Below are 55,546 nucleotides of genomic sequence, written 5' to 3' on the forward strand. Positions count from 1 at the left end.
ATTGGGAGACACGCTGTAGCTGCCCAGTCGAGGATCGAGTCGCACTGCCGCAGGAGTTCGGCGCGCAACGGTTCGGCCCGGTCGGCGAACTCGGCCTGCCGGGTGGCGTATTCCGCGCGTCCCTGTGGGGTTTCGATGCGCACCGGTTCGTAGCCGAGTGCCGAGAGATCGTAAGGGCTGGCGCACATGTCCAGTTCACGGATGTCGGCGGCGAGCTCGAAACAATCGGCGACCAGTTCCGCGGGAATGAACGGATCGAGTTTGTAGGCGGCCTTGTACAGGTCCATGTTCGCGTGCAGGCAGCCGGGCTGTTCGAACTCGACCTGGCGCTCGCGCGTCGGGGTCAGCGTATTGCGCGGGCGGGCCGGTTCGGTGAAGAACCGGAACGCGTCGTAGTGACCGCAGCGCACCTGCTGCGATTCGAGTACCGCATCGGTGCCCGCGCCGCCGAGCCGCAGCGGATAGTCCGCGTGCCGAACCTGATCCGGGTCCTGCCGGTAGACCATGGCCCACTCGTGCAGGCCGAAGCAGTTCAGCCGGGCGCGCCGGGATGCGGTCGCGGCGAGCAGCGCACGGTAGAACTCCACGGTGCGCAGGCGCGAGCCGGTACAGGCCTCCGGATCGAGTGCGACACCCTCGGCGAAGGCGCGGTATTCCTTGTGGGCCAGGAATTCGCCGGTTCCCGCACCGGTGAGGAGTACGCCGTGGCCGGGGTGCCAGCGCGCGAGTTTGCTCGGCCGGTGCGAGTAGTAGGTGAACAGGAAGTCGTAGACCGGATGCTTCTGACCGGCCGCGCGGCGCTGCCGGTGTGGTTCGAGCAGTGCGTCCATCCGCCGACGGTGCGCCAGCATGCGCTGGTGCCACCGCGGTTCGCTGAGCACGGTCGGAGTGGGGGACTGCATCACCGTGATTCTATCGGTTCGAGCAGGTCCCAACGGTTCCCGTACGGATCGGTGAACACCGCGACGGTTCCGTACGGTTCGTGTCTCGGTTGTTCCTCGAACCGCACCCCGGCCGCGCGCAGCCTGCGGTATTCGCCGGGAAAATCCGTGGTGTACAAGAAGAAACCGACACGGCCGCCGGTCTGTTCGCCGATGCTGGTGCGCTGTCTGCCGCTCGCTGCGCGGGCCAGCAGCAGCCCGGTCTCACTCGCCCCGCGCGGGCGCACCACGACCCACCGCTTGTGTTCGGTGATCCTGGTGTCCTCGAGCAGTTCGAAGCCGAGCACGCGAACGTAGAAGTCGATCGCCTCGTCGTAGCCGGGTACCACCAGGGTGATGAGGCCGAGCCGGTTCATGGTTCAGGTGTGCCTGCGCAGCAGGTCCTCGAAGAAGCCGCCCGCCTCGCGGGCGGCGCGTTCGGCATCGCGGGCGATGATCGCCTCGACGAGGGCGTCGTGCATGATCTGGTCGTCCGGGTATTCGTTGGTGCGGCTGAACGTGGTGGCCACGCTGGCCCGCATGGTCTCCATCAGGCCCCGGTAGAGCTCGGAGAGCAGCGTGTTGTGCGCGCAGTCGATGATCAGCAGGTGCAGCTGGAAGTCGGCCTCGACTGCGGTGGTCTCGTCGTCCCCGTGGACCGTCGCGTTCCGCTCCCGCAGCGCCACACGCAGCGCCGAGACATCGTCCTCGGTCCGGCGCAGCGCCGCATGATAGGCACCGTCCGCCTCGATCATCCGCCGCACTTCGAGCGCCTCGCGCAGTTCATCGGTGCACAACCGGCGCATCGCCCCGGAGAGCTCACTGGTCGCCCGGACATAGGTGCCGTCCCCCTGCCGGACCTCGAGCAGCCCGGAGTGGGAGAGCGCGCGGACCGCCTCGCGGACCGTATTCCTGCCCACGCCCAGCGAGGTGACGAGTTCGGATTCGGTGGGAATCCGCTCGCCGATCGGCCATTCGCCTTCGGTGACCGCGGTCCGCATCTGCTCGATGACCTGGTCCACGAGTCCGGTTCGCTGAGTGGTGACTAAGGCCATCCTAACGTCCCTTCATCCGAAGATCCTACGTTTGTTACGGTAGCAGCCATGGCGGGAATCCAGGATTCGACACCCCAGGACCGGGCGCAGGGGCATAGCGTCGAACTGATGAACACCGGCGCTTCGGAAGAGGTCATCCGCAGTAAGCACGCGGCCCTCATCGGTACGCCGTTGCTGCTGATCGGTGTCATCCTCGCCGCGGCCAACTTCCGGCCCGCGGTGACCAGCATGTCCTCGATCCTCGGTGAGGTGCGCACCGATCTGGGGGCCTCCTCGTTGTGGGCCAGCGTGCTCACCGCGCTGCCCACGGTGTGTTTCGGGATCGCCGCGGTGGCCGGTCCCTGGCTGGGCAGGCGCCTCGGTATGGCCCGCGCGGTCGCCACGGCGCTGACCGTGCTCACCTTCGGGCTGATCCTGCGTGTCCTGGACGGCGAGGCCGTGGTGCTCGCCGGGACCTTCATCGCGGCCGGGGGGATCGCGATCGGCAACGTGCTCATCCCGGTGGTGGTCAAGGAGTCCTTCCCGAACCGGGTCGGACTGGCCACCGGTCTGTACACCGCCGCGCTGAACACCGGTGCGGCACTGGCCAGCGCGCTGACCCCGCCGCTGAACCGCGGCCTCGGCGACTGGCGGCTCGCGGTGGGGGCGTGGGCGCTGCTCGGGGTCGCCGCCCTGATCATCTGGGGACTGGGTGCGCGGCACGGGCACGCCAAGCGCACCGTGGCCGCCGCGGAACCGGGCACTCGCAAGACCTCGCTGTTGCGCAGCCCGCTCGCCTGGGCGATCACCGGTTTCTTCGGCACCCAGTCGCTCGTGGCCTACGTGGCCATGGGATGGATCACCGAACTGTTCGTCAGCTACGGCGTACCGCGCGACGAGGCGGGCCTGATGCTCGCCGTGCTGAGTGTGCTCGGCGTGCCGCTGTCGCTGATCATCGCCCCGATCGCGATCCGGAGCAAAACCCAGTCGGGGTGGATCGCCGGGATGATCGTCGTGGCCATGCTCGGCTTCCTCGGGCTGCTGTTCGCCCCGACGGCCGCGCCCTGGCTGTGGGCGGTGCTGATCGGTGCCGGGATGGGCGTGTTCTCGCTCGCGCTCGGCGTGGTCGCGCTGCGGGCCAAGGACTCGCACGATGCGACCCGGCTCTCGGCCATGGCCCAGGGCTTCGGGTACGTGGTCGCGGCGAGCGGGCCGCTGCTGTTCGGCCTGCTGCACGGGGCGACCGGCACCTGGACGGTCTCGCTGATCGTGGTGCTCGCAGTGCTGTGCGTGGAACTGGTGCTCGGCGTGATCGCCGGACGGGCCCGCTACGTCTGAGCCCGGCTCCCGTGCTGGGACGAATGTCCCGGACGGCTGCGAAAGCTTGCTACACTGAGCGAAATACCCGCCACCTTGTGTGCTCGATGCGGCGGGGCGAGCCGGGCGAAGCAGAGGGGGCAGGCATGTCGCAGGAGAACGCGGCCGGGCCGGAGGACCCGCCCTTGGCCGAGCGGGCGCGTGAGGTGTTCGCCGAGCTGACCAAACGCACCTGGCAGGCCGCGCTCGGCATCGGGATCTGCACTCTGGCCATCGGGATCGTGGTCCTGCTGTGGCCGGCCCCGACGCTGGTCGTGGTCGCCGTGCTGTTCGGGATCTATCTACTGGTTTCGGGCATCCTGCAGCTGATCGCCGCCTTCGGTTCCCGCGCGCAGCACGGCTGGTCCCCGTTCCTCGGTTTCCTCTCCGGGGCGCTGTCGATCGTGCTCGCCGTGATCGCGTTCCGGAACCTGGGCAGCTCGCTGGTCATCCTGGCGATCGGCATCGGGATCGGCTGGCTGGTGCGCGGCATCACCGGGCTCTCGCTCACCTCGGCGTTTCCCCGGGGAACACCCGGCAGGGGATGGGGCCTCGTGCTGTTCACCCTCACCTGTGCCGCCGGGGTCATGCTGATCGTCTGGCCGCTGTCCTCGATCCCCACCCTGCTGCTCGCCTCCGGGATCGCGCTCGTGGCGCTCGGGATCGTCGAGGTGACCCACGCCCTGCGGATCCGTTCCGCGCTCAGGGCGGCGGAATCCCGCTGAGCGGGCGGGAATTCCCGGTACGGCTCAGAGTTCCAGGTTCAGCAGCGCGTTTTCGATCAGCTCGGGCATCGCCGGATGGATCCAGTACTGGCCGCGCGCCATCTCCTTGGCGGGCAGGCCGAAACTCATCGCCTGAATGAGCGTCTGGATGAGCGTCGGCGCCTGCGGCCCGATGATGTGCGCTCCGATGAGCAGCCCGGTCTTCTTGTCGGCAAGCAGTTTCGCGAAACCGGTGGTGTCCTCCATCGCCCAGCCGTACGCGATGCCCGCGTAGTCCTGGACGGCGACGGTGTAGTCGATCCCGGCCTCGCGCGCGGCGCGTTCGGTGAGACCGACGGCGGCGATCTGCGGTGCGGTGAACACCGCGTGCGGCACATAGCGGTGATCGCTGGCGATCAGCTCCTCCGGATGCAGCAGGTTGTGCCGCACCACCCGTTCCTCGTGATTGGCCACGTGCTTGAGCTCGTGCTCACTGGACACGTCGCCGAGCGCGTAGATCCCGGGCACCGAGGTGCGCTGGTACTCGTCCACCACGAGATGACCGCTGTCCCGGGTCTGCAGTCCCGCGGCGGCCACGTTCAGGGTGTCGGTGTTCGGGGTGCGGCCGACGGCCACCAGCAACTCGTCCGCGACCACGGGGTCCTGCCCCGCGATGTGCAGGGTGACCTCGTCCCCGGTGCGCTCCACGCGTTCGGTGCGCGCATCGAGGCGCAGCGCGAACCGCGCCCCGAGCAGTTCGGTGATCCGTTCGCTGACGGCCTCGTCCTCGGCCCGCAGGATCGCCGAGGACCGGGCGATCAGCGTGACCTCGACACCGAGCGAAGAGAACACGTGCGCGAATTCGGCGGCGATGAACCCGGAACCGAGAATCGCCAGCCGCCGGGGCAGCCGCTCGAGGCGCATGATCGTGTTCGAGGTGTGGTAGCCGCTCGACTCGATGCCCTCGATCGGCGGAATCACCGGGCGCCCGCCGGCAGCGACCACGATCGTCTCGCCGCTGATCTCCTCGGCCGCGCCGCCGTCGTTCGGGCTCAGCGTCAGGGTTTTCGGCCCGCTGAACACCGCGTGCGCCTCGAACACGGTGACGTTCTCGTTGTCCGCGTGATTGATCCGGTAGTCCCGGCCACCGGCCGCGATCGAGTCGATCCGCCCGAAGATCCGGTCCCGGATCTTCGGCCAGTGCACCGCGTCGAGCGTCTCGTCCACCCCGAAAGCCGAGGAGTGTCCTGGCGTGGCCGCGATATCCGCGGTGTGCACGAACATCTTGGTCGGGATGCAGCCGACGTTGAGGCAGGTTCCGCCGAAGGTGCCTTGCTCGATCAGCGCGACCGATTTGCCGGCGAACTCTGGTCCGAGGATGGAGTTCGCCGAACCGGTGCCGATGATCACCAGATCGAAGTGCCGCATGCGCCGTTCCTTGTCCGTGGTTGTCTTCCGGGATGCAGAACGCGCGCCCGTCCGGTGGCATTCCGGAAGGGCGCGCGTCCGGGCTCAGTGGCCGAAGACCGGGGTGATGATCGCCCTGCCGAGGGTGTGGAAGGCGAGGTTGAAGCTGACCACGGCCGGGCTGACCGAGCCGTCGATCTCGAGCGCGTCCACATCCACCGCGTGCACCACGAAGTAGTAGCGGTGGTCCCCGTCCCCGGCGGGCGGGGCGGAACCGGCGTAGGCCTTCATACCGAGGTCGTTGGCGATGTGGAAGCCGCCGGGAAGGCTGTCGTCGCTCGCCCCCGCGCCGGTGTCCAGGGAGGTCACCGAGGCCGGGATGTTGGCCACGATCCAGTGCCAGAAGCCGCCCGGGATCGGTGCGTCCGGATCGAAACAGGTGACCACATAGGACTTCGTACCTTCGGGCGCACCGGACCAGGAAAGCTGCGGGGAGATGTTCTGCCCGGAGACGCCCATTCCGTTGAACACCTGGGCGTCCGGCAGCGCGGCGCCGTCGGCGACATCGGCCGAGGTGACGGTGAACGAAGCGACCGAGGGAAGCAGGGAGTAGGGATCGGGGGCGGTAGGACGCTCAAGGCTCATCGGCTGACCCTCCATACGTTGCGCGGGATTGCGTGGCCACGATACCGACTGTGAAATTTCACAGCGAGATACCCGCCGATGTGCGGATAGTCAGCACGATCTCCACCTGATGTGATCGGATGGTCGGAACGAAACGTACGGAGGGAGCCAGAGGATGCGCACCATCAGGGGCAGGGCCGGGGCATTGTTCGGCGCGATCGCGGCTGCCGCGGTGATTCCGCTCGTCGCGGCGGGAAGTGCGGGCGCCACGCAGCACACCGGGATGGAGCCGAAGATCGTGGGCGGCACGGAGGCCAAGCTCTCCGACTTCCCGTCCATCGTCGCGGTGAACCAGTCCAACGGGGACAACTGGTGCGGTGGGACACTGGTGGCGAAGAACAAGGTGGTCACCGCCGCGCACTGTGTCGACGGGAAGCAGCCGGACTTCTTCCAGATCGTGTCCGGATCGGCGGACCGCACCGACGCCAATGCCGAGCACGCCAAGGTCACCAAGATCTGGCAGCACCCGGACTTCACCATGGACAGCATGAAGGACGACGTCGCCGTGCTGACCCTGGACAAGGAACTCAAGGCACCGCTGGCCGAGCTGAACACCGATCCGAAGGCCTACACCGAGGGCACGAACGCGACGGTGCTCGGCTGGGGTGACATCAAGGACGGCGGCGGCCAGTACCAGAAGCTGCTGCGCAAGGTCACCGTGCCGACGGTCGGCGACCAGACCTGCAGCGGTGCCTACGGAGACAGGTTCGACAAGGCCACCATGGTCTGTGCCGGGGTCAAGGAGGGCGGCAAGGACTCCTGCCAGGGCGACTCGGGTGGCCCGATGGTGATCGACGGCCGCCTCGCGGGCATCGTGTCCTGGGGTGACGGCTGCGCCCAGCCCGGCAAGTACGGCATCTACACCCGCGTTTTCGCGGTTGCCGACGACGTCAAGGCCCAGCTGAAGTAAGGCCCGGCTGAAGTAGCGATCAGCTTCGCGGTGCGGTCTCGCTCAGGGACCGCACCGCGAGTTCCACATCCTCGGCGGACAGTTCGGCGTGCGCCCGCAGCCGCAGCCGGGACACCCCGTCCGGCGCGGACGGCGGACGGGCGCAGTCGACCGCGAGCCCGCGCTCGCGCACCGCGCTCGCCCAGTCGGTGGCGGACTGCGGGGAGGGGGCGAGCACCGAGACCATGGCCGAGCCCGGGGAGCTGACCTGAAGGCCCGCCGCGCGCAGTCCTTCGCCGAGGGTGGCCGCGTGCTCCAGGGCCCGGGTGGCGCGCTCGGGCTCGTCCCTGGCGATCTTGAGCGCGGTGAGGGCGGCACCCGCGGCCGGTGGGTTGAGCCCGGCGCCATGGAGGAATGTGCGCGCGGAGTTCACCAGGTGCGCGATCACCCTGCGCGGTCCGAGCACGGCACCGCCCTGGCTGCCCAGCGCCGTGGCCAGGGAGACGGTGGCCACCGCATCGGGTGCCTTGGTCAGGCCGGCCTCGGCCAGTCCGCCGTCGCCGAGGATCCCGAACCCGTGCGTGAGGTCGGCGACCAGACCGGCCCCGTGTTCCCGGCAGGCTGCGTGCAGTTCGGCCAGTGGCGCGATGCCACCGTCCACAGTGAACACCGATTCGGTGAGCACCAGCGCCCTGGCGACCTTGCGGGTGGCGAGCGCCTTGGTCACCGCGGGCACATCCGCGTGCCCGGACACGGCGACCGCCGAACCGGACTGACGGCAGGCGTCGATCAGTGAGGCGTGCATGTACTGGTCCGCCACGATCGCGCACTCCTTGCCGGAGAGCGCGGTGACCGCGCCGAGGTTGGCGGTGTACCCGCTGGAGAACACGAGCGCGGCCTCGGTCCCCGCATAGGCGGCGAGTTCGCGTTCGAGTTCGGCGTGCAGTTCGGTGCTCCCGGTGACCAGCCGGGAACCCGTGGTGCCCGCGCCCCATTTCAGGGCGGCGGCCGCCGCGGCGGAGGCGACCCGTTTGTCCCTGGCCAGGCCCAGATAGTCGGCTCCGGCGAGGTCGATCAGCCCGGAAACGGGCGGCCGTGGCCGGATCCGCCGGGTCAGCCCGGCCTCGGCTCGTTTGCCCGCCTGTTCGTCCAGCCAGGCGAACGCGGATTCGGGGTCGAACATGTCTGGCAGTCTGTCGTTCGTGGCGGGCGCCACTGCATCCGGGGTTGGTGCGCGCGCGGCGACCGGCTAGCGTCGGGACGTTGGAGCGCCCCTGCGCGCCCCGAGAGGAAGCCGGTGCGAATCCGGCGCGGTCCCGCCACTGTGACCGGAGCGATCCGGGAGCCAGGAACTCTCGTGAACCGACCTGTCGCTCGGGCGTGGACACCCGAGGAAGGAGCTTTGCCCCGTGCCTGCCCAGTTCCCGTTCTCCGCCGTTGTCGGCCAGCACGACCTGCGCCTGGCCCTGCTGCTCAACGCGGTGCATCCGGCGATCGGCGGGGTACTCGTCCGCGGCGAGAAGGGCACGGCCAAATCCACGGTCGTGCGCGCCCTCGCCGGACTGCTGCCCGCCGTCGAGGTGCTCGAGGACTGCCGCTTCGCCTGCGCCCCCGGCGCCCCGGATCCGGACTGCCCGGACGGACCGCACGAGACCGCGGCCCGCGAACGCCCGGCCACTCTCGTGGAGCTGCCGGTCGGCGCCACCGAGGACCGGGTGATCGGCTCGCTGGACCTCGAACGGGCGCTCACCGACGGAGTGCGCGCCTATCAGCCCGGCCTGCTCGCCGATGCCCACCGCGGAGTGCTCTACGTGGACGAGGTGAACCTGCTGCACGACCACCTCGTCGATCTGCTGCTCGACGCCGCCGCGATGGGGCGCGCGCACGTGGAGCGCGAAGGGGTCTCGATCTCGCACGCCGCGCAGTTCCTGCTGGTCGGCACGATGAACCCGGAGGAGGGTGAGCTGCGCCCGCAGCTGCTCGACCGGTTCGGGCTGACCGTGACCGTCTCCGCGGACCGGGAGGTCGGACCGCGCACCGAGGTCGTGCGCAGGCGGCTGGCCTTCGAAGCCGATCCGGACGGGTTCGCGGCGCAGTGGGCGAGTGCGGACGCCGAGCTCGCCGAGCGCATCGTGCGGGCGCGTGCCCTGCTCGGTTCGGTGCGGCTGCCGGATGCCGAGCTGCGCCGCATCGCCTCGGTGTGTGCTTCCTTCGACGTGGACGGGATGCGCGCGGACCTGGTGGTGGCGCGCACCGCGGTGGCGCACGCGGCCTGGCGGGGCGCCGAGGCGGTCGCCGAACAGGACGTGGAGGCCGCGGTCCGGCTCGCCCTGCCGCACCGCAGGCGCAGGGACCCGTTCGACGAACCAGGAATCGAGGAGGAGCAACTGCGCGAGGCCATGTCCGAGGCCGCGCAGGCCGCCGGGGAAGAGGAACCCCCGGAACCACCGGAGCCGGACGGCGACGGACCGGACGGGCCAGGCGGCGGACAGGGCGCGCCCGAGGAGGGCAGCGGCACCCCGCAGGACGGGAACTCGCAGAACGGGACCTCGCAGCAGGGGGCCTCGGGCGAACGCACCACGGAGACACCCGATCCGGCGTTCCGCGCCCGGCTGCTCTCGGTGCCCGGTGTCGGCGCGGGTGCCCCGGGGAAGCGTTCGGTCGCGCGCACCACGGGCGGGCGCACGGTGCGCTCGGGTGCGGACGGCACCGGGCTGCACCTGACAGACACACTGCGCGCGGCCGCGCCGTTCCAGGCCGAGCGCGGGCGGGACGGTTCCGGCCTCGTACTGCGCGCCCAGGACATCCGGCGCGCGGTGCGGGTCGGCAAGGAATCGAACCTGGTGCTGTTCGCGGTGGACACCTCGGGCTCGATGGCGGCACGGGCCCGGATGTCCGCGGTCACCGGGGCGGTGATCTCGCTGCTGCGCGATGCGTATCAGCGCAGGGACAAGGTCGGGGTGATCACCTTCCGCGGTGCGAGCGCGGAACTGCTGCTGCCGCCGACGAACAGCGTGGACACCGCGGTGCGCAGGCTGCGGAGGGTGACCACGGGCGGGCGTACCCCGCTCGCCGAGGGACTGCACACCGCACGCAAGGTCGCCGCCACCGAACGGGTGCGCGATCCGCAGCGGCGCTGCCTGCTGGTGGTGGTCACCGACGGCCGGGCCACGGCGGGCCAGAACCCGGACGCGGTGGCGGCCGGGCTCGCCGCCGACGGGGTGGCCGGAATCGTGGTCGACTGCGAGAACGGACCGGTCCGGCTCGGGCTCGCCGGACGGCTGGCCGAGGCCATGTCCGGGCAGTGCCTGCGACTGGAACACCTCTCCGCGGACGGGGTGGCCGGAATCGTGCGGGCGGCCTGAGGAACGGAGGAACCGTTATGCCACAAGGAAAACCGAACTCCGTGCCCGAGGACGGGCTGACCACCCGGCAACGGCGCAACCGGCCGCTGCTGATGGTGCACACCGGGGAGATGAAGGGGAAGTCCAGCGCCGCGTTCGGCACCGCACTGCGCGGGTGGAACCAGGGCTGGTCCATCGGGGTCTTCCAGTTCGTCAAATCGGCGAAATGGAAGGTCGGCGAGGAGAACGCGTTCCGCGCACTCGGCCAGGTGCACGAACAGACCGGCCAGGGCGGCCCGGTGGAATGGCACAAGATGGGCGAGGGCTGGTCCTGGGCACGCAAGCAGGGCACGGAGTCCGACCATGCCGCGGCGGCGCTGGAGGGCTGGCGGGAGATCGTCCGCCGGATCGGGCAGGAGCAGCACACCCTGTACGTGCTCGACGAGTTCACCTATCCGCTCAAGTGGGGCTGGGTGGACGTGCACGAGGTGGTCTCGGTCCTGCGCGAGCGGCCCGGGCACCAGTACGTGGTGATCACCGGCAGGGACGCGCCCGCCGAGCTGATCGAGGCCGCCGATCTCGTGCTGCGCACCGAGAAGGTCAAGCACCCGATGGATGCCGGGCAGAAGGGCCAGCGGGGTATCGAGTGGTGAACACCGGCCGGGTGGTGATCGCCGCCCCCGCTTCGGGAAGCGGTAAGACCATGGTGGCCACGGGTCTGATGGCGGCGCTGCGGGCGCGCGGGCACGTGGTCGCGCCGGGCAAGGTCGGCCCCGACTACATCGACCCCGGGTATCACACGCTCGCGGCCGGGCGCCAGGGCCGCAATCTGGACCCGGTGCTCGTCGGGGAGGACACCGTCGCCCCGCTGTTCGGCTACGGGGCGCGCGGGGCGGACCTCGCCGTCATCGAGGGCGTGATGGGGCTCTACGACGGGCGGCTCGGCGCGGAGGGTTTCGGTTCCACCGCGCACGTGGCCGAACTGCTCGACGCCCCGGTGCTGCTCGTGGTGGACGCCAGGGGACAGAGCCGGAGCCTTGCCGCCCTGCTGCACGGTTTCCGCACCTACTCCTCCGGGGTGCGGATCGCCGGGGTGATCCTGAACAACGTCGGTTCGCCGCGGCACACCGAGGTGCTGACCGAGGCGGCCAATGAGGTCGGGCTCCAGGTGCTCGGCTCGCTGCCGCGCGCGGCCGAGGTCGGGGTGCCGAGCAGGCATCTCGGCCTGCTCACCGCCGCCGAGCACGGTGCCGAGGCGGAGGCTGCGGTGCGCGGGATGGGCGAGCTCGTCGCCGAACACCTGGACCTGGACGCGGTGGTGCGGGTGGCCCGCTCGGCGCCCGCGCTGACCGGGCCGGACTGGACGCCCGGGCTCGAACCGGTGACCGGATCCCCGGTGGTCGCGGTGGCCTCCGGTCGCGCGTTCACCTTCGGCTACGCCGAGCACGCCGAGCTGCTCGAGGCCGCGGGCGCCCGGGTGGTGACCCTGGACCCGTTGCGGGACAACGCATTGCCTCCGGAAACGGCGGGCCTGGTGCTGCCCGGCGGATTCCCCGAACTGCACGCGAAGGACCTCGCCGAGCGCGCGGGGCTGCGGGCGGAGATCGCCGGGTTCGCCCGGGCGGGCGGACCGGTGCACGCGGAATGCGCCGGGTTGCTCTACCTCGCGCAGCACCTGGACGGGGTGCCGATGTGCGGGGTGCTCCCGGCCGGTGCCCGGTTCACCGAACGCCTCACGCTCGGCTACCGGGACGCGGTGGCCACGAGCGATTCGGTGCTGTTCCGCGCCGGGGAACGGGTGGCGGGGCACGAGTTCCACCGCACCACGATCGAGCCGGGGCACGGTGAAACGGCGGCGTGGGGGCTGCCGGGCAACCGCCGGGAAGGCTTCGTGACCGGGCGGGTGCACGCCTCGTATCTGCACACCCATCCGGTCGGCAGTCCGGAGGCGATCACCCGGTTCGTCACGGCCTGCGCGGAGCACATGGTTGACTTACCGCGGAGCACACAGCCCCGCGGGAGAAGGTGAACCGAACGTGACCGTGACCGTTGTCGGAGTCGACGGGACCTCGCTCGCACCAGGCGGGCGGCACCTGATCGGCAAGGCGACCCTGATCATCGGCGAGCCGAGGCACGTCGAGGCCTTCGCGCCGCGCGGGGTGCCGCACCGGGATCTGGAGCCGCTCGGCTCGAGTGTCGGCGCGATCTACCGGGAACACGGCAAGGAAGACGGCAATGTGGTCGTGCTGGTGCACGGCGATCCGGGTTTCTTCGGCATGCTCGGCGCGTTGCGGGAGAACGGCATCGAGCCCAGAGTGCTTCCCGCGCTCAGCCCGGTGCAGCGGCTCGCCGCCATGGCCGGGGTGCCCTGGGACGATATGGCGATCGTGGACGCCGGCGACGGCGGGCTGCGCCGGGCGCTGAACGTGTGCCGGGCGCGCAAGGCGGTCGCCGTGCTCACCGCGCAGGGGGCGGGACCGACCGAACTGGGCGCCGGGCTGGACGGCTGGCGGCGCAGTCTCGTGGTGGCCGAGGAGATCGGCACCCCGCGCGAGACCCTGTCCACAGTGGACTCGGCGGAGGCGGCCAAACGGCTGTGGCGATTCCCGAACGTGGTGTTCTCCTTCGCGGAGTCCCAGCTGGGCCAGGGAAAGAACTGGAACGGGTGCGGGGAACCGTGCCCGCCGGACGGCGGCTGGGCGCTGGAGAGCGAGGCGTTCGCGCACCGCGAGGGGGAACTGGCCGCGGACGCCGTGCGCGCGCTCGCCCTGGCCAGGCTGGCCCCGCGCCCCGGTCAGCTCGTCTGGGACATCGGTGCGGGCGCCGGGCAGATCGCGGTGGAGTGCGCCCGGCTCGGTGCGGCCGTGGTCGCGGTGGAACCCGATCCGGGGCAGTCGGTGCGGGTGCTGGCCAACGCATCCCGGCACGACGTGGACGTGCGGCTGGTCGGTGAACCGGCACCCGGATCGCTGCAGGAGCTGCCCGAACCGGACGCGGTGTACGTCGGCGGTGCGGGACCGGACGTGTTCGCCGCGGTCGTGGCGAGCGGGGCGGACCGGATCGTCACCTCGGTGGCCGATCTGACCAGGCTGGGTGCCTATCGGGATATGTTGCGGGACAAGGGATACCGGGTGTCCGGTCGGCAGTTGGCGGTCGCGGGCCTCGCGGAGTTCGACGGTGGAGGTGTCGGCATGGGACCGGCCAGTCAGGATGTGCTGTTGTGGGGAGTGCGATGACCGAGGACCACTATCTCGCCGGGCTCGACCTGCGCGACCGGCGCGTCGTGTTCATCGGTGGCGGCGGGGTGGCGCAGCGACGGCTGCCGAGGCTGATCGCGGCTGGTGCGCGGGTGGAGCTGATCGCTCCCGAAGTCACCGTCGCGGTGTCCGGGATGATCGAAGCCGGTGAGATCTCCTGGCAGCGGCGGGGTTATGCCGAGGGTGACCTGGACGAGGCCTGGTACGCGATCGCGGCCAGTTCGGATCCGGAGGTCAACGCGCGAGTGGTCGAGGAAGCCCAGCGGCGGCGGGTGTTCTGTGTCCGTTCCGATCTCGCTTCCGCGGGGACCGCGGTGACCCCGGCGATCGGGGAACACGACGGAATGGTGCTCGGGGTGCTGGCGGGCGGGGCGCACCGGCGTTCCGCGGCGGTACGGGATGTGGTGCTCGAGGCACTGCGCACCGGAACCCTGGCCGAGGCGGGCGAACTCGGTGCGAAAACCGCGGGCGTGGTGCTCGTGGGCGCCGGTCCCGGTGATCCGGACCTGATCACCGTGGCCGGACGCCGCGAACTGGCGCGCGCGGACCTGGTGGTCGCCGACCGGCTCGCCCCGCGCGCGCTGCTCGACGAACTGGCCGGGCACGTGGAGATCGTGGACGCGGCCAAGATTCCCTACGGGCGCGCGGCCACTCAGCAGGCCATCAACACCGCGCTGATCGAGGGCGCGCGCGCCGGGAAACGGGTGGTGCGCCTCAAGGGCGGCGATTCCTTCGTGTTCGGCAGGGGATTCGAGGAAGTGCTCGCCTGCGCGGAGGAGGGGATCGCGGTGACCGTGATTCCCGGGGTGACCAGTGCCTTCTCCGCCCCGGCGAGCGCGGGCATCCCGGTCACCCATCGCGGCGTGACCCACGAGGTGGTCGTGGTCTCCGGGCATGTCGGCCCCAGCGACGAGAGCAGCCTCGTGGACTGGCCCTCGGTGGCCAAACTGCGCGGCACCCTGGTGCTGATGATGGCCATGCAGCGGCTCGGGGAGTTCACCGAAGTGCTGATGGCGAACGGAAAACCGGGCGACACCCCGGCCGCCGTGATCGCCGACGGCGCGACCCGCAACCAGCGGGTGCTGCGCTCCACCGTGGCGCGGGTGGCGGCCGAGGCGCGGGAACAGGAGTTCACGCCTCCCGCGATCGTGGTGATCGGGGAGGTCGCCGGGTTCAGTGCCTGACCGCGATCACGCCGAAGCGAGTACCGAGTCGATCTCGGCGAGGATGCGTTCGGCGATCTCCGGTGCCGCGTAGGAATACCTGATCGAGTTGCGGGCCAGCTCGGCGAGACCCGCCTCGTCGAGCTCGCACAACCGGACCGCGACGGTGTACTCGGTGTCCAGATCGGTGTGGAACATCCCGGGATCGTCGGTGCTGAGCGTGATCGGGGCACCGGAGGCCAGCAGGCGGGGGAGCGGGTGAGCCTCCAGAGATTCCGTGGCCCTGGTGCGCAGGTTGGACATCGGGCACACTTCGAGCGGAATTCCGTTGCGCGCCAGGTGATCCAGCAGTTCCGGATCGGTCACGCTGCCGATGCCGTGCCCGATGCGCTCGGCGCGGAGCTCGCGCACCGCTGCCCACACCTCGTCCGGGCCGGTGGTCTCCCCGGCGTGCGCGACCACGTGCAGCCCGGCGTCCCGCGCGGCGGCGAACGCGTCCGCGAAGCCGGCGCGCGGGTAGTCGTCCTCGAGACCCGCGAGTCCTAACGCGACAGTCCCTTCCGGACGGACGCGGACCGCGAAGTCCACGGTCTCCTCGGTGCCGCCGAAACCGGCCGGGATGTCGTAGATGTAGTTGAGTTCGACCCCGTGCACCTGTGCGGCCTCGGTGCGCGCCGCGGCGAGGGTTTCCCCGAGCTCCTCGGGCGCCACTCCCTTACGGATGTGCATCACCGGGGTCACGGTGATCTCCGCGTAGCGCACCTGGCATTTGGCGGCATCGCGGGCGGCGCCGAGTACCAGTTCGCGCACATCCTCACCGGTGCGTACCAGTTCGTCCACTTTCGCGTAGTTGTCGATGAAATGCGGGAAATCAACGAATTCGTAGAACCGCTCCAGCTCCGCGGGATCGGTCGGTACGGCACCGTCCGGGTGCCTGCGCGCGAGAGTGAGCACGGTCTCCGGGGAGGCCGAGCCGACGAGGTGCAGGTGCAGTTCGGCTTTCGGCAGCGCGGCGATGAATGCGGGGATGGTCATACGAGAGACCCTATTGCCTCGCGGTGACAGGGCAACCGAATACTCCCTCAGCCCGATGCCGCACCGGCGTGCCGGACCCGGCCGCTCGCCGCGAACAGGGCACCGAGGGCGACGAGCGCGGCGAGGATCACGAACGCGGGACCGTACCCGCCGAACAGGGTGGCCAGTCCGGTCCCGCCGAACGGGGCGAGCGCGATCGCCAGCGTGAGCGGTGCACTGAACAGTCCGTTGAGGGTGCCGAACCGCGCGGTGCCCCAGCGATCGCTGACCGCGGTCGCCTGCAGCAGCGTGTACACCCCGCGCACCGCACCGGCACCCAGTCCGAGCACCATCACGAGTGCGGCCGGTCCGGACACCACCGCCAGCAGGGCGGTCATCAGCGCGCCGAGGGCGAGTACGGCGACGGTGCGGAACCCCGGCCCGAACCGCGCGCTGAACCGGCCGTAGCCGAGCCTGCCGAGCAGTTGCCCGGCCCCGCACAGCGCGAGGGCGATCGCGCCCGTGGTGTTCGACTCGCCCCGGCTGGTGAACAGGGGCACCAGGTTCACCGTGGCCGCGTACATGCCGAAGCCGGCCAGCACCATCGCGCACACCAGCGACCAGAAGGCCGGGCTGCGCGCGACGGTGCGGACGTGGTCCCCGGATGCGCCGTCCGCCCGCCGCCGATCGGGTGGCCAGGGCAGGCGCAGGCACCAGAAGTGCACCGGAAGGGTCACCGCGCCGAGCAGGCAGGCGAGCACGAGGAGGCAGCCACGCCAGCCGAGCAGCGTGAGCAGCCCGTCCGCGATCGGCGCGAACACGGTGCTCGCCAGGCCGCCGACCAGGGACACGGCGGTCAGCGCCCGCACCCGTTCGGTGCCGTACCAGCGGGTCAGCGCGGCGAAGGCGGGCTGGTAGAGCAGCATGGCCTGGGCTGCGCCGGTGAGTATCCAGGCCGCGAAGAACAGCGGGAGGCTCGGGGCTTTCGCCACCGCCAGCAGGCCGAGCACGCCGAGTACCGATCCGGTCGTCATCACCACCCGCGGGCCGCTCCGGTCCACCCAGCGGCCGACGAAGGGCCCGCACAGCGCGGAGGCGACCAGCCCGGTGGAGAACGCGCCCATCGCGGCGCCCGCCGACCAGCCGGTGTCCCGCAGTACCGTGCCGAGCAGCACCGGGAACGTGTAGTAGAGCACGCCCCAGCTGACGATCCCGGTCGCGCACAGCCCGAGCAGCGCAGCCCGCCGGGTCATAGCGAGCGCTGGTAGAGGACCGTGTCCAGGATCCTGCCGTGTTTCTCACCGACCCCGGTGAGCCGGCCCGCCTCGGTGAAACCGAACGCCAGGTGCAGCGCGGCGGAGGACGGATCCCCGGTGTCCACGACAACCGCGATCAGCTGGCGGATGCCCGCTTCCGCGCCGCGCGTCAGCAGTTCACCGAGCAGTGCCTTGCCGAGCCCTCTCCCGGACTGTCCGGGCGCGAGGTAGATGGTGTCCTCTCCGGTGTACCGATAGGAGGGTTTGGGCCGCCAGGGGGCGATGTAGGCGTACCCGAGGATCTCCGTGCCCGACTGCGCGACGAGGAACGGCAGCCCCTGAGCGGCGAGCTCGGCGAACTTGGCCCGCCAGTCCGCGAGAGTCGGCGGGTTCTCCTCGAAGGTCGCGAGGCTGGTGCGCACATAGTGCTCGTAGATCCGGGCGACGGCGGGGAGATCAGCGGACCGTGCGGACCGGACCTTCGTTTTCTCTATAGCGAACATTATGGTTATTATAGCGGAATCATGGATCTCGGTGAACTGGGAAAGCGCATCCAGGCGCTGCGCGGTGAGCGGGGGATGACCCTGCAGGATCTCGCGTCGACGGCCTCGGTGAGCGTGAGCATGGTTTCCTCGGTGGAGCGCGGGCAGAAGGCGCCGACGGTGGTGGTGCTGGCCAGGATCGCCGAAGGGCTCGGCGTACCGCTGACCGAACTGCTCGATCAGGGGCCGCGCACAGTGCTGCGCCGGGCCGCCGAGCAGGATGTGGTGGACGAGCCGGGCGGCTGGCGGCGCGTGGTGCTCTCCCCGGTGGTTCCCGGGGTGAACTTCGAATGGATCCGCTCCAGCCTGCCGCCGCACTGCGCGGCGGGCGAATATCCGGCCTATGCCCCGGGTTCGCACGAGTTCGTCGTGGTGGAATCGGGCAGCCTGCACCTCGGGGTCGGTACCGAGGTCTACGACCTCGAGGCGGGCGATTCGCTGTACTTCTCCGCGGATGCCGTGCACAGCTATGCCAACATCACCGGGCAACCGTGCCACTACTACATCGCCGCGCTGATCATGCGACCGCGCCATGCGGCTCCGGTGCGGCGCTGGAGCGCGGCCGAGCCCGGGGCATGAGGAAGCTCACAGTGGGGGATTCCGGCAAAGCGGACGGTTATCCGGCGGCTCGTGCCACGGTGTGAAAAGCGGTCCTGTCCACTGTTGTCCGGGTGTATTCGCGATGGAGGTCGGCCATGACGCAGGCGAACGAGGAATGGGACATCGTCTCGAGTGTTGGCTTCACGGCCCTGCTCGTCGCGGCCGCGCGGGCCGCCGAGACGGCGAGCGCCGATCCGCTCATCACCGATGAATACGCGGCCGCCTTCGTCGATTCGGCGAACCCGGCGACGTCGATCCGGGACGGGCACAGCGGCGTGGACGAGGAATTCTGGCTCTCCATGGTCGACTACATGGCGGTGCGCACCAGGTTCTTCGACGACTACCTGGAGAACGCCGGGACCCCGCAGGTCGTGGTGCTCGCCTCCGGTCTGGACGCGCGGGCCTACCGGCTCTCGGTGGCACCGGAGACCCGCTGGTTCGAGGTGGACCAGCCGAAGGTGCTCGCGTTCAAACAGGACGTGCTCGAGGCGCGCGGCGCCGAACCGGTGTGCGGGCACCGGATGGTGGGCACCGACCTGCGCGAGGACTGGGTGTCCGCACTGCGCGCGGCCGGGTTCGACCCGGAACTGCCGACCGCCTGGCTCGCCGAGGGACTGCTGATGTATCTGCCCGCGCAGGCCGAGAATCAGCTCTTCGCGCGGATCGACGAGCTCTCCGCCCCGGGCAGCCTGATCTCGGTGGAGGACGCGGGCGCCCAGGCCACCGGCTCCTTCGTGCACGACGAACGGGTCGCGGACGCCTCCGAGCAGTTCGGGGTCAGCTTCGCCGATCTGGTCAGCCAGGAGGAGCGCGCGGACTTCGCGGAATTCCTGGGCGCCAAGGGATGGTCGGTCGAACCGCGCGGCATCGAGTCGATCGAGCAGGAGCATGGGCGGCACATCAGCGGGCGGACCAGGGACCTGCTCGGCGGCATGCGGGTGGTGAACGCGCGCCGGTAGACCGGCTCAGCGATCGGTGAGCCCGAGGCGAAGGTGCTCGCTGTGGTACACGGCCTCGTCGAGCAGCTGCGCGACGTGGTTGTCGTAGAGCCGGTAGATGATGCTGCGCCCATTGCGGGTGCCGGTGACCAGTCCGAGGGTGCGCAGCAGCCGTAACTGGTGCGAGACGGCGGACTGCTCCATGCCGACCGCCTCGGCGAGCTCGGTGACCGGAAGCGGTCCCGCGCGCAGCTTGGCGAGGATGCGCAACCGGCTGGGGGTGGCCAGCGCTTGCAGCGTCTCGGCGACGTTCGCCGCGCTCTGTGGATCGAGATCCTCGACCGGTTGGCGCACCTGCGGTGTGTGTCCCACGCGGGTAGCGTAGCCCACAGCCCATAATTGAAGACATCTTCATATGTTCTGTTATCTTGGGTTCGTGTTCGCCGTCTCCGAAGTGCGGTTCGCCGCCCTCGCACTGGGTTTGTTCCTGTTCGGGCTCGCCGCGGAACTCAGCGGCTGCCCGGAATGGCTGTGGGTGTCCGCCTACCTGGCCTGTTACCTCGCCGGCGGTTGGGAACCCGCGATCGCCGGGGTGCGCGCGCTCGCCGGGAGGACCCTGGATGTGGACCTGCTGATGGTGCTCGCCGCCATCGGCGCGGCCGCGATCGGTCAGTTCATGGACGGGGCGCTGCTGATCGTGATCTTCGCGAGCTCCGGCGCCCTCGAAGCGCTGGCCACTCGGCGCACCGAGGAATCGGTGCGCGGGCTGCTGCGGTTCGCCCCGGAGACCGCGAGCCGGGTGACCGCGGACGGGGAACAGACCGTCGCGGTCGCGGAGCTCGCGGTCGGGGACGAGGTGCTGGTGCGGCCCGGAGAACGGATCGCCGCGGACGGGATCGTGCTGCACGGGGAGAGCGAGGTGGACAAGGCGAGCATCACCGGTGAACCGCTCCCGGTGCCCACCTTCACCGGGGACGAGGTGTTCGCGGGTACCGGGAACGGGACCGGGGCGCTGCGCATCCGGGTCGGGCGCACCGCCGAGCACAGTGTGCTGGCCCGGATCGCCGAATCGGTGCGCGAGGCGAGCGCCACGAAGGCGGGTACGCAGTTGTTCGTGGAGCGGGTGGAGCGCTGGTACTCGCTCGGCATGGTCGCCGCGACCGTGCTGCTGTTCGCGATCCCGCTCGCGCTCGGCACCCCGTTCCGGGAGGCGCTGCTGCGGGCGATGACCTTCATGATCGTGGCCTCTCCGTGCGCGCTCGTGCTCGCCACCATGCCCCCGCTGCTGGCCGCGATCGCCACCGCGAGCCGCAACGGGGTACTGGTGAAGTCCGCCGTCGCGCTCGAGCGCCTCGCCCGCACTACCCGGTTCGCCTTCGACAAGACCGGAACCCTCACCAAGGGAGCTCCGGTATTGGCCGAGATCCACACCGCCGACCGCGCCGAGGAGGATGTGCTCGCTCTCGCCGCTGCGGTCGAGTATCCGAGCGAACATCCGCTCGCGGGCGCGATCCTGGACGCGGCGCGCGAACGCGAGCTGTCCATCGCGCCGGTGGGCGGCTTCTCCGCCCGGCCGGGGCGCGGGGTTCGCGGGCGGGTCGATGGCACGGAGATCGAGGTCGGTGTGCCCAGTGGACAGTCCACAATGGACGATGTGCTCGCCGCGGTGCGCGCCCGGGGCCGGACCGCGGTACTGGTGAGCGAGGCAGGGAAGGCGATCGGGGTGCTCGGAATCGCGGACCGCACCCGCGCCGGTGCGGTGGCGGCGGTCGCGGGCTGCGTCCGCCTGACCGGAACCGGTGCCGTCCTGGTCACCGGAGACCATTCGGTTGCGGCGCAAGCGATCGCGGACGAGGTGGGCATCCGGACCGTGCACGCGGGCCTGCTTCCCGAACAGAAGCGGGAACTGATCGCCGGATACGAGTCCGAGGGGGCGCGGATGGCGGTGGTGGGCGATGGGGTGAACGACGCTCCCGCGCTCGCCGCCGCGGGCACCGGACTCGCCATGGGCGGCGCGGGCGCCGATCTGTCCCTCGGTGCCGCGGATGTCGTGCTCGTCCGGGACGAACTGACCGCGGTGCCCACGGTGCTCGCTCTGGCCCGCCGGGCCGAACGGGTGGTCGTGGCCAACCTGGTGATCGCCGCGGCGTTCATTCTCGGGCTCGTGGTCTGGGATCTGGCCGGGGTGCTCCCGCTGCCGCTCGGTGTCGCCGGGCACGAGGGATCCACGGTCCTCGTCGGGTTGAACGGGCTGCGACTGCTCGGTTCCCGTGCCTGGCGCCGGGCACGCGACCGGGCAGGTGCCGGTTAGCGGTCTCGACGCGGAACCGCGGCGGCGACTAGGGTTCCGGCCATGCGCTTCGGACTGTTCGTACCTCAGGGATGGCGGCTCGACCTCGCGGGAATCGAGCCGGGAGAACACTGGTCGCGGATGCTCGACCTCGCGAAGTTCGCTGAGCGGGGGCCGTACGAGTCGATCTGGGTGTACGACCACTTCCACACCGTTCCGGAACCGACCGAGGAGGCCACCCACGAGGCCTGGTCGCTGATCTCCGCCCTGGCCGCGAGTACCAGCACGGTTCGCCTCGGACAGATGTGCACCTGTATGAGCTACCGCAATCCGGCTCAGTTGGCGAAGGTGGCCGCGACCGCCGACCTGATCTCCGGCGGCCGGGTCGAGATGGGTATCGGCGCCGGGTGGTACGAGCACGAGTGGCGGGCCTACGGCTACGGGTTCCCGAGCGCGGGGGAGCGGCTCGGCAGGCTCGAGGAGGGGGTGCGGATCATGCGCGATCTCTGGACCGAGGGCCGGTCGAGCCGGGATGGCAAGTACTACACGGTGGACGGGGCGATCTGCCGGCCGCTTCCGTTGCAGGAGAACGGAATCCCGCTGTGGATCGCCGGTGGCGGTGAGCGTCGCACGCTGCGCATCGCGGCGCGGTATGCCTCCTACACCAACTTCGACGGCACCCCCGAGGGGTTCAAGCACAAATCGGAGGTGCTCGCCGGGCACTGCGCCGAGCTCGGCACCGACTTCGACGCGATCGTGCGCTCGGCCGACTACAACGTGGTGATCGGCGCGACGGAACGGGAAGTGGCCGAGCGGCTGGACTGGTTCGAGGCGCACTACGCGAAATACGTTTCCGCGGAGAAGGTCGCGCAGCAGCGCGAGATGATGGCGAACGGGCCGCTGGTCGGCACTCCGGAACAGATCGCGGAGCGGCTCACCGGCCTGCGTGGTCTCGGGCTCGAATACGCGATCCTGTACTTCGCCGAGGCGGCCTACGACCGGTCCGGGATCGAGCTGTTCAACAAGGAGGTCGCGCCGGCGCTGCGCTGAACTCGCGGCCCGGAAACCGTGGGGTAACCAGCGGCGGGAAAATTCGGTAAGAACTCTTGTCACTTTGCTGAGATAGCGCTACCGTCCGGTAACTCGATGTGCAATGCTGCTCGATCGGAAGGCGGTAGTGTCCTATGCGCACGACGAAACGCCCTCGGCGCTTGCTCGCCGGTCTGGCCCTGGCCGCCGCCGCGCTGCTGTGCGGGACCATGGTTCCCGCGCAGGCGAGCGCGCCACCGGACGCGGCGAACACGAAGCCGGGGACGGTGCTCGACTCGCGCCCGGTGACCATCGCGGCCGGATCGCTGATCCCGATGAAACTGCAGGCCTGGCAACTGAGGTATCGCACGACCGACGCACTCGGGAAAGCGACGACCGCGCTTACCACCGTGATTCTCCCGGCGAACGCGAAACCGGACAAGAATCGCCCGCTGGTCGCCTACGACTCGTTCGAGGACAGTATTCCGGAGAACTGCGCGCCGTCCTACCAGTTGCAGCAGAATCTCAACTGGGACAGCGCACCCGTGCAGCTCGAACTGATCTTCATCGCCGCCGCGGCGCGCCAGGGCTACGCGGTGACGGTTCCGGACCACCTCGGCCCGAAGGGGGAATACCTGGCCGGGGACATGTCCGGGCACGCCACCCTGGACGCGATCCGCGCGACCGAGAACTTCGAGCCTGCGGGGCTGAACGGCGCGGCGACCCGCACCGGGGTCTACGGCTATTCCGGCGGTTCCCAGGCTGCGGAATTCGCCGGGACGCTGCAGGGCAGTTACGCGCCGGAACTGAATATCGTGGGTATTTCGGCGGGTGGTGTCCCGGCCGACATCAAGAAGGTGAAAGAAAAGACCAACAAGACGCCGTTCGCGGGGATCCCGGTGAACGGCATAGCCGGCCTGACGAACGCGTACCCCGAGCTGAAACGGTACGTGGACGAGCATCTCACCGACAAAGGCAAGAACGCGCTGGACAAGGCCCGTAAACAATGCCTGCAGTATTCGATACTGCAGAACATCGGCACCGATGTGGATACGTTCTTCAACGTGCAGGATCCGTTGGACAAGCCGATTCCGGCGAAATATCTCGCGAAGGTGAAGATGTCGGGGGAGGTCGAAATCAAGGCCCCGATGTACGCTTTCCAAGCGGTGCACGACGAGATCGTGCCGAGTGAACCGGTGGACGAACTTGTCCGGAAGCAGTGTGCGGCCGGAAACGACATCACCTATCGCCGGGATATGATCAGCGATCATTTCACCCTCGGCGCCACCGGATTCGCCGAGGGCTTCCGCTGGCTGAGTGACCGGCTCGACGGGAAACCGGCGAAGTCCGGCTGTGACACCAGGACGGTGCCCTCGACCTTGGCGACCCCGGAGAACCTCGCTTTCTTCGGCAAGACGCTCATCGATTCGCTGATCGACGTCGCGGGCCGCCCGGTCGGCCCCGGATCGTTCCCGAAGTGAACCGCGGATGGGCGTGGCCTCGTGGTTGGTAACGGTGATCCCACGCCCATCGCGCACAATGGTGGTATGACGGACACGACGATGCCGCGCCGCGACTACGGTGGCCGGACGGCCGATCAGCGTCGCGCCGAGCGCAAGGAACGCTTGCTGGACGCGGGCTTCGAGTTGTTCGGCAGCAACGGGTACGCCGCGACCTCGATCGAAAAGCTCTGTGCGGCCGCGAGTGTCTCGACGCGGAATTTCTATCAGGAGTTCGACGGGCGCGAGCAGGTGCTCATCGAGCTGCACGACCGGATCACCACCCGCGCCATGGCGGCGGCCGTGGAAGCGCTGGAGGCGGCCGAGGACAGCGGGCTCGCCGAACGGGTCGGTGCCGCGCTGCGCGCCTATCTCGAGGTGACCTCGAGCGATCCGCGATGGACCCGGATCGCCTACGTGGAGAACATGGGCGTCGGCAAGACGGTCGAGGAGCACCGGATCGCGTGGCGGGAACGGCTCTGCCGGTTCTTCGACGCGGAGGGGCAGCGCGTCATGGACCGGGGCGAGGCCCCGCGGCGGGAGCTGCGCATGGTCAGTGTCGCGTTCATCGGGGCGGTCAACGAGACGATGCGGGACTGGGAGAGCAACGGCCGTCCGGTGCCACTCGAGGAGGTCTGCGCGGAACTGACCAGGATCCTGGTCGCCTCGATCGTTTCCGGCTGACCGCGGCATCTACACTCGCCACCGTGGCTGAACCCATGATCGCCCCGAGCATCCTTTCCGCGGATTTCGCGCGCCTCGCCGAGGAAGCGGCGGCCGTGCAGGATGCCGACTGGCTGCACGTCGACGTGATGGACGCGCACTTCGTGCCGAACCTGACCCTTGGCCTCCCGGTGGTGGAGTCGCTGCGCAAGGCGACCGAGATTCCGCTCGACTGCCACCTGATGATCGAGAACCCGGATCGCTGGGCGATCGGCTACGCGGAGGCGGGCGCGCACAACGTGACCGTGCACGTGGAGGCGGCCGAGGATCCGGTGTCGATCGCGAAGAACCTGCGCGCCGCGGGTGCCAAGGCGGGCCTGTCCATCAAACCGGGCACCCCGTTCGAGCCGTACGTGGAACTGCTCCAGCACTACGACACGCTGCTCGTGATGTCCGTGGAACCGGGCTTCGGCGGCCAGCGATTCATGCCCGAGGTGCTGGACAAGGTGCGTGCCGCGCGCCGCCTCGTGGACGCGGGTGAGCTGCGGGTGCTAGTGGAGATCGACGGCGGGATCGGCGCGGACACCATCGAACAGGCCGCCGAGGCCGGAGTGGACTGTTTCGTGGCGGGTTCGGCGATCTACGGTGCCGAGGATCCCGGCAAGGCACTGACCGCCCTGCGGGCGAGCGCGGCGGCCGCCCGCGGTTAGTGCACGGTCCGGCGCGTCTCGTACCAGTTCTCGCCGACGGGCTCGCCGTCCAGGTTCCAGCTCCAGGACACCGTCGGGGTGATCCGCAGAAACCAGCCCGGGCCCACCATGCCGGTGCGCTGGAAGGGCTGCGCGGCGCGGCCGTAGATCCGGATCCCGCGCGCGATGAACGGCTCGAACGAGGGCAGATCGTCGACCACCACCGCGACCCGATGCGCTCCGGTGGCCACATTGCGGAACTTCCGGGTGCCGAGCACGGACCGCTCGCCGCCGCCGACCCAGAGGTGCTCGCCGTCGTATTCGAGGGCGACCGGCACCACATCCGGCTGGGCGGGGACCTCGGGAGCGGCAAGGTCGGCGGTGGCCAGCCGGGCGAGTGGCTGGGAGCGCAGGTAGGCGATCTCTTGTTCGGTGAAGGACATGGCGGTCTCCTGCTCAAGGGTGTGGATAGCAGTCTGCATCAGGTGCCGCTGACCGGCCGGACGTGGCGGTCGTCACCGCCGCGCGGTTGGCTGCGCCGCCCCGAAAGCCCGGCGCTACTGTGGGGACATGTTCACCGGGATCGTTGAAGAGGTCGGCGAAATCGTCGAGCTGACCGATGCGCCGGAGCAGGCGCGCATCCGCATCCGAGGTCCGCTGGTCACCAGCGACGCGGCGCACGGCGACTCGATCGCGGTGAACGGGGTGTGCCTCACGGTGACCGAGATCGAGGGCGACACCTTCGCGGTGGACGCGGTCGCCGAGACACTGCACCGTTCCAGTCTGCGCAAGCTGGCCACCGGCGTGAAGGTCAACCTGGAGCGGGCGGCCGCGGTCGGGGACCGGCTCGGCGGGCACATCGTGCAGGGCCACGTGGACGGGACCGCGAGCTACATCGGGCGCGACCCGGACGGGACGACCAGTTTCGCCCTGCCCCGCGAGCTGAACCGCTACGTGGTGGAGAAGGGCTCGATCACCGTGGACGGGGTCTCCCTGACCGTGGTGGAGGTGACCGACACCGAGTTCACCGTGGCGCTGATCCCGACCACGCTCGCGGACACCACCCTGGGGCTGCTCGAACCGGGGGACCACGTCAATATCGAGGTCGACGTGGTCGCCAAGTACCTCGACAAGCTCGCCCGGCCGCATCTGGCGGCCCTCGGTGGCGAAGAAACGGGAGCGTGAGCGCTGTGGCCGATTACCAGGCCATCGAGAAGGCCATCGCGGACATCGCCGATGGCAAGGCCGTGATCGTCGTCGACGACGAGGACCGGGAGAACGAGGGCGACCTCATCTTCGCCGCGGAGAAGGCCACCCCGGAGCTGCTCGCCTTCATGGTCCGTTACACCTCCGGGTACGTCTGCGTGCCGCTGACCGCGCGCGACTGCGACCGGCTGGACCTGCCGCCGATGTTCCACACCAACCAGGACGTGCGCGGCACCGCCTACACCGTGACCGTGGACGCCGCGGAAGGCGTGAGTACCGGGATCTCGGCGACCGATCGGGCGCACACCATCCGGCTGCTCGCCGATCCGGCATCCGCCCCGCGCGATTTCCGCCGCCCGGGGCATGTCGTTCCGTTGCGCGCCAAGGACGGCGGGGTGCTGCGCAGGCCGGGGCACACCGAGGCGGCGGTCGATCTGGCCCGGCTGGCGAAGCTGCAACCGGCCGGTGTGCTGTGCGAGATCGTCTCGCAGAAGAGCGACGGGGACATGGCCCGCCGCGACGAGCTCGAGGTGTTCGCCGCCGAGCACGAGCTGAGCATCATCTCGATCGCGGACCTGATCGCCTACCGCCGCCGCTACGAGAAGCAGGTGGAGCGGGTAGCCGAGGCGCGGATCCCGACCGTGCACGGCACCTTCCGGGCGCTGGGCTACGACAGCCTGCTGGACGGGATCGAGCACGTCGCGCTCGTCTACGGGGAGATCGGTGACGGCGAGGATGTACTCGTCCGGGTGCACTCCGAATGCCTGACCGGGGACGTGTTCGGTTCGCTGCGCTGCGACTGCGGGCCGCAGCTCGACGCGGCGCTGGAGGCGGTCGCCGCGAACGGCAGGGGCGTGGTGCTCTACGTGCGCGGGCACGAGGGACGCGGCATCGGCCTGCTGCACAAGCTCCAGGCCTACCAGTTGCAGGACCGCGGGGCGGACACCGTAGACGCGAACCTCGAACAGGGACTCCCCGCGGACGCGCGCGACTACGGCACCGGGGCCCAGATCCTGGTGGATGTCGGGGTCCGGTCGATGCGGTTGCTCACCAACAACCCCGCCAAGCGGGTCGGCCTCGAAGGGTACGGACTCACCGTGCTGGACCGGGTTTCGCTCCCGGTATCGGCCAACCCGGAGAACCTGCGCTACCTTCGCACCAAGCGGGATCGCATGGGGCACCTGCTGACGCTCGACGAGTACGAGGCATAGGAACATGGCTGGCCAGGGTCGACCGGAAATCGAAGTACCCGAGGACTGCGACGCACTGCGGGTGGCGATCGCCGCGACCCGCTGGCATGAGCGGATCACCGAGCAGTTGCTGCGCAGCGCGCGGGGCACGGTGGAGCGCGCCAAGGTCGCCGACATCACCGAGGTGCGGGTGCCCGGCTGCGTCGAGCTCCCCGTGGTCTGCCAGGAACTCGCCCGCCAGCACGATCTGGTGGTCGCGCTCGGCGTGGTGATCCGGGGCGGCACCCCGCACTTCGAGTACGTGTGCGATGCCGTGACCGCGGGTCTGACCCGGGTGTCGCTGGACGAGAGCACCCCGATCGGCAACGGCGTGCTCACCTGCGACACCGAGGAACAGGCGCTCGCCAGGGCCGGTTTGCCCGAATCGAGCGAGGACAAGGGCGCCGAGGCCACGGTCGCCGCGCTGGAGGCCGCGCGAGTGCTGCGCGGGCTGCGCGCCCCGTGGACCGAGCGGGGTTTCTCGTGACGGGCGCGCAGGTGATGGATCGAGCCGGCATGGGTGAAGTGATGGAGACGATCGCACGACCGGTACGGATCCGGCGCTATGTCATCCCGTTCGCGCTGATCCTGCTCGCCGCCCTGGTCGTAGCCGGGGTGCTGATGCGCCGGACCCCGACCGGGGCCACCTTCGGTTCGGCCGACCAGGTCGCGATGATCGTGGTCGGCGCGATCCTGGCCTGCGCCGTGCTGTTGCTGTTGCGGCCCCGGGTGCGCGCCGACGAACACGGTATCGAGGTGCGCAATGTGTTCCAGGGCAAGTGGTTCGACTGGGCCGATGTGCGCGCGGTGAGCTTCCCGGACGGTTCCCCTTGGGCCCGGGTGGAACTGCTGGCCGACGAGTACTACCCGGTGATGGCGATCCAGGCGCACGACGGCCAGCGGGCGGTGGATGCGATGCGCGCGCTGCGGGCAATGCACCGCGAACACGGCGGAGCCTAGACCGCGCCGGACTGGGGGAGAGCGTGCCGGAGAAAGTCGACTTCAAGAAACAGCTGGACTGCTATCGGGCGGCGCGGGACCGGTTCCGCGTCCTCGAGGTGCCGCCGCTGCGGTACCTGATGATCGACGGGCACGGTGACCCGAACACGAGCGGGCAGTTCGCCGAGGCGGTGAGCGCGCTCTATCCGGTCGCCTACAAGCTCAAGTTCGCCAGCAAACAGGAACTCGGCAGGGACTACGTGGTCATGCCTCTGGAAGGCCGCTGGTGGGCCGAGGACATGGCGTCGTTCACCGCCGCGCGGGACAAGAGCCGGTGGCAGTGGACCCTCATGATCATGGTCCCGGACTGGATCGGCGAGGACCTGTTCGAGGCCGTGGTGGCCAAGGCCGCGGCGGGTGGTGCGCCTGCGGCGCTCGACCGGGTGCGGCTCGAACGGCTGGCGGAGGGCACCTGCGTGCAGACCCTGCACCTCGGCCCCTTCGACGAGGAGGCAGCCGTGCTCCAACGGATGCACCGGGAGTTCATCCCCGCTCAGGGCCTGCGGATGACCGGGGAACACCACGAGATCTACCTCAGCGACTTCCGCAGGGTCGCGCCCGAGAAGCTGCGCACGATCCTCCGGCAGCCGGTCGCCGCGGCGGACTAGGCACGGAACCGTCCCGGAGTGGTGCCGAGCATCGCGGTGAAATGCCGGTTCAGATGGGACTGGTCGGTGAACCCGGCGGCCAGGGCGACCTGAGCGGCGGGCAGCCCGTCGAGCAGCAGCCTGCGCGCGAGGTCGATGCGCAGTCCGGTGAGGTAGCGGTGCGGCGGGATACCGAACCGGGTGCTGAACACGCGCACCAGGTGGGCAGGATGGGCGTGCAGCAGGCGGGCCGCCTCGTCCAGGGTGATCCCTGCCGGGGCGCTCGCGTCCAGCAGCTCGCGCAGCTGCCCGGCCAGCTTCGGGGCCACCGGTGCCCGCTCCGGGGCGGGCCCGCCGTGCAGCCGTTCGGCGAGGCGTTCGGTGATCAGGGCGAGCCGGGACTGCGCGTGCCACGGTTCCCGCGGTCCGCGCAACACCTCGTGCAGTTCATGGACTCGCTGGCGCAGCAGGGGATCCCGCAGTCCGGGCTGGTCGACGGCCGCCCCGATGAGCGATTCGTCCATCGTGGAAGGTTCCAGATAGAGCACCCGTTTGCGGAAACCCCGTTCGGTGACGTTGCGCCCATCGTGCGGCACGTGCGGAGGCAGGACGGTCACCTGGGAGCGCAGGGCACCGTGCTCGCCGCGGTGCAGGCCGTAGCGCACCATGCCCTCGTCGATGATCAGCACCGTCCACGCGGCGTGCGTGTGACTGGGGTAGGCGTGTTCGAGAAACCGCGCGTGCAGCACCTCACGGATCCCCGGTATCCCGGGCGCCCACGCGCGGACGGCGCTTTCCGGCATGTGAAGAACGTACAAGACGCCCGCACCACCACTCGGTGACACTGGCCCCATGCCTGAGTTCGATACCAAGATCGCGGTGTTGCTGCGCGAGGATCTGGAGCCGTGGCAACGGCTGAACGTCTGCGCCTTCCTCAGTTCCGGGATCGCCGCCAATGCCGAACTGCTCGGTGAGCCCTATGCCGATGCGGACGGAACGCGATACCTGCCGATGTTCCGCCAGCCGGTGCTCGTGTTCGAGGGGGACAAGGAACTGATGGGCACCGCACACGCCCGTGCGATGCGCAGGGGACTGCCCACGGCGGTGTTCACCGCGGAGCTGTTCCACACCGGGAACGACACGGACAACCGGGCCGCGGTCGCCGCGGTCCCGGGCGGGGAACTCGACCTGGTCGGGCTCGCGGTGCACGGTCCGCGCAACGGGGTGGACAAGGTGTTCAAGGGAGCAAGGCTGCACCGCTGAACCGGGCTCTGGACACAGCATGGCGGGCACCGGATTCCGGTGCCCGCCATCGTGTTCCGGCCGTGGGGTGCCCTAGACGCCCGCGGTCTGCTTGATCCAGTCGCGGCTGTTCGCCACGCTGGCGTAGTTCTGCGTGCCGTTCGGGTCGCTGCCCGAGTTCTCCCCGGTGGAGCAGACACCGACCTGCTTGCCGTCCGCGATCTGCGGGCCGCCCGAGTCGCCGTGCCACGATGCGCCATCCACGCCCTTGCTGGCGATCGCGGGTCCGTTGAAGGCGTCCTGGCTCTGCCCGGTCACCTCGACGGTGGCCACCTTCAGTGCGGGAGCCGGCGGACCGCTGCCCTCTTCGCGGCCCCAACCGTAGATCTTGTTCTGGTCGCCCTTGGCCGGGTCCTTGTCACCGAGCTGCACCGGCTTCGCCTTGACCGCGTGGTCCAGGTGCAGGAGCAGCAGGTCCCCATTGGGGGCCTTGGTGGACTTCTCGACCTTGGCGTCCTCGCCCTCGCCAAGTTTGAGGCTGCCGACCTTGACGCTGAGGCCCTGGCCGTCGCAGTGCTGCGCGGTCAGCACCCACTCGGGAGCGATGACGCTGCCCGAGCAGTTGAACTGCCCGTCGACGTAGACCTGGGCGCCGTAGGAGACGTCACTGGCCGGTCCGCCGCCGATGATCTTCGGGGTCGCCGGTGATGCCTGGGCGAACGGTGCAGCGAGGAGTGCCAGGCCGAGTGTCGCCGCGGCCAGCCCCCCGACCTTGCTGGTTGTGCGCATCTGGGGATTCCCTTCTTCCGGTCCCTTCAGTCACCTTCTGTTTTGGTCCGGTGACACGCAGACCGTATCCAGGTACCCCAACAGGGCGATACCGGAAATGGTCGTGGGAGCACCCGACGATCGGCGGGTCAATCCCGTTCCCATACGAGGTCAGCGAGGTACAGTCCGCCCTGGCCCCAACCGGCCGAGGTGATCAGGCGATTGTCCACTACCTCGGCCGCGTGACTGGCGATCCGGGTGCGCAGCCCCTCCCGGGAGAACTCCCATGGGTTGTCCGACTCGTAGACCGCGGTGCACACATAGCCGTCCGGGGTCTTCGCGTACGCGCCGCACGGTCCGATGAACAGATACCAGCTGCCCTGTTCCCAGAGCACGAACGGGGACTCGGCCGGTCCGCCGCCGGTGCCACTGCGCTCACTGGTGAACGCGATCTTCCGGTCGTCCCAGTGCACCAGGTCCTCGCTGCACCGGTAGGCGACCACGTGCCTGCCGCCCGAGGGGTCATCGGTGGCGCAGTAGTACATGGTCCATTCGTCGCCGGTCCACACCACCATCGGGTCCCGGGCACTGAACCCGTCCCGGAACAGCGGCCCGTCGGGGTGCCGGGTCCAGTGGTAGAGGTCCTCGGATGTGGCGAGGTTGATGGCTTCGCGGGTGGGATCGTCCCCGCCCGCGGCGTAGAACATCCAGTACCTGCGGTCGGCGCGGATGACGTGCGGGGCCCACAGATGCCGTTCCCCGTGATAGTCCGGATCCACGACGAGCGCCGGATCCAGGGTGTGCCATGGGCCCTCGACGTCCCCGGCCCTGGCGTGCAGGAAGGTCTTCTCCTCCGCCGGGTTCGCCGGTTCCGGATGGGTGATGGAGAACAGATGCCAGCTGCCGTCCTCGGCCCGGATGATCGTGTGATCGTTGAGATAGCTCGGTACCCCCGCCGCCTCGCTCGGATCGAAGACGTGGCGGAATTCGCTCGCGGTCAGTCGCATCTCAGCTCTCCCAGGACAGTTCCGCGAGAAACACCCCGCCCTGTCCGGCTCCGCACGAGGTGATCCAGCGGTTCTCGATGATCTCCGCCGCGTGACTGCCGATCTTGGTGATCAGGTGGTCGCGCGGGAACTCCCATGGGTTGTCCGACTCGTAGACCGCGGTGCACACGAACCCGTCCGGGGTGGGCTGATATCTGCCGCACGGCCCGATGAACAGGTACCAGTGGTCCTCTTCCTTGACCACGAACGGGGATTCGGTCGGGCTGTTGAATCCCTGGCCGGTGAACTCACTGGTGAACGCGATCTTGCGGTCGCCCCAGTGGATGAGGTCGTCACTGCAGCGGTAGACCACCGCGAAATGCCCGCCGAGCGGGTCGTCGTTGCCGCAGTAGTACATGGTCCACTGATCGCCGGTCCAGGTGACCATGGGATCGCGTGCGCTGTAGCCGTCCCGGAACAGTGGTCCTCCCGGGTGCCGGGTCCAGTGGTAGAGGTCCTCGGATGTGGCCAGGTTGATGGCTTCGCGGGTGGGGTCGTCCCCGCCCGCGTTGTAGAACATCCAGTACTTGCGGTCGGCGCGGATCACGTGCGGGGCCCACAGATGCCGTTCCCCGTAGTAGTTCGGATCGAGGGTCAGCGCGGTTTCCCTGGTGTGCCACGGGCCTTTGATGTCGGTGGCGGTGGCGTGCAGGAAGGTCGTCTCGCCGTCCGGATCGGAGGGTTCGGCGTGGTTGATGCCGTACAGGTGCCACTCGCCATCGGGATCCCGGATGACGCAGTGGTCGTTGACGTACCACGGCGCACCGAAATCCGGGCTCGGATCGTAGATGCGCGTGAAATCGCCGACGTTCAACCGCATGGGAATCTCCTTCTCACAGTGGGCGGGGCAGGCGCTGCTCGAGGGGCGGGAGCCGGAACGGTACGTGCGGTTCGGCCTGATACCAGTAGGCGACCGAGGAGTAGTCGTCGGAGCGCTTGTTCGCGTGCCCGTGCTCGATGGTCACCCGGATGGACTCGGCGAAGGTGACCGGATCCTCGATGTGGAAGCGGTACAGGCTGGTCTGCCCGGACCAGTTCGGCCCGCCGGCGAGGGTGATCCCGTGATACGGCGCGGAGAACGGCTCGTCCGGGCACCAGGCGGTGTTGAAGTAGTCCTCGGTTCCGGTCCCGTGCAGGCTCGGCGGCCAGCGCTCACCGTCGATGAAGATCATGTCGTCCCCCTCGCCGTACCAGTTCCATTCGGTGGTCCGGCGCAGGTTGTGCACGTTCAGCACGCAGCCCACATAGTGCCCATGCCCGCGGGCGTCCAGGATCGTGTAGTTGTCGTCCCCGTCCAGATTGGTCCCGGTGAGCAGGTGCTCGGGGGTGGACGCCGCGCCCTGGGGCACGCCCGCGCAGGGGTTCTCCCTGCGCCACTGCGCGTGGAACCGGCCGAGCCCCTCCTCGAGTTCGTCGAACTCCTCGTAGTCGATGTACCAGTAGAAGGGCACCGTCTCGTGCCGGCATTCGCTGGTGATCTCGAACCGCGCGCCCTCGGCGAAGGGCATGTGGAAGAAGCTGTTGTAGGAGATGCCCTCCCGCGGGCTGCACTGCAGGGGAACCGAGTTGAACTGGGCGTAGCGGCCGTGCCCCACCCCGAAGAAATCCCCGAGCGGTACCTCGACGCTCGGCTGCTGCTCGCCGTCCCAGAAGGCACGCAACACCAGGCGGCGCAGGAAATCCGGCTCCGGATGGGCCGGATTCATGTACGGCAGGGTCATCGTGCGCGTGGTCATCCAGATGTGGTTCACGTTCCCCGCGCCCGGGATGTCGGCGATCACCTCGGTCTGTCCCGGGCGCAGCCAGATCCGGTCCTCGTTGCCGCCGCTGCGATCCCAGCTGGACACCCGCCGTCGCCGGGTGTGCCGCAGCCGCGGCAGATCGCGCAGGCTCGAGCCGTAGTCGCCGTAACCGATCAATGCGCCGCTTCCTTCCGTGCGTCGGTTTCGAGCTGTTCGAGGCTGCGCCCGCGGGTCTCGCTCAGGAAGAAGCCGATGAAGGCGAGCACGAGCAGGTTCAGTGCGGCGTACATGGTGAACACCGGGCCGGTGCCCCACGCGGCGATGATGATCGGCAGGCTGATCGTGACGCCGAAGTTGAACACCCAGTTGGCCACCGTGGCGATGCCCATCGCGGTGCCGCGCGCGGCGAGGGGGAAGATCTCGGAGAGCAGCACCCACAGCACCGGGCCCCAGGTGAGCGAGAAGGTCACGGTGAACAGCACGTTGCCGCCGATGGCCAGCCCGTTCTGTACTCCGTGCGAGACCGCGAACAGCTGCGGAATTCCCATGCAGGCCATGCCGATACACAGGAACAGCGATCCGTAGAGCAGCAGCGGGCGCCTGCCGACCTTGTCCACGATCCAGATCGCGATGGCCACCGCGATCAGGTTCGGCACCGTGTTGAGCACCCCGAAAAGCAGCGAGTCGGACTTGTCCAGCCCGATCGTGGTGAGGATGGTCGGCGTGTAGTAGACGAGCGTGTTGATCCCGCCGATCTGTTGGCCGACCGCGAGCGCGACACCGAGCAGCAGCAGCCGTCGGATCCACGCGGTGGACAGGATCGTGCGTAGTCCCGCCTTCGCCGTCCCGGAGCGCTCCACCTGTTCGATCTCGGTGAGCTCGGCGTCCGCCTCCGCCTCGGTGCGGGTGACCCGCAGGACGGTCGAGGCGTCCGCGGTGCGGCCCTTGCGCACCAGCCAGCGCGGGGTCTCCGGCATGAACCCGATACCGAGCAGCATCACCAGTGCGGGCACCGCGCCGAGCCCGAACGCCAGCCGCCAGTCCGCGACGTCCCGCAGCAGGAAGTTGATCAGCGAGGCGATCCCGAGCCCGAAGATGATCAGCGTCTGGTTCAGCGAGGCCACCGCGCCGCGGATCCGGGTCGGCGCCATCTCGGCCAGATACAGCGGGACGAGCACGGCGGCGCCGCCCACGGCGAGACCGAGCACGGTGCGCGCGGCGATCAGGGTCCCGACCTCCGGGGCGAAGGCGGCGCCGAGCGAGCCGAGCACGAACACCACCGAGCAGCCGAGCACCACCGCGCGTCTGCCGTACCGGTCGGCGAGCGGACCGCCGGTGAGCGAGCCGATCATCGCCCCGGCCAGGATCATGCTGGTGATCAGTGCTTCCTCGGTGGGGGAGAGCTGCCATTCGGGTTTGAGGAACAGCATCGCGCCACCGATGACCCCGGTGTCGTACCCGTAGAGCACCGCCCCGAGCGCGCCGAAGAAATAGAACGCGCGGCCGCCCCGTACCCGCAGGCGCCCATCGACTGTGGATATCACAGGCGCCACATTAGTGATCTACGCAACAGGCTGACGTCGGCCAAACGGTCGTGCACGCCGGGTGATCCCTGTCCTCAGTTCTCGAGCACCCCGAACTCGGCCGCGCGGAGCCGGTCCGGATCGGCGAGCACCTCGTACCGGGTGACCAAGCCGTCGTGCACCCGCACCCGGATGGCCAGCCGGAGCCGTCCGTAGGGGGCGAGCACGAGACCGACCGCTCCGTCCACGAGCGCGGGCACCGCGGACCGGGACCGCGCGGAGAGCAGCACGGTCTGCTCGGCCACCGCCCGCGAACCACGCAGCTCGGCGGGGGCTCCCGCGGGCAGCGCCACCGGATCGGCGGTGCGCACCACATCCGGGGCGAGCACGGTGAGCAGCCGCTGCAGATCGCCGTCCCGCGCCGCGGCGAGGAACGCCTCGACCACGGCACGCTGCTCGCGCAGCTCCGCGGGGGAGTGTTCCGAAGTTCCGCGCACCCGGGCACGGGCTCGGCTGGCGAGCTTCTTCGCCGCTCCGGTCGAGCGGTCCAGCACCGTGGCGATCCGCTCGAACGGCACCGCGAACAGGTCGTGCAGCACGAAGGCGACCCGTTCCGCGGGGCCGAGCCGGTCCAGCACCACGAGCAGGGCACGGCCGACCGAGTCCGCGAGCACCGCGTCCTCCTCGGGCGCCGCGCCGTCCTCCGGTTCCACCTCCGGCCACGGGCCTTCCGGGCGCGCGGCCCGGGCGCGGAGCTGATCGAGGCAGATCCGCGAGACGACCGTGTGCAGCCAGGCGGGAAGGTTTTCCACCTCTCCGGCGCGATGCAGCCGCAGCCACGCCTCCTGCACGGCGTCCTCGGCCTCGGCGCGCGAACCCAGCATGCGGTACGCGAGCCCGATGAGCCCGCTCCGCTGCGCCTCGAAGTCCTCCGTGTCGGTCATCGGTCACCTTTCCTCGCCGTGTTCCGTCAATCCATCGAGAGCGCGAGGGACGAGAACCGACCGAGGGAGACAGACCCGATGACCGAAAGCCTAACCGAACAGCGAACGCCCGGTCTGCTGCATCTGGACGCCAGCCACGCCGCGGATTCGGTGAGCAAACGGCTCGCCGGGATGTTCGCGCGGACCTGGCGGGAAGCGGGAGGCACGGGCGGATACCGCTACCGGGACCTCGCCGCCGATCCCGTCCCGCTGATCGGGCCCGCCTACTGCGCGCTCGGGGTGCGCGTGGAGCGCTCCGGGATCGTCGGTGCCGCGGATGTGCCCGGGTACTGCGAGTCCGGTGCCGAGCGGCGGGAATGGGAGCACACCCGGCCACTGGTCGCCGAGCTGCGGGCCGCGCGGGTGCTGCTGCTCGGGGTACCGATGTACAACTTCTCGGTGCCCGCCTCGCTGAAGGCCTGGATCGACCGGGTGAGCTTTCCCGGGATGTTCACCGATCCGGTGACCGGAGCGGATCTGCTCGCGGACACCACCGTGGTCGCGGTGCTGGCCCGCGGCGGAGGATACGGGCCGGGGTCCCCGCGCGAGCACTGCGATTTCCAGGAGCCGTACCTGCGGGCGCACTTCGGCAAGCTCGGGGTGCGCGCGGACCGGATGCACGTGGTGGCCGCGGAACTGACCAGGGCGGGCGACATCCCCGCGCTCGCCCGGTTCGGCGAACAGGCCGCGCGGTCCTACGCCGCGGCCCGGGAGCGGGTGCGGGTGCTGGCCACCGAGCTGGCCGAGGGCGTGCCGGAAACCGTCAGTGGGAGTGCCTAGGCTTGGGATGTGGCCGACCCTTCGACGTATCGCCCGGCGACGGGCACGATTCCCGAGTCCCCCGGTGTCTACAAGTTCCGCGACGACACCGGGCGGGTCATCTACGTCGGCAAGGCGAAATCCCTGCGGCAACGGCTGAACTCCTACTTCGCCGATCCGGCCGCGCTGCATCCGCGCACCTACCAGATGGTCACCACCGCCGCGGCCGTCGAGTGGACCGTGGTCGGCACCGAGGTCGAGGCGCTGCAGCTGGAGTACAACTGGATCAAGGAGTTCGATCCGCGGTTCAACGTCCGCTACCGGGACGACAAGACCTATCCGGTGCTCGCGGTCAGCCTGCACGAGGAATACCCGCGGCTGCACGTGTACCGCGGTCCCCGGCGCAAGGGCGTGCGCTACTTCGGGCCGTACTCGCACGCCTGGGCGATCCGGGAGACCCTGGACATGCTGCTGCGGGTGTTCCCGGCGCGCACCTGTTCGGCAGGGGTGTTCAAACGGCACGGCCAGATGGGCCGCCCCTGCCTGCTCGGGTACATCGACAAGTGCTCGGCCCCGTGCGTCGGGCGGGTGGACGCCGCGGAACACCGCGCGATCGTGGAGGAGTTCTGCGACTTCCTCGCCGGGAAGACGGACGCGATGGTGCGCAGGCTCGAGAAGCAGATGCAGGAAGCCTCCGCGGAGCTCGAATTCGAGCGCGCCGCCCGGTTGCGGGACGACGTCGCCGCGCTGCGCAGGGCGGTGGAGAAGCAGGCCGTGGTGCTCGGCGACGGCACCGATGCCGATGTGGTCGGTTTCGCCACCGATGAGCTCCAGGCAGCCGTGCAGGTGTTCCACGTGCGCGGCGGACGGGTGCGCGGCCAGCGCGGCTGGGTGATCGACATCGTCGAACAGCAGGGCCTGCCCGAGCTGGTCGGGCACTTCCTCTCGCAGTTCTACGGCGACCAGGCCGATCTGGACGCCCAGGCGGACGCCGGGGGCAGCCCGGTGCCGCGCGAGGTGCTCGTTCCCGAACTGCCCCCGGAGCACGAGGCGATGACCGAATGGCTTTCCGGGCTGCGCAGCGCGCACGAGAACCGCGCGGCGAAGGTGCGGTTGCGGGTGGCCCAGCGCGGGGACAAGCGCACCCTCGCCGAGACCGTGGAGCGCAACGCCAAGGAAGCGTTCACCCAGCACAAGCTCCGCCGCGCGGGGGACCTGAGCGCGCGCTCGGCGGCGCTGTCCGAGCTGCAGGAGGCACTCGCGCTGGACGAGGCGCCGCTGCGCATCGAGTGCGTGGACGTCTCGCACGTGCAGGGCACCGATGTGGTCGCCTCGCTCGTCGTGTTCGAGGACGGGCTGGCCCGTAAGTCCGAGTACCGCCGGTTCGCCATCCGGGAGGGCGCCGAACAGGGCGATGTCGGCTCGATCGCGGAGGTCACCCGTCGCCGGTTCGCGCGTTACCAGGCCGAACAGGAGCAGACGGCGGACGAGAACGAGAACCTGCCCGCCGGGATCGATCCGGAGACGGGCCGGCCGCGCAAGTTCGCCTACGCCCCGAACCTGTACGTGGTCGACGGTGGTGCCCCCCAGGTGGCCGCCGCCTCCGATGTGCTCGCCGAGCTGGGCATCACCGAGGTGGCGGTGATCGGCCTGGCGAAGCGGCTCGAGGAGGTGTGGCTGCCCGGCGAGGAGGACCCGGCGATCCTGCCGCGCACCAGCGAGGCGCTCTACCTGCTGCAGCGGGTGCGGGACGAGGCGCACCGGTTCGCGATCACCTACCACCGGCAGAAACGCGGCAAGCGGATGACCACTTCCGCCCTGGATTCCATCGCCGGACTGGGCCAGACTCGCAAGACGGCCCTGCTCAAGCACTTCGGTTCGGTGAAGAAACTCAAGGCCGCCAGCGTCGAGGAGATCAGCGCGGTGCAAGGTATCGGGCAACACACCGCGCAGACCGTGCACACGGCCCTGCGCGGTGGAAACGGGGAAGGCGAGAGCGGGGAGAACAAGGATGACCGAGGCAGCAATGACCGAGAAGGGTGACCGCGCCGGCATCGAAGTCGCCGTGGTGACCGGGCTTTCCGGGGCGGGGCGCAGCACCGCGGCCAAATGCCTGGAGGATCTGGGCTGGTTCGTCGTGGACAACCTGCCGCCGGAACTGATCGCCACCATGGTGGAGCTCGGTGTGCGCGCCCGCGGTGCGGTGACCCGCATCGCCGTGGTCATGGATGTGCGCTCCAGGGCGTTCACCGACGACCTGGCCAGCGTGATCAAGGAACTGGACGCGCAGGGGTTCAAACCGCGCATCCTGTTCCTCGAAGCCTCCGACGAGGCACTGGTGCGGCGCTTCGAACAGGTCCGCCGCGAGCACCCCCTGCAGGGCGGGGGACGGCTCGCGGACGGGATCGCCAGCGAACGCGAGGTCCTGCGGCCGCTGCGCCAGGACGCGGACCTCGTGCTGGACACGACCGCCCTTTCGGTGCACGATCTGCGCGGCAAGATCGAGGACGCGTTCGGCTCCGAGGCCACCATGCGCACCAGGGTCACGGTGCTGTCCTTCGGGTACAAGTACGGTCTCCCGCTGGACGCGGATCTGGTGATGGACATGCGCTTCCTGCCGAATCCGTTCTGGATCCCGGAGCTGCGCGAATTCACCGGACTCGACGAGCAGGTGAGCAACTATGTGCTCTCCCAGGAGGGCGCGACCGAGTTCCTGCGCACGTATCACCAGCTGCTGACCCTGGTCGGTGCGGGCTACCGGAGGGAGGGCAAGCGGTATCTGACCATCGCGATCGGCTGCACCGGGGGAAAGCACCGCAGCGTGGCGATGGCCGAGGAACTGGCGAGGCAACTGGCCAGCGAGGACAACATGTCGGTCAAGGTCGTGCACCGCGATCTCGGCCGGGAGTGAGTGCGAACTGAACCCCAGCGCCCGGTGACCGGGTGGGAAAGGCAGGCATGAAGGCGGTCGCACTCGGCGGAGGCCACGGCCTCTCGATCACCCTCGCGTCCCTGCGCGAGCTCACCGACGACATCACGGCGGTGGTCACCGTCGCCGACGACGGCGGCTCGTCGGGGCGCATGCGCCGGGAACTCGACCTGCTGCCGCCCGGCGATCTGCGCAAGGCGATCACCGCGCTGGCCGGGGCGGATCATCCGCTGCTCGCCGAGGTGTTCGGGCACCGCTTCGGCGGGGACGGGGTGCTCGCCGGGCACGCCGTCGGCAACATGCTGCTCGGCGGGATGCTCGAGGTGCTCGCCGATCCGGTGCGGGCGCTGGACGAGACGATGCGGCTGTTCGGCGCGCGCGGCCGGGTGCTGCCGATGTGCGTGAACCCGCTGGACATCGAGGCGGATGTGATCGGGCTGGACGCCGACCCGCGTGCGGTGCGCCGGATCAGGGGACAGGTGGCGGTCGCCACCACGCCGGGCAAGGTGCAGCGGATCCGGCTGCACGGCAACGGCGGGCCCGAGCATCCGCCGGTCGCCTGCCGGGAGGCGGTCGAGGCGGTACTCGAGGCCGATCTGGTGCTGCTCGGGCCCGGCTCCTGGTTCACCAGCGTGCTCCCGCACCTGCTCGTCCCGGAACTGCACGACGCACTCGTGGAAACCGCCGCCCAGCGTGTCGTCGTGGTGAATCTGGTCCCCCAACCTGGTGAAACATCGGGATTCAGCCAGGAACGTCACCTATACGTACTGCACGAGCACGCACCGCGGCTGCGCGTCGACGCGGTGGTGGCCGATACTGGAGCGGTCGACGCACCGGGTGAGCTCCGGGCGGCGGCGACGGCATTGGACGCACACGTGGAACTGGCGGATGTCGCCCGGGCCGACGCGGGTGAGCGGCACGACCCGGTCGCGCTCGCCTCCGCGATCCGGAAGGCGACGCAGCGCTAACCAGGTACGTAGGTAGCTTGGTTGCCGTGTGTGGGACATGGCTTCGATGTGGGAGGTGTTCGAGTGGCGATGACCGCTGCGGTCAAGGATGAGCTGAGCAGGCTCACCGTCAAGAAGAGCTGCTGTCGTCGCGCGGAGGTCGCCGCCCTGCTGCGGTTCGCGGGCGGGCTGCACATCGTCGGCGGCAAGGTCGTCGTCGAGGCGGAGGTGGACACCGGATCGGTGGCGCGCAGGCTGCGCAAGGAGATCCACGAGCTGTTCGGGCATCACTCCGATGTGCACGTCATCTCCTCGGGGGGACTGCGCAAGGGGACGCGCTACGTCGTGCGAGTGGTGTCCGGGGGAGACGACCTCGCGCGCCAGACCGGGCTGCTCGACCAGCGCGGCCGCCCGGTGCGGGGGTTGCCCGCGGTGGTCGTGGCCGGTGGGGTCTGCGATGCGGAGGCAGCCTGGCGCGGCGCGTTCCTCGCGCACGGTTCGCTGACCGAGCCGGGACGGTCCTCGGCGCTGGAGGTGACCTGCCCGGGACCGGAGGCCGCGCTCGCGCTCGTCGGTGCCGCCCGGCGGCTCGGTATCCAGGCGAAATCGCGTGAGGTGCGGGGCGCGGACCGGGTGGTGATCCGGGACGGTGACGCGATCGGCGCCCTGCTGACCCGGCTCGGCGCGCACACCAGCGTGCTCGCCTGGGAGGAGCGCCGGATGCGCCGCGAGGTGCGTGCCACGGCGAACCGGCTGGCCAATTTCGACGACGCGAACCTGCGCCGTTCCGCCCGGGCCGCGGTCGCCTCCGCCGCCCGGGTGCAGCGCGCGCTGGAGATCCTGGGGGAGGGCGCCCCGGAGCACCTGCAGCACGCGGGGAGCCTGCGGCTGTCCAACCGGCAGGCCTCACTCGAGGAGCTCGGTCAGCTCTCCGAACCGCCGATGACCAAGGACGCGGTCGCCGGGCGGATCCGGCGGCTGCTCGCCATGGCCGACAAGCGGGCGGGCGAACTGGGTATCCCGGACACCGAGTCCGCGGTCACCCAGGAGATGCTCGAGGCCGAGGTCTGAACCGGGTCCGATAGGGTGAAGCCAGCAACGAGCAACGCGTAAAGGAGCGAGCGTGACGGTCCGGGTAGGAATCAACGGGTTCGGTCGCATCGGACGGAACTTCTGGCGTGCGGTGGCCGCGAGCGGGGCGGACATCGAGGTTGTCGCGGCGAACGACCTCGGGGACCTGTCGACCATGGCGCACCTGCTCAAGTACGACAGCGTGCTCGGCCGCCTCGGCGCCGAGGTCACCGCGACGGACGAGGGCATCGAGGTCGACGGCAAGCTGATCAAGATCCTGGCCGAGCGCGACCCGGGCAAGCTGCCCTGGGGCGACCTCGGTGTGGACGTGGTCGTGGAGTCGACCGGGCTGTTCACCAAGGCCGAGCAGGCCCGCAAGCACGTGGACGAGGGCGGCGCCAAGAAGGTGATCATCTCCGCGCCCGCGAAGGGTGAGGACCTCACCGTCGTGCTCGGGGTGAACGACGACCGCTACGACGGTTCGCAGACGGTGATCTCGAACGCCTCCTGCACCACCAACTGCCTCGGGCCGATGGCGAAGGTGCTCAACGACGCCTTCGGCATCCAGCGCGGCCTGATGACCACGATCCACGCCTACACCCAGGACCAGAACCTGCAGGACGGACCGCACTCCGACCTGCGCAGGGCCCGGGCAGCGGCGATCAACGTGGTGCCGACCTCGACCGGCGCGGCCAAGGCCATCGGCCTGGTGCTGCCGGACCTCGTCGGCAAGCTGGACGGCTACGCGCTGCGCGTTCCGGTGCCGACCGGTTCGACCACCGACCTCACCGTGAACCTCGCCAAGGAAGCGAGCGTGGAAGAGGTCAACGCGGCGGTCAAGGCTGCGGCGGACGGCCCCCTCAAGGGCATCCTGCGGTACACCGAGGACCCGATCGTCTCCTCCGACATCGTCACCGACCCGGCCTCCTGCATCTTCGACGCCGGCCTGACCAAGGTGATCGGTGACCAGGTCAAGGTTGTCGGCTGGTACGACAACGAGTGGGGCTACTCCAACCGCCTCGCCGACCTCGTCTCGCTCGTCGGCTCGAAGCTGGCCTGACCGGCACTGGAGAGAGTCAGTGAAGACGCTCGACGATCTGCTCGCCGAAGGGGCGCGCGGACGGGTGGTACTCGTCCGCGCCGACCTCAACGTCCCGCTCGACGGTGCCACGATCACCGACGACGGGCGGGTGCGCGCCTCGCTGCCCACCATCCGCAAACTCACCGAAGCCGGTGCGAAGGTCGTGCTGCTCGCACACCTCGGCAGGCCGAAGGGCGCGCCCGATCCGGCGTTCTCGCTCGCGCCGGTCGCCGCGCGGCTCGGTGAGCTGCTCGGTGCGGATGTCGCCCTGGCCGGTGACGTGGCCGGGGCCTCCGCCCGGGAGGTCGTGGCCGGACTCGGCGAGGGCTCGGTCGCCCTGCTGGAGAACGTCCGCTTCGATCCGCGGGAGACCAGCAAGGACGACGCCGAACGGGCCCAGCTGGCCGGGGAACTCGCCGCGCTCGCCGGTGCGGACGGCGCCTTCGTCTCGGACGGTTTCGGTGTGGTGCACCGCAAGCAGGCCTCGGTGTTCGACCTGGCGACCCGGCTTCCCGCGTACGCGGGCGGGCTGGTGCTCGCCGAGGTCGAGGTGCTGCGCGCGCTCACCGGGGAACCCGAGCGCCCCTACGTGGTGGTGCTCGGCGGTTCCAAGGTGTCCGACAAGCTCGCCGTGATCGAGGCCCTGCTGCCCAAGGTCGACCGGCTGCTCGTCGGCGGCGGCATGTGCTTCACCTTCCTCGCCGCACAGGGTCACCAGGTCGGCGGTTCGCTGCTGGAAAAGGACATGATCGACACCTGCGCCCGGCTGCTCGCCGAGGCGGGGGACAAGCTGGTCCTGCCGAGCGATGTGGTCGCCTCCGCGGATATCGCCGCGGACGCCGAGACCAGCACCGTTCCCGCCACCGAGATCCCGGCCGAGCTCAAGGGCCTGGACATCGGGCCGGAGAGCGTCCGGCGGTTCGCCGAGGTGCTGTCCGGGGCGCGCACGGTGTTCTGGAACGGTCCGATGGGCGTGTTCGAGCTCGCCCCGTTCGCCTCCGGCACCAGGGAGGTCGCGCAGGCCATCGCGGATTCCTCCGCGTTCTCCGTGGTCGGCGGCGGTGACTCCGCGGCCGCGGTGCGGCTGCTCGGCATCGGCGAGGACGGGTTCGGCCACATCTCCACCGGTGGTGGGGCATCGCTCGAGTACCTGGAGGGCAAGGCCCTTCCCGGGGTGGAGGTTCTGGAATCGTGAGCAACAAACCGCTGATCGCGGGCAACTGGAAGATGAACCTCAACCACCTCGAGGCGCTCTCCCTGGTGCAGAAGATCGCGTTCTCGCTGCCGGAGAAGTACTTCGCCAAGGTGGACGTCACGGTGCTGCCGCCGTTCACCGACATCCGGAGCGTGCAGACCCTCATCGACGGGGACAAGCTGCTCATCACGCACGGAGCGCAGGACCTCTCCCCGCAGGAACCGGGCGCCTACACCGGGGACGTCTCCGGTTCGATGCTCGCCAAGCTGGGCTGCTCCTTCGTCACCGTCGGGCACTCGGAGCGGCGCGAGTACCACGCCGAGGACGACGCACTGGTCAACAAGAAGGTCCGCGCGGCCATCAAACACGAGATCAGCCCGATCCTGTGCGTCGGTGAGCCGCTCGAGGTGCGCGAGGCCGGTGAGCACGTCGAGCACTGCAACGCTCAGCTGCTGGCGGGGCTCAAAGGGCTCACCGCCGAACAGGTCGCCGAGCGGGTGGTGATCGCCTACGAACCGATCTGGGCGATCGGCACCGGCCGGGTGGCCACCCCGGCGGACGCGCAGGAGGTCTGCGCCGCGCTGCGTGGGGCGCTCACCGAGAAGTACGGCGAGGCGGCCTCCGGGGTGCGGATCCTCTACGGCGGCTCGGTCAAGTCGAAGAACATCGGCGACCTGGTCGCCCAGCGGGACATCGACGGGGCACTCGTGGGCGGTGCGAGCCTCGAGGCCGAGGAATTCACGAAGCTGTGTGCACTCGCCGCTGGCGGGCCACTGCCCTGAGTCGCCCCGGCTGCGAGTATCCTGGATACACGGCGAGTAGAAAAACGGACATCATATGACATTAGCCCTGCAGATCATTCTGATCGTGTCGAGCATCCTGCTCATCCTGCTCGTGCTGCTGCACCGTGGTCGTGGTGGCGGCCTTTCCTCGCTGTTCGGTGGTGGCATGCAGTCGAGCCTCGCCGGATCCTCGGTGGCCGAGAAGAACCTCGACCGGATCACGCTGCTGGTCGCGGCGGTCTGGGTGATCGCGGTGATCGGCAGCGGACTGCTGCTCACCGTCGGCTGATCGACAACCATATCCACGCACGCCACATTGACGGAGTGAGAACGCAATGACCGGTGGTAACGCGATTCGGGGGACCAGGATCGGCTCGGGCCCGACGGGGGAATCCGAGCGCGGTGAGACGGCACCACGGCAGCGTGTGTCGTACTGGTGCGCGAACGACCACGAATCACGGCCATCCTTCGCCCTCGATGCCGAGGTTCCGGAGACCTGGGACTGCCCCCGCTGCGGACTGCCCGCCGGGAAGAACCAGGAACAGCCACCACCGGCCCCGCGTGCCGAGCCGTACAAGACACACCTCGCGTACGTGAAGGAACGGCGCAGCGACGAGGATGGGAAGGCGCTGCTCGAGGAGGCCCTGCAGCGCCTCCGCGCCCGCCGCGGCGAATCCTGAACACTGGTTTCCGGGACTTGAATACTGGTCCGGTAGCGGAACCTCCAGCGTCTCCCCGCTCCGGGATCACCTTCTCAGGTATCCCCATACATCACGGCGGTGCTGTCCTCGCGAGGAAACGCTGGAGAACCCGCCGCGGTGCCGGTTGGCTGGGTGGTGAAAGGCGGCTTCGCCGCTAGAAGATTTCAGTTCGCGAAAGGCCCTGACCAGGAAGATCAGTCCTGGTCAGGGCCTTTCGCTGTCTTGACGTGCTCAGCTGGCCAGCGGGTATCGGGCCGAGACGGCGAATCCGCCGGTGGCGGTGGGCTCGGCGGTGAACCGGCCGCCGATGCCCGCGGCGCGCTCACGCAGCCCGGTCAGGCCATGGCCCCCGGAAGGAAGGCGCGGGCTCGGGATCGCCTGCGGTGCGAGCTGGGGTGCCGTATTGGTGACCGTGACGGCCAGTTCGGCACCCTCACCCGTGACGCTGACCAGCACCCCGGCCCCGGGCGCGTGCTTGTGCGCGTTGGTGAGCGCCTCCTGCACGGTGCGATAGGCGGCATTGGCCACCGGCCCGCTCACCGTGGCCGCCGCGAGCTCTACGTCGAGCTGCACCTCCGCGCCGTGCCGCTCGGCGAGCTCGATCACCTGGTCCAGGGTCTTGTCCTGGGCCGGGCGCAGCGCACTGAGCAGCCCGCGCAGTTCGGTGAGTGTGGTGGTGGCGAGTTCCCGGATGGTGGTGGCGATCTGGATCCGGTCCGCGTCCTCGGCCACCTGGAGCGCCCCCGCCTGCATCGCGATCAGCGTGACCTGGTGCGAGACCACGTCGTGCATCTCCCTGGCGAGCTTGGCGCGCTCATCGGCGCGGGCCGCGTCCGCGGCGCGGCGGTCCACGCGCACCCGGGCCCGAGCGCGCACCCGGTGCTTGGCCACGGCGCGAAGCACCAGCAGCGCGCTCGCAAGCAGTCCGGAGATCGCGAGGGCTGCGGGGATACCGAGGACGGGCGCGGTCGCGGCCACACAGCCGAGCGCGAGCGCGAGAACGGCGAGCGAGGCGAGCTCACCGCCGAACCGCAGGCTGAGCCGACGCGCCTGCCATCGCACCGGTGGGTGCTCGGTCGTGTCCGGGACGCTCAAGATGTTCGACACGGTGCCCTCTTTCGCTGGTACTGCGCTGATACCTAGAGAGAGGGAGAAAAAGCCGTGACGGGACGATTGCGTACCGAATCCTGTGCGAAAGCGAACGTCGGTGCGTCCGATCGCGCATATTCACGCAAGTGGAAGTGTGAATCGTTCGCCGATCTTGCCCGCGGCCTGGGTATCGGTGAGCCAGAGGGTGCGGTGTGTACCGAGGGCTCCCGCCGCGGGCAACTGCACCTCACCGGCCCCGGCGAGCGCCATGGCCACCGCAGGTCCCTTGCCCGCGCCGTCGGTGACGATCCAGACCTCCTCCGCGTGCCGGATGGCGGGCAGGGTCAGCGAGATCCTGGTGGGCGGCGGCTTCGGGCAGTTGCGCACCGCGACCACACTCTGCTCGGTCTCGTAGACCGCGGGAGACTCGGGGAACACCGAGGCCACGTGCCCCTCCGGGCCGACGCCCAGCATCAGCACGTCGAACCGGGGTACCGCGCCGTGGTCCTCCGGGGTGGCGTTCTCGGCGAGAATGCGCGCGTAGTCGGCGGCAGCGGCCTCGGGGTCATCGCCGAAGGCGCCGTCCGAAGGCGCCATGACGTGCACCCGCTCCGGATCCACCGGCACGTGGTCGAGCAGCGCGCCGAAAGCCTGGGTGGCGTTGCGCTCGGGATCGCCCTCCGGGAGGAACCGCTCGTCGCCCCAGTAGATGTCCAGCTTCGCCCAGTCCACGGCATCCCGCGCCGGGCTGTCCCGGACGTGTTCGAGCACCGCGATGCCCGCTCCGCCCCCGGTGAGCGCGACCGCGGCGCTGCCGCGTGCGCTCTGTACGTCGACGATCCTGGTGACCAGGCGGGCCGCCGCGGCCGCGGCCAGCTGCTCCCGGTTCGTGTGGGTCAGTAGTTGTGGTTTCACGGTGCCATTTTTTCACCGGTCGGGCTTGTGCCGCTCAGCGCGGGCACGAATGTGGCGAGGTCCGGGGTGCCCCAGCCGCTCGCCACGTCGAAACCGGGTCCGGCGCGGAATCCACGCACGCCCGCGTAGTCGTTGGAGCCCTTGGTGATGTCGACGATGCCCGCCTCCGTGCCCCGCGCGCCGAGCCGGTAGAGCCTCGGATTGATCTGGCCCAGCCGGTGGCCCGCCGACTGCACGGCGAGCGCGAGGCTGCCCGCGAACAGGGGAGCGGACTGCGAGGTGCCCTGTTCACCCTTCATCGTGATGTCCGGGAAGGACCGCATCGGCGAGCCGGTGATGTCCGCGACCCGGTCCTGCCAGGCGGGACGCTTGTACACCTTGGAGAAGCCGCCGCCGGAGAAGTCGATCAGCTCGTCGGGCTTGGTGCGCCTGCCGTTCTCGTCCAGGCTGAGGCTGGTGCCGCCGACCGAGGTGACGAGCGGATCCGCGGCTGGCCAGCTCGCCGCGCGGAACGGATAGTCGCCCTGATTGCCCGGCGCCGGACTCGTCGCTCCGTCGTCCCCGCTCGAGGCGACCAGGGTGACCCCCGCCCGGTTCGCCCGGCGCAGCGCCGGATCCAGGGTCTTGATCGAGTCCAGCGAGGGGAAGTTCTCCTCGGTCGTACCGAAGCTGAACGAGACCACATCGGCGATGCGGTGCCCGGTCAGATAGTCGACCGCGTGCATCATCTCCGGGAGCCCGGTGAAACCCTCGGTTTCGGCGACCGGGGTAGCGGCGACCACGATCTTGGCCGAGGGGGCCATCGCGTGGATCATCGTCACATCCAGGTCGGTCTCACCGCGCCAGGATTCGCAGGCTTCCTTGTCCACGCCGGGATCCGTGCACGCGGGTACCGGACCGGACGGGGAGAGCACGTCCACGTCGGCTGGCGGCAGGCCGTGTTTGCGGGAGTAGTCGTCGAGCACTTGGCGCACCTGAGAGTCACCGAACGAGACCACGGTGGCCACGGTGGCACCGGCGCCGGTGATCCCCGTGTTCCACACGGCGTTCGCCCCGTAGGCGGTGGTCTCCTGCGGCAGGTTCGGCACCGCGGTCTCCAGCCTGGCGACCCGCTCGGCGACAGTGTCCGCGCCGACGAAGGAGGCGGCGGCCGGGGAGAACTGCCGCGCCGTGTTGCCCGGCCTCGCCGCTGCCGGGACCGCTCCGGTGCCGAGCAGCGCGAGGGCGACCGCGCCGACGGCGGCCAGGCGGGTGGACCGGGTCATCGATAACCTCCTGCGCGATCGAGTGCGTCGATCACCTTAGTCACGTCCGCTGGTTCGGTGCGCCAATTGCTGAACGCGGCGCGCAACGCGGGGACCCCGGCGTAGGTGGTCGGAGTGAGGAAAGTGGTGCCGTCCTCGGCCAGCGCGTGCAGCACGGCGTCCAGGCGTTCCCGGCTCGGGCTCTCGGCCAGGGTGAAGCAGGCGACGTTGAGCCGCACCGGGGACAACAGCCGCCAGTGCGGGCGCTGTTCGAGCGCCGCGCCGAGGGAGTGCGCGAGCGCGCAGGTACGCCGCACGATCTCCGCGTGCCCCTTCCTGCCGTAGGCCCGCAGGCCGAACCAGGCGGCGAGGGCGCGCAACCGGCGCGAGTTCTCCGGTGCCAGGTGCATCGGGTCGGGGTTCGCGCCCGGTGCGCCGAGATAGGCGGCCGCGTTGTGGAACACCGCCCGCTGCAAATCCGGGCGCCGGGTGAACGCGACGGCCGAGTCGTAGGGCACGTTGAGCCACTTGTGCAGGTCCACGCAGACCGAATCGGCCGCGTCCAGTCCGGTGAGCAGCGCGGCATGCGCGGGGGAGAGAGCGGCGAAACCACCGAAGGCCGCGTCCACGTGCAGCCAGAACGGATAGCGCTCGCGCAGCGCCAGGATCCCGGCGAGATCGTCGAAGTCGACGGTGTTCACGGTGCCCGCGTTCGCGATCACGATCGCGGGCCGCCCGGCCAGTCCGGCGAGCGCGGACTCGAGTGCGTCCAGGTCCACGGCCTCCCTGCCGGGCAGAGCCGGGACCGTGCGCAGCCGGCGCCTGCCGATCCCGAGGACGGACAGCGCCTTCCCGGCACTCGAGTGCGGGGTTCCGGAGAGCACCGGAACGGGCCCGAGCGCATCGGCCCCGTCCTCGGTCACCGAGACGCCGGCGCGTTCCCCGAGCCATTCCCGGCCGACGGCGAGCCCGAGCAGATTCGACATGGTCGCCCCGCTGACGAAGGTCCCGGTGTGCGCGGACCCGAGGCCGAACAGGTCCGCGAGCCAGGTCACCGTCTCGCGTTCCAGGTCCACCGCGGTCGAACCGACGGCCGCGCTGGCGTTCTGGTCGAACACCGCGGTCAGCCAGTCACCGAGCAGGGCCGCGGGAGTGGCGCCACCGGTGACGAAGCCCAGATACCGGGGACCGGCGCTGCCGGAGAATCCCGGGGCCCAGCGCGCGGCGAACTCCGCGAGCGCGGCCCGGGCACCGATCCCGGTCTCCGGAACCGGGACGGGATCGGGTGCCGGGCCGGTGCTGCCCGCGGGGTGCTCGGTGAGCTCGCCGAGCACCCCGACGGCGTACCGTTCGCCCTCCTCGAGCAGTGCGGGCAGGGCGCGCAGATCCTCGGCGAGGTGTCGGTCCACGGCGGCCACTACCGGAGGACCGGCCCGGCGGCCGTACTGCTCACGAAGCGCCGGCCTTCGGTTTGCGTGCCGTCTTCGCGCCGGACTTGGCGGTGTTCAGTTTGCGCCAGCGGCGCAGCGCGTCCGCATAGATCTCGTCCGCGTCGAGCCTGCGCAGCTCCTCGGCGAGGCATTCGTTCACCTTGCGCCGCTGCAGGGCGACCTTGCGCTCGGGCTGGCCCGGCTGCGTGAGGGTGCCCGTCTTGCCGTCCGGACGGACCAGGTCGACCGGCCCGGAGCGGCGCTGCAGGGACACCGAGCCGATGCCCCCGCCCTTGTTCGCCTTGACCCGGCGCACCGGTACCCGCAGGGATTCGGCGAGCCAGGCGGCGAGCAGATCCGTGGACGGCGAGTCCGCGGCCCCGGTCACGGTCGCCCCGGTGACCTTCTCGTGTGGTGGCAGGTCCAGCGCCGAGGCGAGCATCGCCCGCCAGGAGGTCAGCCGGGTCCACGCCAGATCGGTGTCCCCGTCGGTGTACGAGGCGGCGCGCTGCTCGAGCGCCTTGATCGGGCGCTTGGTGTTCGCCGAGTCGGTGATCCGCCGGTCGGCGAGCCGCCCGATCGGGTCGGTCGCGGGGACCGCGGGCGCGTCGAACGGCCACCAGGCCACGATCGGCGCGTCCGGGAGCAGCAGCGGCTCCACACAGCTGGCGCCCTCGTCGGCGAGCGGGCCGTAGAGGCGGAGCACGACCACCTCGGAGGCACCCGCGTCCCCGCCGATCCGGATCTGGGCGTCGAACCGTGCCGCAGCCCGCTTCGCGCCCCTGGCGACCACCAGCACGCGGCAGGGGTGCTCGCGGCTGGCGTCGTTCGCGGCGTCGATCGCCTCCTCGGTCTGCTGTCCGTCCTCGGTGGCGATGACCAGGGTGAGGACCCGGCCGAGGGTGGTCATCCCACCGGCCTCGCGCAGTTCCACGAGCTTCGCGTTGACCTGCGAGGTGTTGGTGGAGGGCATATCGATGATCACGGCCGCCTCCATTCGTGTCCGTTGCGGGCGAGCATCTCGTTGGCGCTCTCCGGGCCCCAGCTGCCCGCGCGGTATCCCTCGGGTTTGCCGTTCGCCGCCCAGTGCGCGAGGACCGGGTCGAGGATCTCCCAGGAGAGCTCGACCTCCTCGTTGACCGGGAACAGCGAGGGCTCGCCGAGCAGCACGTCCAGGATCAGCCGCTCGTACGCCTCGGGGGAGGACTCGGTGAACGCGTGCCCGTAGGAGAAGTCCATGGTCACGTCCCGGACCTCCATGGCGTTGCCCGGCACCTTGGAGCCGAACCGCATGGTCACGCCCTCGTCCGGCTGCACCCGGAACACCAGCGCGTTCTGCCCGAGTTCCTCGGTGGAGGTGTCGTCGAACGGCAGGTGCGGTGCGCGCTTGAACACCACCGCGATCTCGGTGACCCTGCGGCCGAGCCGCTTACCGGTGCGCAGATAGAACGGCACCCCGGCCCAGCGGCGGTTGTCCACGGCCACGGTGATCGCCGCGTAGGTCTCGGTGACCGAGTCCTTGGCGAAACCGCCCTCCTGCAGCAGTCCGGGCACTTTCTCGCCGCCCTGCCAGCCGCCGAGGTACTGCCCGCGCGCGGTGGTCTCCTCGAACGGGGTCACCGCGTGCGCGGCGTTGAGCACCTTGGCCTTCTCGGCACGCAGTGCGCGCGGGGAGAAGGAGAGCGGCTCCTCCATCGCGGTCAGCGCCATCAGCTGCAGCAGGTGGTTCTGGATGACATCCCGGGCGGCGCCGATTCCGTCGTAGTACCCGGCGCGGCCACCGAGGCCGATGTCCTCGGCCATGGTGATCTGCACGTGGTCCACGTAGTTCGCGTTCCAGATCGGCTCGAAGAACTGGTTCGCGAACCGCGCGGCCAGGATGTTCTGCACGGTTTCCTTGCCGAGATAGTGATCGATGCGGAACACCGACTCCTCGGGGAAGACCTCGTTGACGATCCCGTTGAGCTCCTTGGCCGAGCGCAGGTCGTGCCCGAACGGCTTCTCGATCACGACCCGGCGCCAGCCGCCGCTTTCCTGATCGGTGAGTCCGCTGGTCTGCAGGCCCTGCAGCACCGTGGGGAAGGCGCCCGGCGGGATGGACAGGTAGAAGGCGTGATTGCCTCCGGTGCCCCGCTCCTCGTCGAGTTCCTTGACCGTGCGCGCGAGGGTGTGGAACGCCTCCGGATCGTCGAAGCTGCCCTGCACGAAGCGGCAGCCCTCGGCGAGCCGGTCCCACACCTCCTGGCGGAACGGGGTTCGCGCGTGCTCCTTGACCGCCTCGTACACGACCTGGCCGAAGTCCTCGTCCTCCCAGTCACGGCGGGCGAACCCGACGAGCGCGAAGCCGGGCGGCAGCAGGCCCCGGTTGGCGAGGTCGTAGATGGCCGGCATGAGCTTCTTGCGGGACAGGTCACCGGTGACCCCGAAGATCACCACGCTGCACGGGCCCGCGATGCGTGGCAGCCGCTTGTCCCGTTCGTCCCGGAGCGGGTTCTTGCGCTGAGCCGCCGCCATCAGGCGAGTCCTCCGATCGCCGCGGCGATCGCGGAGAGACCGGCGAGCCGGTCGGTGAGGTGCAGGCGGAGCACCGGACGTTCGTGCGCGGCGAGCACCGAACCGTCCCCGAGCGCCTGCGCGTGCTGCAGTCCGCCGAGGGTGAACGGCTGCTCCGGCACATCCAGGTCGTCCGCGTTCGCGCCGGTGATCTGCAGGAACACTCCGTTCTGGTGGCCGCCCTTGTGGTACTGGCCGGTGGAGTGCAGGAACCGGGGACCCCAGCCGAAGGTGGTCTGCAGTCCGCTGCGGGCGGCGAGCTCACCGCGCAGCACGGCGGCCGAGGCATCGTCGATCCGGTCCAGATAGGCCTGCACGGAGAGGTAACCGGCCTCCGGCGCGGCGTCCAGCAGCGCCTTGATCGCCTCGGTGAGGCTGCGCGCCTGGCCGATCCAGTCCCCGGAGGCGTACACCTCGACCTCGTCCACCACGAAGTTCGGGCTGGCCTCCTCGCCGGCGCCGGAGGGCTTGCCGAGCAGGTCCCGTGCGGCCTGTTTGGCGGCCTCCACATCCGGCTGGTCGAACGGGTTGATGCCGAGCAGTTTGCCCGCGACCGCGGTGGCGTACTCCCACAGCAGCATCAGCCCGCCGAGGCTGCCCGCGGTGGCCAGCTTCGCGGCACCGGTGGGCTGGCCCAGCGCGACCGGGGTGGCGTCCGCGCCCGCGTCGGCGAACCCGGGCGCTTCCGGGCTCTCCACCGCGACCGGGAGCAGCCCGGTGCCGTTCTTGCCGGTCGACTCGGCGATCAGCTGCTCGGCCCAGTCGGCGAAACCGGTGATCCCGGAATTGTTGTCGGCCAGTACGACCTTCTCCGCACCGGCGCTGTGCGCGTTGCCGAGCGCCGCACCGAGCAGCAGGGCGGGGTTGCTCGCCGCGTCCGCGGACAGCTCCTTGGCCGCGTCCGCCGCATCGTCGAGCAGCCCGGCGATGTCCGCACCGGCCAGACCGGCGGGCACCAGCCCGAAGGCGGTCAGCGCCGAGTACCGGCCGCCCACGTGCGGGTCGGCGAGGAACACCTTGCGGTATCCGGCTTCTTCGGCGAGGTGCTGCAGCGGCGAGCCGGGGTCGGTGACCACCACGATGCGCGAGGCGGCGTCGATGCCCTGTTCGGTGAACGCGGCCTCGAAGATCCGCCGGTGCGAGTCGGTCTCCACCGTGCCGCCGGACTTGGAGGACACGATCACCGCGGTGCGCTGCAGTTCACCCGCGAGGGCGTCGGCGACCTGCTGCGGGTCCGTGGTGTCCAGCACGACCAGCTGCACGCCAGCGGTCTGCGTGATCACCTCGGGAGCCAGTGAGGAACCGCCCATCCCGGCGAGTACGAAGCGGGAGACGCCCTCGTCCAGGTACGCCGCCCGCAGTGCCTCGATCTCGGCGAGCAGCGGCCGGGAGGTCTCGTGCAGCGTGGTCCAGGCGAGCCGGATGGCCGCCTCGGACTGCGCCTCGGCCCCCCACAGTGTGGCGTCCCCGGAGGTCAGCTTGCTGGCGAACCGTTCGGCGGCGAGCTGGGCCGCGGTCTGGCTCGCCTGCTCGGCGAGGGTGTCGTCGAGGATCTGTACTTCGGTCATGCCCCCGCCTTCTGCAGCTGCGTGGTCACCGTCTCGAGCAGCTCGGCCCAGGACTTGTCGAACTTCTGCACGCCCTCGTTCTCCAGGACCGTGTACACGTCGTCGATGTCGATGCCGAGACCGGCGAGCGCGTCGAAGACCTGCTGGGCCTGGTCCGCGGTGCCGGTGACGGTGTCCCCGTTCAGCTCGGCGTGGTCGGCGACCGCCTCGATCGTCTTCTCCGGCATGGTGTTCACCGAGTCGGTGACGACCAGCTCGTCGACGTAGCGGGTGTCGGAGTAGGCAGGGTCCTTCACGCCGGTCGAGGCCCACAGCGGGCGCTGCGCGTGCGCACCCTCGGCGGCGAGCGCCTTCCAGCGGTCGGTGGCGAACGCCTCCTGGAAGGCCGCGTAGGCGAGCCGGGCGTTGGCGATGGCCGCCTTGCCACGCATCGCGCTGGCCTCGCTGGAGCCGAGCGCGTCCAGCCGGGCGTCGATCTCGGTGTCCACCCTGGACACGAAGAAGGAGGCGACCGAGTGGATGCCGCGCAGGTCGTGCCCGTTGGCCTTGGCCTGTTCGAGCCCGGCGAAGAACGCGTCCATCACCTCGCGGTAGCGCTGCACCGAGAAGATCAGCGTGACGTTGACGCTGATGCCCTCGGCCAGTACCGCGGTGATCGCCGGGAGCCCTTCCGGGGTGG

At 70.0% G+C, this 55,546-nt stretch carries 57 protein-coding genes and 1 riboswitch (1 of these 58 cut by a window edge); of the genes, 31 read left to right on the top strand and 26 right to left on the bottom strand.

The window, feature by feature from the left end:
• From AD72_RS29250 to AD72_RS29260, 3 genes are all read right to left on the bottom strand, one after another.
• Positions 1 to 902 (bottom strand): hypothetical protein (locus AD72_RS29250; protein ID WP_031469852.1); only part of this gene is annotated, 902 nt, incomplete at its 3' end.
• Positions 902 to 1,297, bottom strand: a complete 396-nt coding sequence (locus AD72_RS29255) for a VOC family protein (RefSeq protein WP_031469853.1) — start codon at positions 1,295 to 1,297, stop codon at positions 902 to 904. The genes AD72_RS29255 and AD72_RS29250, both read right to left, overlap by 1 nt.
• Positions 1,298 to 1,300: 3 nt before the next feature.
• Positions 1,301 to 1,975, bottom strand: a complete 675-nt coding sequence (locus tag AD72_RS29260; RefSeq protein WP_031469854.1) for a FadR/GntR family transcriptional regulator — start codon at positions 1,973 to 1,975, stop codon at positions 1,301 to 1,303.
• Between the two features lie 48 nt (positions 1,976 to 2,023).
• Here AD72_RS29260 and AD72_RS29265 point away from each other — a divergent pair, with 48 nt between their 5' ends.
• Entirely contained in the window at positions 2,024 to 3,292 is a 1,269-nt protein-coding gene (locus tag AD72_RS29265; protein WP_037347738.1) for a CynX/NimT family MFS transporter, read from the top strand.
• A gap of 125 nt (positions 3,293 to 3,417) precedes the next feature.
• A complete protein-coding gene (locus AD72_RS29270; RefSeq protein WP_037347741.1) occupies positions 3,418 to 4,035 on the top strand; it encodes an HdeD family acid-resistance protein in 618 nt (205 codons plus the stop codon).
• 24 nt (positions 4,036 to 4,059) lie between these two features.
• Here the strand turns inward: AD72_RS29270 and AD72_RS29275 are convergent, their stop codons facing one another.
• Positions 4,060 to 5,442 carry a mycothione reductase gene (locus tag AD72_RS29275; RefSeq protein WP_031469857.1) on the bottom strand — a complete coding sequence of 461 codons (1,383 nt, stop codon included), beginning with the start codon at positions 5,440 to 5,442 and terminating at the stop codon, positions 4,060 to 4,062.
• An 84-nt stretch (positions 5,443 to 5,526) separates the two neighbouring features.
• Positions 5,527 to 6,066 (bottom strand): YbhB/YbcL family Raf kinase inhibitor-like protein, encoded by a 540-nt coding sequence (locus tag AD72_RS29280; protein WP_031469858.1) that lies wholly within the window; start codon positions 6,064 to 6,066, stop codon positions 5,527 to 5,529.
• Between the two features lie 154 nt (positions 6,067 to 6,220).
• Here AD72_RS29280 and AD72_RS29285 point away from each other — a divergent pair, with 154 nt between their 5' ends.
• The gene (locus AD72_RS29285; protein WP_031469859.1) at positions 6,221 to 7,015 is read left to right on the top strand and encodes a S1 family peptidase; all 795 of its coding nucleotides are present in this window, start codon (positions 6,221 to 6,223) and stop codon (positions 7,013 to 7,015) included.
• 19 nt (positions 7,016 to 7,034) lie between these two features.
• Here AD72_RS29285 and AD72_RS29290 read toward each other — a convergent pair whose 3' ends face one another.
• The gene (locus AD72_RS29290; protein ID WP_031469860.1) at positions 7,035 to 8,177 is read right to left on the bottom strand and encodes an 8-amino-7-oxononanoate synthase; all 1,143 of its coding nucleotides are present in this window, start codon (positions 8,175 to 8,177) and stop codon (positions 7,035 to 7,037) included.
• 104 nt (positions 8,178 to 8,281) lie between these two features.
• A riboswitch (cobalamin riboswitch) is annotated at positions 8,282 to 8,349 on the top strand.
• Positions 8,350 to 8,403: 54 nt separating this feature from the next.
• Between AD72_RS29290 and AD72_RS29295 the strand changes: the two genes are divergently transcribed.
• The 5 genes from AD72_RS29295 to cobA are packed head-to-tail and all read left to right on the top strand — an operon-like array spanning position 8,404 to position 14,779.
• On the top strand, positions 8,404 to 10,359 hold the full coding sequence (locus AD72_RS29295; protein WP_031469861.1) for a magnesium chelatase subunit D family protein: 1,956 nt from the start codon (positions 8,404 to 8,406) through the stop codon (positions 10,357 to 10,359).
• A 17-nt stretch (positions 10,360 to 10,376) separates the two neighbouring features.
• Positions 10,377 to 10,991: a cob(I)yrinic acid a,c-diamide adenosyltransferase gene (cobO, locus tag AD72_RS29300; protein WP_031469862.1), complete on the top strand. Its 615-nt coding sequence runs from the start codon at positions 10,377 to 10,379 to the stop codon at positions 10,989 to 10,991.
• Positions 10,985 to 12,367, top strand: a complete 1,383-nt coding sequence (locus AD72_RS29305; protein ID WP_037347743.1) for a cobyrinic acid a,c-diamide synthase CobB — start codon at positions 10,985 to 10,987, stop codon at positions 12,365 to 12,367. The genes cobO and AD72_RS29305 overlap by 7 nt, the downstream gene beginning before the upstream one ends.
• Before the next feature lie 7 nt (positions 12,368 to 12,374).
• Positions 12,375 to 13,574: a bifunctional cobalt-precorrin-7 (C(5))-methyltransferase/cobalt-precorrin-6B (C(15))-methyltransferase gene (locus AD72_RS29310; RefSeq protein ID WP_031469864.1), complete on the top strand. Its 1,200-nt coding sequence runs from the start codon at positions 12,375 to 12,377 to the stop codon at positions 13,572 to 13,574.
• Positions 13,571 to 14,779: a uroporphyrinogen-III C-methyltransferase gene (gene cobA, locus AD72_RS29315; RefSeq protein WP_031469865.1), complete on the top strand. Its 1,209-nt coding sequence runs from the start codon at positions 13,571 to 13,573 to the stop codon at positions 14,777 to 14,779. The genes AD72_RS29310 and cobA overlap by 4 nt, the downstream gene beginning before the upstream one ends.
• 6 nt (positions 14,780 to 14,785) lie before the next feature.
• Here the strand turns inward: cobA and add are convergent, their stop codons facing one another.
• From add to AD72_RS29330, 3 genes are read right to left on the bottom strand one after another with little or no spacing between them, the layout of a single operon-like run.
• Entirely contained in the window at positions 14,786 to 15,793 is a 1,008-nt protein-coding gene (add, locus tag AD72_RS29320; RefSeq protein ID WP_031469866.1) for an adenosine deaminase, read from the bottom strand.
• 47 nt (positions 15,794 to 15,840) lie between these two features.
• A complete protein-coding gene (locus tag AD72_RS29325) occupies positions 15,841 to 17,025 on the bottom strand; it encodes an MFS transporter (protein ID WP_037347745.1) in 1,185 nt (394 codons plus the stop codon).
• The gene (locus AD72_RS29330; RefSeq protein ID WP_031469868.1) at positions 17,022 to 17,531 is read right to left on the bottom strand and encodes a GNAT family N-acetyltransferase; all 510 of its coding nucleotides are present in this window, start codon (positions 17,529 to 17,531) and stop codon (positions 17,022 to 17,024) included. The genes AD72_RS29325 and AD72_RS29330 overlap by 4 nt, the downstream gene beginning before the upstream one ends.
• Positions 17,532 to 17,552: 21 nt before the next feature.
• Between AD72_RS29330 and AD72_RS29335 the strand changes: the two genes are divergently transcribed.
• Entirely contained in the window at positions 17,553 to 18,149 is a 597-nt protein-coding gene (locus AD72_RS29335; RefSeq protein ID WP_031469869.1) for a helix-turn-helix domain-containing protein, read from the top strand.
• Between the two features lie 116 nt (positions 18,150 to 18,265).
• Positions 18,266 to 19,129, top strand: coding sequence for an SAM-dependent methyltransferase (locus AD72_RS29340; protein ID WP_037347748.1), 864 nt, complete (start codon positions 18,266 to 18,268; stop codon positions 19,127 to 19,129).
• A 6-nt stretch (positions 19,130 to 19,135) separates the two neighbouring features.
• On the opposite strand, the gene AD72_RS29345 is transcribed toward AD72_RS29340, so the two are convergent.
• Complete coding sequence (locus tag AD72_RS29345) at positions 19,136 to 19,480, bottom strand: ArsR/SmtB family transcription factor (RefSeq protein WP_020497860.1); 345 nt, start codon at positions 19,478 to 19,480, stop codon at positions 19,136 to 19,138.
• Positions 19,481 to 19,523: 43 nt separating this feature from the next.
• On the opposite strand from AD72_RS29345, the gene AD72_RS29350 reads away from it, so the two are divergent.
• From AD72_RS29350 to rpe, 5 genes are all read left to right on the top strand, one after another.
• Positions 19,524 to 21,419 carry a heavy metal translocating P-type ATPase gene (locus tag AD72_RS29350; protein WP_037347750.1) on the top strand — a complete coding sequence of 632 codons (1,896 nt, stop codon included), beginning with the start codon at positions 19,524 to 19,526 and terminating at the stop codon, positions 21,417 to 21,419.
• A gap of 42 nt (positions 21,420 to 21,461) precedes the next feature.
• Entirely contained in the window at positions 21,462 to 22,448 is a 987-nt protein-coding gene (locus AD72_RS29355; protein WP_031469872.1) for an LLM class F420-dependent oxidoreductase, read from the top strand.
• A 134-nt stretch (positions 22,449 to 22,582) separates the two neighbouring features.
• Complete coding sequence (locus tag AD72_RS29360) at positions 22,583 to 23,908, top strand: lipase family protein (protein ID WP_082469221.1); 1,326 nt, start codon at positions 22,583 to 22,585, stop codon at positions 23,906 to 23,908.
• A 66-nt stretch (positions 23,909 to 23,974) separates the two neighbouring features.
• On the top strand, positions 23,975 to 24,610 hold the full coding sequence (locus tag AD72_RS29365; RefSeq protein ID WP_031469874.1) for a TetR/AcrR family transcriptional regulator: 636 nt from the start codon (positions 23,975 to 23,977) through the stop codon (positions 24,608 to 24,610).
• Positions 24,611 to 24,645: 35 nt separating this feature from the next.
• Positions 24,646 to 25,299 (top strand): ribulose-phosphate 3-epimerase, encoded by a 654-nt coding sequence (rpe, locus tag AD72_RS29370; RefSeq protein ID WP_031469875.1) that lies wholly within the window; start codon positions 24,646 to 24,648, stop codon positions 25,297 to 25,299.
• Here rpe and AD72_RS29375 read toward each other — a convergent pair.
• Positions 25,296 to 25,721, bottom strand: a complete 426-nt coding sequence (locus AD72_RS29375; protein WP_031469876.1) for a PPOX class F420-dependent oxidoreductase — start codon at positions 25,719 to 25,721, stop codon at positions 25,296 to 25,298. The genes rpe and AD72_RS29375 overlap by 4 nt on opposite strands.
• A 127-nt stretch (positions 25,722 to 25,848) precedes the next feature.
• Here AD72_RS29375 and AD72_RS29380 point away from each other — a divergent pair, with 127 nt between their 5' ends.
• Genes AD72_RS29380 through AD72_RS29400 form a run of 5 tightly spaced genes read left to right on the top strand, consistent with a single transcriptional unit; the run spans position 25,849 to position 29,320 of the window.
• Positions 25,849 to 26,463 (top strand): riboflavin synthase, encoded by a 615-nt coding sequence (locus AD72_RS29380; RefSeq protein ID WP_031469877.1) that lies wholly within the window; start codon positions 25,849 to 25,851, stop codon positions 26,461 to 26,463.
• Positions 26,464 to 26,468: 5 nt separating this feature from the next.
• Positions 26,469 to 27,695, top strand: a complete 1,227-nt coding sequence (locus tag AD72_RS29385; RefSeq protein ID WP_037347755.1) for a bifunctional 3,4-dihydroxy-2-butanone-4-phosphate synthase/GTP cyclohydrolase II — start codon at positions 26,469 to 26,471, stop codon at positions 27,693 to 27,695.
• A 4-nt stretch (positions 27,696 to 27,699) separates the two neighbouring features.
• Positions 27,700 to 28,200 (top strand): 6,7-dimethyl-8-ribityllumazine synthase, encoded by a 501-nt coding sequence (ribH, locus tag AD72_RS29390; protein ID WP_031469879.1) that lies wholly within the window; start codon positions 27,700 to 27,702, stop codon positions 28,198 to 28,200.
• A 29-nt stretch (positions 28,201 to 28,229) separates the two neighbouring features.
• The gene (locus tag AD72_RS29395) at positions 28,230 to 28,673 is read left to right on the top strand and encodes a PH domain-containing protein (RefSeq protein ID WP_031469880.1); all 444 of its coding nucleotides are present in this window, start codon (positions 28,230 to 28,232) and stop codon (positions 28,671 to 28,673) included.
• Between the two features lie 23 nt (positions 28,674 to 28,696).
• Positions 28,697 to 29,320, top strand: coding sequence for a GyrI-like domain-containing protein (locus AD72_RS29400; RefSeq protein ID WP_031469881.1), 624 nt, complete (start codon positions 28,697 to 28,699; stop codon positions 29,318 to 29,320).
• Here the strand turns inward: AD72_RS29400 and AD72_RS29405 are convergent.
• Entirely contained in the window at positions 29,317 to 30,102 is a 786-nt protein-coding gene (locus tag AD72_RS29405) for a helix-turn-helix transcriptional regulator (RefSeq protein ID WP_031469882.1), read from the bottom strand. The genes AD72_RS29400 and AD72_RS29405 overlap by 4 nt on opposite strands.
• Positions 30,103 to 30,151: 49 nt before the next feature.
• On the opposite strand from AD72_RS29405, the gene AD72_RS29410 reads away from it, so the two are divergent.
• Positions 30,152 to 30,562 (top strand): DUF2000 domain-containing protein, encoded by a 411-nt coding sequence (locus AD72_RS29410; protein ID WP_031469883.1) that lies wholly within the window; start codon positions 30,152 to 30,154, stop codon positions 30,560 to 30,562.
• A 72-nt stretch (positions 30,563 to 30,634) separates the two neighbouring features.
• On the opposite strand, the gene AD72_RS29415 is transcribed toward AD72_RS29410, so the two are convergent.
• From AD72_RS29415 to AD72_RS29440, 6 genes are all read right to left on the bottom strand, one after another.
• Positions 30,635 to 31,330, bottom strand: a complete 696-nt coding sequence (locus AD72_RS29415; RefSeq protein ID WP_031469884.1) for a S1 family peptidase — start codon at positions 31,328 to 31,330, stop codon at positions 30,635 to 30,637.
• A gap of 128 nt (positions 31,331 to 31,458) precedes the next feature.
• Positions 31,459 to 32,316 (bottom strand): family 43 glycosylhydrolase, encoded by an 858-nt coding sequence (locus tag AD72_RS29420; protein WP_031469885.1) that lies wholly within the window; start codon positions 32,314 to 32,316, stop codon positions 31,459 to 31,461.
• Between the two features lies 1 nt (position 32,317).
• Entirely contained in the window at positions 32,318 to 33,175 is an 858-nt protein-coding gene (locus tag AD72_RS29425; RefSeq protein ID WP_031469886.1) for a family 43 glycosylhydrolase, read from the bottom strand.
• Positions 33,176 to 33,188: 13 nt separating this feature from the next.
• Positions 33,189 to 34,274, bottom strand: a complete 1,086-nt coding sequence (locus tag AD72_RS29430) for a glycoside hydrolase family 172 protein (RefSeq protein WP_031469887.1) — start codon at positions 34,272 to 34,274, stop codon at positions 33,189 to 33,191.
• The gene (locus AD72_RS29435; RefSeq protein ID WP_051899137.1) at positions 34,271 to 35,641 is read right to left on the bottom strand and encodes a sugar porter family MFS transporter; all 1,371 of its coding nucleotides are present in this window, start codon (positions 35,639 to 35,641) and stop codon (positions 34,271 to 34,273) included. Before AD72_RS29435 ends, AD72_RS29430 begins: the two co-directional genes overlap by 4 nt.
• A gap of 74 nt (positions 35,642 to 35,715) precedes the next feature.
• Positions 35,716 to 36,564 (bottom strand): sigma-70 family RNA polymerase sigma factor, encoded by an 849-nt coding sequence (locus tag AD72_RS29440; protein ID WP_031469889.1) that lies wholly within the window; start codon positions 36,562 to 36,564, stop codon positions 35,716 to 35,718.
• A gap of 78 nt (positions 36,565 to 36,642) precedes the next feature.
• Here AD72_RS29440 and AD72_RS29445 point away from each other — a divergent pair, with 78 nt between their 5' ends.
• From AD72_RS29445 to AD72_RS29490, 10 genes are all read left to right on the top strand, one after another.
• Entirely contained in the window at positions 36,643 to 37,383 is a 741-nt protein-coding gene (locus tag AD72_RS29445) for an FMN-dependent NADH-azoreductase (protein ID WP_037347758.1), read from the top strand.
• 9 nt (positions 37,384 to 37,392) lie between these two features.
• Positions 37,393 to 39,405, top strand: a complete 2,013-nt coding sequence (gene uvrC, locus AD72_RS29450; protein ID WP_031469891.1) for an excinuclease ABC subunit UvrC — start codon at positions 37,393 to 37,395, stop codon at positions 39,403 to 39,405.
• Positions 39,389 to 40,273 (top strand): RNase adapter RapZ, encoded by an 885-nt coding sequence (gene rapZ, locus AD72_RS29455; protein WP_031469892.1) that lies wholly within the window; start codon positions 39,389 to 39,391, stop codon positions 40,271 to 40,273. The genes uvrC and rapZ overlap by 17 nt, the downstream gene beginning before the upstream one ends.
• A gap of 47 nt (positions 40,274 to 40,320) precedes the next feature.
• Positions 40,321 to 41,259, top strand: a complete 939-nt coding sequence (locus AD72_RS29460; protein ID WP_031469893.1) for a gluconeogenesis factor YvcK family protein — start codon at positions 40,321 to 40,323, stop codon at positions 41,257 to 41,259.
• Positions 41,260 to 41,322: 63 nt separating this feature from the next.
• On the top strand, positions 41,323 to 42,309 hold the full coding sequence (gene whiA, locus AD72_RS29465; protein ID WP_026197293.1) for a DNA-binding protein WhiA: 987 nt from the start codon (positions 41,323 to 41,325) through the stop codon (positions 42,307 to 42,309).
• Positions 42,310 to 42,361: 52 nt separating this feature from the next.
• Positions 42,362 to 43,369: a type I glyceraldehyde-3-phosphate dehydrogenase gene (gene gap, locus AD72_RS29470; RefSeq protein ID WP_031469894.1), complete on the top strand. Its 1,008-nt coding sequence runs from the start codon at positions 42,362 to 42,364 to the stop codon at positions 43,367 to 43,369.
• A gap of 19 nt (positions 43,370 to 43,388) precedes the next feature.
• A complete protein-coding gene (locus tag AD72_RS29475; protein ID WP_031469895.1) occupies positions 43,389 to 44,585 on the top strand; it encodes a phosphoglycerate kinase in 1,197 nt (398 codons plus the stop codon).
• A complete protein-coding gene (tpiA, locus tag AD72_RS29480) occupies positions 44,582 to 45,367 on the top strand; it encodes a triose-phosphate isomerase (RefSeq protein WP_031469896.1) in 786 nt (261 codons plus the stop codon). The genes AD72_RS29475 and tpiA overlap by 4 nt, the downstream gene beginning before the upstream one ends.
• Positions 45,368 to 45,422: 55 nt before the next feature.
• Complete coding sequence (gene secG, locus AD72_RS29485) at positions 45,423 to 45,656, top strand: preprotein translocase subunit SecG (RefSeq protein ID WP_031469897.1); 234 nt, start codon at positions 45,423 to 45,425, stop codon at positions 45,654 to 45,656.
• 46 nt (positions 45,657 to 45,702) lie between these two features.
• Positions 45,703 to 46,047, top strand: a complete 345-nt coding sequence (locus tag AD72_RS29490) for an RNA polymerase-binding protein RbpA (protein ID WP_031469898.1) — start codon at positions 45,703 to 45,705, stop codon at positions 46,045 to 46,047.
• A 252-nt stretch (positions 46,048 to 46,299) separates the two neighbouring features.
• Here AD72_RS29490 and AD72_RS29495 read toward each other — a convergent pair whose 3' ends face one another.
• The 8 genes from AD72_RS29495 to tal form a co-directional block, all read right to left on the bottom strand.
• Positions 46,300 to 47,175, bottom strand: coding sequence for a sensor histidine kinase (locus AD72_RS29495; protein ID WP_051899139.1), 876 nt, complete (start codon positions 47,173 to 47,175; stop codon positions 46,300 to 46,302).
• 120 nt (positions 47,176 to 47,295) lie between these two features.
• A complete protein-coding gene (pgl, locus tag AD72_RS29500) occupies positions 47,296 to 48,072 on the bottom strand; it encodes a 6-phosphogluconolactonase (protein ID WP_031469900.1) in 777 nt (258 codons plus the stop codon).
• The gene (locus AD72_RS29505) at positions 48,069 to 49,337 is read right to left on the bottom strand and encodes a S53 family peptidase (protein ID WP_037347764.1); all 1,269 of its coding nucleotides are present in this window, start codon (positions 49,335 to 49,337) and stop codon (positions 48,069 to 48,071) included. The genes pgl and AD72_RS29505 overlap by 4 nt, the downstream gene beginning before the upstream one ends.
• On the bottom strand, positions 49,334 to 50,725 hold the full coding sequence (locus AD72_RS29510) for a pyridoxal phosphate-dependent decarboxylase family protein (protein ID WP_031469902.1): 1,392 nt from the start codon (positions 50,723 to 50,725) through the stop codon (positions 49,334 to 49,336). Before AD72_RS29510 ends, AD72_RS29505 begins: the two co-directional genes overlap by 4 nt.
• 40 nt (positions 50,726 to 50,765) lie before the next feature.
• Positions 50,766 to 51,731 (bottom strand): glucose-6-phosphate dehydrogenase assembly protein OpcA, encoded by a 966-nt coding sequence (gene opcA, locus AD72_RS29515; RefSeq protein WP_031469903.1) that lies wholly within the window; start codon positions 51,729 to 51,731, stop codon positions 50,766 to 50,768.
• Complete coding sequence (zwf, locus tag AD72_RS29520; protein ID WP_031469904.1) at positions 51,728 to 53,260, bottom strand: glucose-6-phosphate dehydrogenase; 1,533 nt, start codon at positions 53,258 to 53,260, stop codon at positions 51,728 to 51,730. The genes opcA and zwf overlap by 4 nt, the downstream gene beginning before the upstream one ends.
• Positions 53,260 to 54,867, bottom strand: coding sequence for a glucose-6-phosphate isomerase (locus AD72_RS29525; protein WP_031469905.1), 1,608 nt, complete (start codon positions 54,865 to 54,867; stop codon positions 53,260 to 53,262). Before AD72_RS29525 ends, zwf begins: the two co-directional genes overlap by 1 nt.
• Positions 54,864 to 55,546, bottom strand: partial view of a transaldolase gene (gene tal / locus AD72_RS29530; protein ID WP_031469906.1) — the 3' portion only. It continues 427 nt past the right edge of the window; 683 of the gene's 1,110 nt are visible here — the last part of the coding sequence; its start codon lies beyond the right edge, outside the window; the stop codon is at positions 54,864 to 54,866. The genes AD72_RS29525 and tal overlap by 4 nt, the downstream gene beginning before the upstream one ends.

Source organism: Sciscionella sediminilitoris (assembly GCF_000737195.2).
Lineage (GTDB): Bacteria > Actinomycetota > Actinomycetes > Mycobacteriales > Pseudonocardiaceae > Sciscionella > Sciscionella sediminilitoris.

Coding starts and splice junctions, on each gene's coding strand:
- AD72_RS29505 (WP_037347764.1), bottom strand. CDS start 49,337: ATGACCCGGTCCACCCGCCTGGCCGCCGTCGGCGCGGTCGCCCTCGCG.
- AD72_RS29325 (WP_037347745.1), bottom strand. CDS start 17,025: ATGACCCGGCGGGCTGCGCTGCTCGGGCTGTGCGCGACCGGGATCGTC.
- AD72_RS29275 (WP_031469857.1), bottom strand. CDS start 5,442: ATGCGGCACTTCGATCTGGTGATCATCGGCACCGGTTCGGCGAACTCC.
- AD72_RS29375 (WP_031469876.1), bottom strand. CDS start 25,721: ATGTCCTTCACCGAACAAGAGATCGCCTACCTGCGCTCCCAGCCACTC.
- AD72_RS29410 (WP_031469883.1), top strand. CDS start 30,152: ATGCCTGAGTTCGATACCAAGATCGCGGTGTTGCTGCGCGAGGATCTG.
- AD72_RS29255 (WP_031469853.1), bottom strand. CDS start 1,297: ATGAACCGGCTCGGCCTCATCACCCTGGTGGTACCCGGCTACGACGAG.
- AD72_RS29265 (WP_037347738.1), top strand. CDS start 2,024: ATGGCGGGAATCCAGGATTCGACACCCCAGGACCGGGCGCAGGGGCAT.
- AD72_RS29355 (WP_031469872.1), top strand. CDS start 21,462: ATGCGCTTCGGACTGTTCGTACCTCAGGGATGGCGGCTCGACCTCGCG.
- AD72_RS29395 (WP_031469880.1), top strand. CDS start 28,230: ATGGGTGAAGTGATGGAGACGATCGCACGACCGGTACGGATCCGGCGC.
- rpe (WP_031469875.1), top strand. CDS start 24,646: ATGATCGCCCCGAGCATCCTTTCCGCGGATTTCGCGCGCCTCGCCGAG.
- AD72_RS29350 (WP_037347750.1), top strand. CDS start 19,524: ATGTTCTGTTATCTTGGGTTCGTGTTCGCCGTCTCCGAAGTGCGGTTC.
- AD72_RS29415 (WP_031469884.1), bottom strand. CDS start 31,330: ATGCGCACAACCAGCAAGGTCGGGGGGCTGGCCGCGGCGACACTCGGC.
- AD72_RS29270 (WP_037347741.1), top strand. CDS start 3,418: ATGTCGCAGGAGAACGCGGCCGGGCCGGAGGACCCGCCCTTGGCCGAG.
- cobO (WP_031469862.1), top strand. CDS start 10,377: ATGCCACAAGGAAAACCGAACTCCGTGCCCGAGGACGGGCTGACCACC.
- AD72_RS29405 (WP_031469882.1), bottom strand. CDS start 30,102: ATGCCGGAAAGCGCCGTCCGCGCGTGGGCGCCCGGGATACCGGGGATC.
- ribH (WP_031469879.1), top strand. CDS start 27,700: ATGGCTGGCCAGGGTCGACCGGAAATCGAAGTACCCGAGGACTGCGAC.
- AD72_RS29290 (WP_031469860.1), bottom strand. CDS start 8,177: ATGTTCGACCCCGAATCCGCGTTCGCCTGGCTGGACGAACAGGCGGGC.
- AD72_RS29285 (WP_031469859.1), top strand. CDS start 6,221: ATGCGCACCATCAGGGGCAGGGCCGGGGCATTGTTCGGCGCGATCGCG.
- AD72_RS29525 (WP_031469905.1), bottom strand. CDS start 54,867: ATGACCGAAGTACAGATCCTCGACGACACCCTCGCCGAGCAGGCGAGC.
- add (WP_031469866.1), bottom strand. CDS start 15,793: ATGACCATCCCCGCATTCATCGCCGCGCTGCCGAAAGCCGAACTGCAC.
- cobA (WP_031469865.1), top strand. CDS start 13,571: ATGACCGAGGACCACTATCTCGCCGGGCTCGACCTGCGCGACCGGCGC.
- AD72_RS29420 (WP_031469885.1), bottom strand. CDS start 32,316: ATGCGACTGACCGCGAGCGAATTCCGCCACGTCTTCGATCCGAGCGAG.
- AD72_RS29280 (WP_031469858.1), bottom strand. CDS start 6,066: ATGAGCCTTGAGCGTCCTACCGCCCCCGATCCCTACTCCCTGCTTCCC.
- AD72_RS29445 (WP_037347758.1), top strand. CDS start 36,643: ATGACCGAAAGCCTAACCGAACAGCGAACGCCCGGTCTGCTGCATCTG.
- AD72_RS29490 (WP_031469898.1), top strand. CDS start 45,703: ATGACCGGTGGTAACGCGATTCGGGGGACCAGGATCGGCTCGGGCCCG.
- rapZ (WP_031469892.1), top strand. CDS start 39,389: ATGACCGAGAAGGGTGACCGCGCCGGCATCGAAGTCGCCGTGGTGACC.
- AD72_RS29260 (WP_031469854.1), bottom strand. CDS start 1,975: ATGGCCTTAGTCACCACTCAGCGAACCGGACTCGTGGACCAGGTCATC.
- secG (WP_031469897.1), top strand. CDS start 45,423: ATGACATTAGCCCTGCAGATCATTCTGATCGTGTCGAGCATCCTGCTC.
- AD72_RS29340 (WP_037347748.1), top strand. CDS start 18,266: ATGACGCAGGCGAACGAGGAATGGGACATCGTCTCGAGTGTTGGCTTC.
- AD72_RS29440 (WP_031469889.1), bottom strand. CDS start 36,564: ATGACCGACACGGAGGACTTCGAGGCGCAGCGGAGCGGGCTCATCGGG.
- AD72_RS29425 (WP_031469886.1), bottom strand. CDS start 33,175: ATGCGGTTGAACGTCGGCGATTTCACGCGCATCTACGATCCGAGCCCG.
- AD72_RS29460 (WP_031469893.1), top strand. CDS start 40,321: ATGAAGGCGGTCGCACTCGGCGGAGGCCACGGCCTCTCGATCACCCTC.
- zwf (WP_031469904.1), bottom strand. CDS start 53,260: ATGGCGGCGGCTCAGCGCAAGAACCCGCTCCGGGACGAACGGGACAAG.
- AD72_RS29365 (WP_031469874.1), top strand. CDS start 23,975: ATGACGGACACGACGATGCCGCGCCGCGACTACGGTGGCCGGACGGCC.
- AD72_RS29380 (WP_031469877.1), top strand. CDS start 25,849: ATGTTCACCGGGATCGTTGAAGAGGTCGGCGAAATCGTCGAGCTGACC.
- AD72_RS29360 (WP_082469221.1), top strand. CDS start 22,583: ATGCGCACGACGAAACGCCCTCGGCGCTTGCTCGCCGGTCTGGCCCTG.
- AD72_RS29335 (WP_031469869.1), top strand. CDS start 17,553: ATGGATCTCGGTGAACTGGGAAAGCGCATCCAGGCGCTGCGCGGTGAG.
- AD72_RS29330 (WP_031469868.1), bottom strand. CDS start 17,531: ATGTTCGCTATAGAGAAAACGAAGGTCCGGTCCGCACGGTCCGCTGAT.